The following is a 57,671-nucleotide window of genomic DNA, read 5'->3' on the forward strand; positions in this document are numbered from 1 at the left end:
ACTCCTAAAGCCGTTCCGTTTCTAATCCAAGGAAGCATTTTGAAACTAAGTACTGCTGAAGGCGGCCTGGAACTAATGCCTGTGCCGGCCATTCAGCGCCGAGTGGTGATGTTCGTGATCAGCAAGACCTACCGGGAAGATAAGTCCCAGGCACGGCTTTACGACGCGACTCGCGGTAACTGGCGTATCAGCGAGGGAAGTCGGAACCGGGCGGAAATTGCCCTTGGAATTGCCGATGGTGTGGTTCGCGCCGCCTACGAGATTGACAGGTGGGGCAGAGCCGACGACGGAACGGCACCGTGGGAGGCCGCGGGATCGTCGACCCGTTGGTACTTCGAAGGCCGCGAGACCGACGAGACGCGGTCTTGGCTAAACGCATCCGTTCGGCACTTGGCGCCGGGGAAAGGGGCTGCCAACCCTGTCCGCCTATTCTTGGAGGGTGTGCCCGGCCCGGCTGACGAAAATGCCGAAGACATCTCGGGTCTCCTGCAAACCGAGGCCCTTGGCAGAATCATGTTCGGCAACAGTGAGCTCTTTCACAGCAACCTCCTGGCCTGGATTTTCGAGACTTTTCCGGGGCAGGCGGACGAAGTGTTCGGATCGTTGGTCGCTGGCGGGGCTGCGGGCTCGGGAGACAGACGTGTAGAGCGCGAGCGGGAGAACCTCGACCTGGTCATGCATTGGCCGGACCGGGGATCCTTGGTGATCGAGAACAAGGTCTTTTCCGTCCCGCACCGCGATCAACTCAATAATTACGCCGGCAAGATGTCGAAATGGAATTTGAAAGTTGGCGGCGCTTTCCTGCTGAGCCCGACCAGACACTCCTTTTTGGAGCGCGGATACTCCACAGGGCTTCGATTCAAAGACGGCTCCCCGATTGTGTGGCATCACTTTAGCTTCGAGACGTTAGCCGAATCTTTGGAGTTGGCATTCGACGAAACCCCAGATTCGTACGAGGTTGAGACGGTGCGTCGCTACTGCACTGTGCTCCGCGCTTTGTCAGCGCTGATGGCGCATGCATTGATTTCAAGCACCGAGGAGGAGGCTTTCCCTGACGCCTTGTCCCTAGCTCATGCACAACCCAAGCAGGCCGTGACAGGACTGATGAAAGCGCGCGCCGCCCACGTTGCCGGCGTGCTTAGCGAAAAAGTGGCCGATCTGGGACTCGACCCATCCGGGGTTGAAAGCGGCATGAGCCATTCGCTTCCCCAAATTTCCTGGTTCACGCGGACCGTGGCAGGTGACCAGGAAATCGTCGCTGGATGGCAGTATCAAGAGGGAGTTCTGCGCCTTGCCCTCGTACTCGACCATCTCAATGGCAAAGGACAACCGGCGAAATCGAAACGGGCAGAGTTCGCACGAGCACACCCGGAATTCTTCTCGTTTGAGCATCTCGACGAGATCCTCGGGACGACCGGCGTGGCCATATCGTCCAGTTCCAAGTCAGAAGGCCCGTTCGGCCACTTCGATCCCGACTTTATCTACCGGTATAAGAAGATCGCGGGCCTGACGGTTCAGCAGCTGATTGACGTAACGGTTGCCCAGGACCGACATCTCGAACGACTTTCGAACGCCGTCTATGTGAATGAAGTGAGCTGATGGTTCGTCGAATGGTAGGCGGATTGCTTCGGGACGGATAGATCCAGGAAGTGGGGGCGTTGATCTACGTGGAACATCGAACGCTGCGGTACCGTCAAATCAATTCCGGTCTTGGCTGGTGGCCGTACGTACGGCTTCCGCTCGAACGAAGGGCGGACGCTCTAGACACTCACGACGCGCTCTCCTCGTTGTTGGAGCCGGAATGACCCAGCCGCTCGAGTGTCTCATCGAGCAAAGCCCATACTTCATCAGTTCCGGGCGGTCGCGGCTGCACGGCCAGTTTAAGCAGTTGGGCGCGCAACTGCGTCTCAGCGTGATTCATGCCGGCGTCATAGGCAGGTGCCAGCAAATACGAGTGATTGTCGGTGGCGTAAGCGGCCAACATGTCCAGGAAGATTTCGAGCTCTCGTCCGGATGTCGCTAGCGCACGCCTTGATTGATCGGCGTTCCCGTGTTCGGCGCTGGACTCCGCAGGCATCGAAAGGATATCCAGTTTGCCTTTCCAGACCATGGACTGAAGTGGTTCATGGAAGAGGGACAGCACCGTCCCCATGTGGTGGCCCTCGGACAGGCCCTCCGGTAGAGCCCGCCTTACATCGTGGACGATCTCGTGGAAGTGGTCGTCTGCCAGGCCGAAACCCACGAAGAGTAGATGGTGTGTCAGCAAATGTGCTTTAACCAAGGCGGACAGGGCTTCGCGGTTGCTGTTATAACCAAGGTAGTCGTCACGCGTCAAAACAATTGACGCAGGCTGGCTTACAGATCCGTGCAGTTTCAAAAGCCAGCTGTTGCCGACTGCAGGAATGTTCTCTGGCAGGACGGTTCGCGGCCTTTGGGCATCGCGGCACGCCAACTCGAAAAGTCGGTCATAGTTCAGCGTGATTGCTCCCGAAGAGGGGACGGCGGCCAGCAACGCGGGGGCGAGGCCATACCTCTGAAGGTCCACGGCCCTCGCCACGGCTTCGCCAAAGGCTGCCCGGGAACCGTGCTGGTCAATGTAGAGCTGCTCCAACACACCGGCCTGGTCGAGTACTGCCAGCTTCTCGAAGGCAGCAGCTGCGCCCTCCTCTAACTCGACGCCTGCGCGCAAAGCAGTAAGCAATTCTCTCCAGCTCGGCGCTCCGGCGCTGACGCTGACACCTGCGCCAAGAAAAGGCACCAAATGGCCCGATCGCGCGAGCTCGCCGAGCTCTTGCGCTTTGGCATGCAATCCGTCACCAAGCGAAGGCCAGCACGCCGAGCCGCCCGCGTCCCGGCGAAGCTTCTGGGCCAGAGAGAAGGCTGCCTTGTCGCGGAGCACGATCACCAAGTCGACGGCGAACTCAGAAGCTAGATTGGCGCAGACGTCCAGCAGCCCGCGCAGCATGGCCCCGAGGTGGTTTCCTGCGCCGCCGCCGGCCGTCCCGAAGAACGGAACGGCCAGCAATCTGTAAGGCCGCAGGGCCGGACTGGAAGCGGCACTGGTGGCGGCACGCACGAATGCCTCCAGTCGAAGCGCAACAGCAGTGGAATCCCAAGTGCCATCCAGCGGAACCGCAGTCAGAACGGGGAGTGGATCCGCCAGTTCCCAGGGCGCCACAGGCTCCGCGAGAACTGTCCCTGCTCGGAAATCTTTCGAAGCCGATGCCACAGCGATTCCTCGGAGGTCGGGGTTCGCCGTCAGCCAATGCTGTTCGATTCGGACGGTGGAGTCCGTCGGAAGCAGCCAGGCATCGCATTTGAGGTTGAGCATGTCTGCCATAGCGACGAATACGTGGGGCCGGGTCATGAAAGTGCCCTCAGAATTCGGACGCGGTTCCGCTCAAACGCAGCAGCACCATTGCCGTCGGGCGCTGGGATGCGGATCAAGCGCGGCTTGCCCATGGCAGGAATTACCAGATCCCGCAGAGAGTCGTTATACGCTCTCTGGCGCTGTCTGCCGCCGGGGCCGAAGCCGGAGGCTGCCTTATTGAGGCGGTACACATCAGCTGTTCGACAGTACTTTCTGCATAAGTTCACGTACTCGTCAGAGTCGAAACCCAGGCTGGCGTCCGCTGGATAGTGGGCGAAGGTCCGCATACGGAAGCTCGTGAAATGCTGAACCTCATCGATTTCGATCATCGTCCCAGTGGGTGGGTGGATGAAGTCACCGGGCAGGGCGGTTGTCCGCTTAGCTGATTGAGCTTCATGGTCGCCGCCAAGATCGTGGAAAATATCATCCAGGGGACCAAATGCCGCTGCCGCCTCATGGGGCAAGCCGAAATGCCCCCGCTGATTCAGCCAGGGCTGTTTGTATCTGATCAGCTCGATTCCTTCATGGGCAGCTGCTTCCAAGAACGCGTTTTCACAATCTCCGACGGGCATTCCCACATCCTAGGGCCGCTTCCCGACAAAATATCGCTTGACCGGTCCGGGCGCATAGCGGTTTGAGACTCTGAGGCAACGGCAACCTCGCTGTTGTTGACACCGGAATGCATCCGGGGGGGCCCGACTAGACAAGACTCAGCGACAGGCAAGATTTCTGAGGATGCGCGAGCGTTCTTTCTAGCCCATCGACTTTTCGACGATGCGGATGTCCACTTCTGATGGGTCGTCATCGAGATAGAGTCGCCCAGCCCTGTGAAGTTCCAGCCCAGCGTCGAGGTACGGGCGCATAGTATTCCGGGGGATGCCTGCCTCGCGTTCCATCAGACGGCGGTTGATCTCTAGTTTCGAAGTCTTGACGGGTCCAGCGCCATTCGAGTCCAAACACGTGCGAGCTTCACGATCGCTTTCTTCCGAAGTAACTTTGGGGACGTGAATGGGTCTGGGCTGTCCCAACCGGTGCCGTCATCAACTGCATGCGGTCCGAAACTGACCATCGCCAGGAGCCCGTCCACGGTTTCGGGCATGTGCCGACTGTAAGCGTCAGTTGCGTCCTTCTCACTCGTTGCGGTCTGGGACGCCCGGAGGAGTTTCAACTCCTCTGATGCTGAGTCAAGGCGCCGAGCCAACTCTTCGAGAAGCTCTTCGTTGGAAAAGTCTGCAACTGGGACGTCGCGGCTTTGCACTTCATGATCGTTTCCGTCTGTTTTCCGATTCATTCGGTCACAATATCGAGAACGGGCGTAAACAAGAATTCTGAATATTTGATGGCCGAACACTGCCAATGAGTTGGTTCCTGTCCCTCCCGCCAAATAGCCTGGCGTAGTGACTAATTCCATTGGGGGAGTGGCGGCCGAGCAGCTGCCCGAGGGCTTGTACGAACTTCTCAACACGGAAGCACTCGGCAAAATGCTCAACAGCGAGGCAGAACTGCGGCCAGTCTTCGCAGAGATTGAAGACGAAGACTCCCCTGATATCCTCTCCCGCCACGTGGCCGACGCCGTCCGGCGAGTACTAGCCGCAGCCAAGCCCAACGAACGCGTAGCTCTCGCGAACAAGCTCCTCCAGGAACTGAACACCACAGACCGCGTCGCAGACGGCCCCACCCAACTCCAGTCCCTCCACCGCCCGGACGCACTCAAGCGCCGACAACTCCGCCGTCCCACCACCAAGCTCAGTGACTCAGCGCTGCTGACGAACAGCAAGGACGAGCCGAACCTTGCCGCGGAGCTGCGGGCCGAGATCGAGTCCGCCGACACCGTCGACCTGCTCTGCGCCTTCGTCCGCTGGACGGGGCTCCGTCTGCTGGAGCCTGCCCTGGAGCGGCTCCAGGAGCGGGGAGCCAGGCTGAGGGTCCTCACCACTACGTACATGGGCGCAACGGAACGCCGCGCCATCGACGAGCTAGTTACTCGCTACGGCGCCGAGGTGAAAATCAACTATGAAACTCAGGCCACTCGCCTTCATGCCAAGGCCTGGCTGTTCCGCCGCAACTCCGGCTTCGACACCGCCTACGTCGGCAGCTCCAACCTGAGCCAGGCTGCGCTGCTGGATGGCCTGGAATGGAACGTCAGGCTCAGTTCCGTCGGCACCCCCGCGCTGCTGCAAAAGTTCGAGGTCACCTTCGATAGCTACTGGGAGCAACGCGCCTTCCAAAGCTACGATCCGGAACGCGACGGCGAGAAGCTCGATGCTGCCCTGGAGCGAAACGGCGGCCGGCGCACCGCAGCGCCGGACGCAGCCACCGGGCTCGAAGTCCAGCCGTACCTCCACCAGGAGGAGATGCTTGAAGAGCTGGAAGCCGAGCGGCTCAAAGGCTTCAACCACAACCTCCTGGTCGCCGCCACGGGCACCGGCAAGACAGTCATCGCAGCCCTGGACTATAAGCGGCTCTGCGAAGCGGCTGGCAGCGATCTGAAGCTGCTCTTCGTTGCCCACCGGCAGGAAATCCTGAAGCAAGCCATGCGCACCTACCGGGATGTCATGCAGGACGGCGCCTTCGGCGAACTCTACGTGGGGGACCACAAGCCGAGGGAGTGGAAGCATATCTTCGCTTCCGTCCAGTCGTTGTCATCGCTCGGCATCGAACAGCTGGAGCCGGACTTTTTCGACGTCGTCGTCATCGATGAATTCCACCATGCCATGGCACCCACGTACCGGCGCCTGCTGGATTATCTCCAGCCACAGCAACTTCTCGGACTGACTGCGACGCCGGAACGTGGCGACGGCGTCGACGTCGCCAAGCAGTTCTTCGATGGCCGCACCGCCAGCGAACTGCGGCTTTGGGATGCGCTGGATGCTGACCTGCTGGTGCCGTTCCACTACTTTGGTGTGTCTGACGACGTTGACCTGAGCCAGTTGGAATGGAAGCGCGGCAACTACGACGCCGCGCAGCTCAGCAATCTGTACACCGGCAACGACGCCCGCGCCGCCAAGGTGATCCGCGAACTCCGTGGCAAGGTCACCAGCACGGACCAGATGCGGGCCATTGGCTTCTGCGTGTCGGTCCAGCACGCCCACTACATGGCCGAGGTGTTCAACCGCGCCGGCATAGCGTCCGTTGCCGTCGACGGCAGCACCAATGACGCGGACAGGGCAGCCGCGCTGGGACGCCTCCGACGACGGGAAATCAACTGTATCTTCGCCGTCGACCTCTTCAATGAAGGGCTGGACCTGCCGCAGGTGGACACCATCCTGCTGCTGCGGCCCACGCAGAGTGCCACCATTTTCCTCCAACAGCTGGGGCGGGGGCTGCGCCGTGCCGAGGGCAAAGCGGTGCTGACGGTCATGGACTTCATCGGCCAGCAACGGCGGGAGTTCCGCTTTGATCTGCGCTACCGGGCGCTGACCGGGTACGGGCGCAAGGAGCTGGAGAAGGCTGTCGAGGACGAGTTCCCCTACTTGCCGTCCGGCTCGCAGATCGTGCTTGACCGTGTGGCGCAGCAGGTGGTTCTGGACAACATTAAGGCCCAACTGCGGTTCAACCGGGCGCAGTTGGTCCGGGACATCGCATCGTACGCGGAGACCGAGCTGGAGGCCTACCTCGTGCAGTCCGGGAACGATGTGAAGGCGATCTACCGGTCGACGAGGGATTCGTGGACCGGGTATCTTCGGCAAGCTGGGCTCATTGAAGGGTTATCTCCCTTGGAGACGGTGCTTCGCGGGAAGATCGAGGACGTGACGGACGCCGAGGAGAAGAAGTTACTGGGCCGGATGGCTGCGCTGATTCACGTGGATGATTCGGAACGCGCCGAGGCGTATTCGATGCTGGTCGGCCCCGATGCGCCCCGCTATGCGGAGCTTGGAATGAGGGAGCAAACGTTCGCCCGGATGCTGTTCTACACGCTGTGGGATGACGGTGGTGGTTTCCAGACGTACGACGACGGACTGGACTATCTGCGCGGCTACCAGTTTGTGTGCAGCGAGATCCGCCAGATCGTGAAGCTTGGGGTGGCCGCCTCCAAGCACGCTGCCAAAGGCCTCGGAGCGGGGCTGCAGCACGTTCCATTGCTTTCGCACGCAACCTACCGGCGTGAAGAGATCTTGGCCGCCCTGCAGTTCGGGTCGCTGGAGCTCGGAAAGAATGTACAGCACCGGGAGGGCGTGGCCTGGTGCCCGGCGACCTCCACCGACGCCTTCTTTGTGACGCTGAACAAGGATGACAAGAAGCATTCAGCAACCACGATGTACAAGGACTACGCCATCAGCCCGGAACTGTTCCATTGGGAGTCACAGAATGCAACGTCGCCGGGGAGCCCGACGGGGAAGCGGTACCTGGACCGGGCTTCGCACGGTTCAAAGGTTTTGGTGTTCACCAGAGACACCGCTGACGACGAGACGGGCTTGACAGTTCCCTACACGTGCCTGGGGCAGGTGGACTACGTCCAGCATGCGGGAGAGAAACCGATTGCTATCACGTGGAAGCTGCACCGGCCGATGCCAGCGGACGTTTACGCGACAGCGGCGGCGGTGGCACAGTAGTGCCCACCGGAGCATGGGTCGCCGGGGCGTCGCTGAACCGCCGCAGTCCGTGAGGAGGAGTTTGGGTGAACGCATGGATTGATCAGGCAATATTGGTCCTGACAGATTTCCGCGCCAAGGTAAACCGCACGGATCTGCGCGGGCTGGCTGGATTCGCATCCTTCCCGGATGGGTCATGCCAATGGAGTTCCTATGTCGTGGCCAAAATGCTTCGCGACTGTGGTCAAGACGGCTGGTTGGGTGTCAGCGGCACAGGGGGCCCGCGAGACACGAGCGAGGAGACACATTTTTGGTTGCAGCGCGATGGCTGCACGCTTGACCCAACAGCAGATCAGTTTGCGGATCGATTCAGCATCCCGTTTGTGCGGATCGGCCCGCACCCGATGGCAAAACTATATGAGTACATCCAAGTGGTGAGCGTCGACGACATCCGAGAGCGACCGGCGATATGGACGGCCTACGAGAGAATTGTGTCTGCTTGACGCAGTTCGCTCGTTCGAGTTGATGAGGGGGCCCTCACTGAGGAAGCCCCGGATTTCTAACAACAGATTACGGGCCGTACGGACCCTCTTGGCCGTATTGTTCGTGCTTGCGGGTAGTCATGGCGTCAAAGTAGAGGCAAGGTGCGCTCTTCATTGGTGAAGTGAACCTCGCGGATCCGGCAAGTTGCGGGCCAGCATTCGGTGTGGGGCAGGCCTGCCATTTGGCTTCTTTCGGTTTGGCGTAGGGTACTGAGGCTCCAGCTGTACCCCAACGTTCCGCACCGCGGAACTTTCCATGCAGGACATTCGTCGAATCGGCCCTTGGCGCCGTCGCGGTGTCACTACAATATGGATCGTGACCCTCTGCGCCGCGTGATACGAAAGCGCCAGCTACTGGGTCCCATTAGTCTTGCACTTAGGGGGAGTACGCGTGGATGCGTTCGGTATTCGTGACCGGTTGATCGAGGGCTATCGGTCGTTCACAGAGGGCTTTGTAGATATCAAGGATGAGCGCATCCGGAGCGAGGTTGAGAAGCTTGGTGATCAAGGCCGCCAGTGGCCGGATCCCTGGTTATCGCTAAACCCTTCATTCAAGTCCGGCGGAAGCGTCGATGAGCTGGTGTCTCGTGGGATTTTGCACAGCAAATGCAGCGAGATTTTCCGCCCGAAGAAGGATCTGTCGGACAGGGGTTCGACGTCAATCACCCTCCACAAGCACCAAGCGGACGCAGTGGAAATCGCAGCGAAACGACAGTCCTACGTCCTGACCACAGGCACCGGGTCCGGCAAGTCACTCGCCTACATCGTCCCGATCGTGGACCGTGTTCTCCGCGAGGGCAGTGGCAAAGGCATAAAGGCAATCATCGTTTACCCGATGAATGCCCTCGCCAACAGCCAGATGGAGGAGCTGTCCAAGTTTCTGGAGAACGGCTTTGACGGCCAGTCGCCGGTGACTTTCGCGAGGTACACCGGTCAGGAGAAGGGCGAGGCGCGTGAAGCCATTCTCAAGAACCCCCCGGACATCCTCCTCACAAACTACGTCATGCTGGAGTACGTGCTCACCCGTCCGGAGGAACGCCAGTCGCTTATCCGGGCAGCCTCCGGTTTGCAGTTTCTCGTCCTCGATGAGCTGCACACCTACCGGGGCCGTCAGGGCGCCGATGTCGCCCTTTTGGTTCGACGTCTCCGCGATGCCTGCCACGCCCAGTCCACCCTCCAATGTGTTGGCACATCAGCAACGATGTCCAGCGGCGGAACGGTGGCGGAGCAGCAGAAGGACGTCGCCGAGGTCGCCTCTCGCATATTCGGCGCCTCGATCAGTTCGGAGCAGGTGATCACAGAGACCCTGGTCCGCGCCACAACGTCAAGGGATCAGTCACCCGAAGATCTCCGAGCTGGCGTGCAGGAGCGCGGAGACGCAGAGTTCAGCAGTGCGACCCTCAGCGGCGGCTACGCGTCCATGCAATCGGACCCGCTCGCCTCCTGGATCGAGGACACCTTCGGCCTAACTACCGAGCAAGCCTCAGGCCGGCTAATCCGCAGCGCGCCAAAAACTGTTACGGGTGCGGCTGAAACTTTGGCTGAGCTCACAGGCGAAGAACCTCGCAGATGTGCAACGGCCATCCGCGCCACGCTCCTTGCCGGTTCCAAGGCTAAGTCCGCTACGGGCCGGCCGCTGTTTGCCTTTCGGTTGCATCAGTTCATTTCCAAGGGTGGATCGGTTTACACCACTGCTGAATCCGAAGAGACCCGCCTGATCGAGACTGACTTCCAGGTCAGCACCGGTGCTGACGAGAAGCGCCTCTACCCCTTGGCCTTCTGCCGCGAATGCGGGCAGGAATACTTGATGGCTCGGCTCGTCGAAGCAAGTGGGGGATCGCGGTTCATCGCCCGCCACGACCTGAAATTCCAAGACGACGGGGGCGTGGACGATGGCAAGGACGGTTACCTTTTCATTTCCACCGATCAGGAGTGGCCGGAAAATGCAGTTGGAGCAGGTCGGCTGCCAGCGTCTTGGCTGACAAACGCTCTGTCAGGTCACCCTGTCGTGGAATCGAAACGGAAGCGGCTTCCTCTCCGCTACAGGATCGAGCCGGGAGGGGACGCAGCACGCGATAACGATCAGACAGCCTCCAGCGGACAGCTGGCCGCTTGGATCCCCGGCAGCCTCGGCTTCTGCCTCAATTGCCAGGTGACGTATGAATCAGCGCGCAGCGGCGAATTCTCCAAGGTGGTGACATTGGACCAGGAGGGCCGGAGCAGCGCCATGACCGTTATCGCCACCAAACTCGTGCAGCTGCTCAAATCGGACGCAGGACAGGACCTCAGCAAAGAGGCCAAGAAGCTCCTCACGTTTGTTGACAACAGGCAGGACGCGTCGCTGCAGGCCGGTCACCTAAACGATTTCGTTCAGGTGGCGCAGCTGCGCTCCGCGCTTTACCGCGCCGTCGCTGCTGCGGGTGAAGAAGGCATCGAAGCCGGGGACCTTGGATCTGCCATCGTGAATACGCTCAGTCTGAATTGGTCAGACTATGCACAAATCGAGGAACCCCTCGACCCCAAACCGACCATCCGTGCCTTGAACGACGTCGTCACTTACCGTGCACTTCGGGACTTGCAGCGGGGCTGGCGCATCACCCTTCCTAACCTCGAACAAACCGGTTTGCTGCTGGTCGACTACCCACACGCGAAGCTTCTTGCAGAAAAAGAGAATCGCTGGGAGAAAGCCCACTACGTTCTCCGTGATGCGGAACCGGGCAAGAGGGAAGAAATCATTGGCGTCCTGCTCGACGAGTTCAGACGGGTCCTGGCCATCGACGCCGAAGAGCTGACAGTTGACTCCCTTAACAAGGTCAAAGGCCGCAGCCGTGAATACCTCACCGGCATTTGGGCGCTCCCTGAACGCGAGCCAGACCCCAACGTCGGCTTGGTGTCCACGGAGACCAAGAAGGGCGCCAGCTTCCGGAACCTCCTGCCGGTAACTGCCCACGGGACGTTCGGCCGCTGGCTCGCGCGTACCGCCGCGCCAGCGAATGCGCTGACTCAGAAGCTCTCCATGGCCGAGGTCAACGAGGTCATCGCTTCCCTCTTCGAGACGCTGCTCGCGGCTGGACTCATTACTGAAGTACATGAAGGCAGGCTCTCCGGATATCGCATCAAACTTTCCGCCATGGTCCTGCGAAAGGGCGACGGAGAGTTCGGAGCCCCGGATCTGCTAAGGCGCAGCTACCACCCCGACCAGAAACCACGCGTTATCAAGTTCTTCAAGGACCTCTACCTGGAAACGGGCGTGGAGCTCGCTGGGCTGCGCGCCGCCGAACACACCGCCCAGGTGAGGCCCGAAGACCGTGAGGCCCGCGAGCAAGCGTTCAGGAAGGCTGAGCTGCCTTTGCTGTTCTGCTCGCCAACCATGGAACTCGGCGTCGACATCGCTGATCTCAACGCCGTCGCCATGAGGAACGTGCCGCCGACTCCCGCCAATTACGCACAGCGCAGCGGCCGTGCCGGTCGATCGGGACAGCCGGCCTTGGTTCTCACGTACTGCGCTACGGGCAGCGCACATGACAGCTACTACTTTGAACGCTCCAACCTGATGGTGTCCGGCCAGGTTCAGCCGCCGCGGCTGGACTTCGCCAACGAGGATCTCATTCGCTCTCACGTCCATGCCGTCTGGCTGGCAGAGGCCTTGGCGGCAACCAGCAACGGTCTTGGCAAATCCCTCAGCGGCCTGCTCAAGCTTGAGGACAAGAGCTACCCGATCCAACCGCAGATCCTGTCGTATTTGAAGGACGCGAGCGCCGCCGAGCGTGCCAAGGCATCCGCGGCCTCCCTTCTGAGTGCCATCCAGGACGAACTCAAGGACACCACCTGGTGGACTGAGAATTGGGCGGACACCGTAGTCGACAACGCGCTCGATTCCCTCGACGAAGCCTGCGACCGATGGCGTCAGCTCTATCGCAGCGCGCTCGGAGAACAGGACCTGGCCCACAAGGCGAGCCAGGACCACTCCGTCACCTCAAAGCAACGCGAAGATGCCGTCAACCGCCACCGGGAAGCCAGCCAGCGACTGGAGATCCTACTGAATGACAGCGATTCCCGCGGGCAGTCTGATTTCTACACACTGCGCTATCTCGCCTCTGAGGGATTCCTGCCCGGCTACTCGTTCCCGCGCCTTCCCCTGGCAGCGTTCATCCCAGGCATCCGCAAAGGCCGCGACAACAACAGCACCTGGCTCCAGCGCTCGCGGTTCCTGGCAATTAGCGAATTCGGTCCCGATGCGTTGATCTATCACGAGGGTGCCCGCTACCAAGTCAAGCGAGTGAGCCTCCCGCGCGACTCCGAGGGAGCAGGCGGAGGGGATGTCGTCCTCACAGAGGCCCGGGTCTGCGAGGCCTGTGGCTACCTACATGCCCGAAAGGCAGGAGTAGATGTCTGCGAGCTCTGCGACACTCCTCTCGGGGGCAGCTGGTCCAACCTGATGCAGCTTCAGTCGGTCATCACCCGGAGGCGTGAGCGGATCAGCGCCGATGAGGAGGAACGGAACCGGCAGGGATTCGAGCTGGTGACCACCTATCGTTTCGCCAGCCATGGCAAGAAGCCCGGGCGCTCAGACGCAGGGATGTACGACGGCGATGAGCTGCTTGGCGATGTCCGCTACGGGGACGGCGCAACGGTTCGGGTGACGAACCTCGGGCGCCGCAACCGCGCGAACCCCGATAAGCACGGCTTCTGGCTCGACCTGATCACGGGCGAATGGTTGTCCGAGAAACGGGCCACCGAAGACACTTCGGAGTCTCCTGACTCAGAAGACATGACCGTCGAGCAGTCCAAGAAGAAGCAAATGGTGACACCCTTCGTCGAAGACCGGCGGAACATCGCCGTAATCCGGTGGGCTGAAGAGCTCACAGATGAAGCGGCCACGTCCATGCAGTACGCGATCGAACGCGGCATTGAAGCAGTATTCCAGCTGGAGGATTCCGAGCTGGCCAGTGAACGGCTGAACGACGCGGACGATCGCGGCAGACTGCTATTCGTGGAGGCAGCCGAAGGAGGCGCAGGCGTCCTCAGACGGCTCCAGAGCGAGCCAGAGGCCATGGCAAAGGTCGCGGCCAAGGCGCTGGAGATACTCCATGTCGGTCCCATATCGGGGGAAGAGATGGAGAACGCCTGCGTTCGGGGCTGCTACCGCTGTCTGCTGTCATACGGCAACCAGCGCTCCCACGAATCCATCGACCGCCGGCTGGTCATCGATCTTCTGCAAAGACTGGCAAGATCACAGACTGCGGCGGCGACCACCAAGGCCCAAACGCCCGCCTCCGCGGCTCCCCAAGGGGCAGCGGTCAGCCAGCGTGCGCAAAGCATCCTGGACTATCTGGCGGCTCAAGGGCTCAATCTCCCCGACGGGATTGGGCAGGAGATCGAGGGACAGGTGGTCGATTTTGCCTACAGCACCAATTTGTCGCAACCCACTGTTGTCATTGTGGAGGACGAGTCACGGCCTCCTGTAAATGAAATGATGCTGACGTACGGAAACTGGAATGTTCTGACGGTTCGTGCCGATGCTGCGATAGACGTGTTCGTCAAGGATCACGCAACTGTATTTGGAGTGGTTAAGTGAGTATTTCAACGGCCGAATCGAGCTTTGCCATAGGTTCACTGGTGTCCGCGCGCGGACGTGAATGGGTGGTCCTTCCGGAAAGTGATGCAGACTTTCTGGTTCTGCGCCCGATCGGCGGCACGGACGATGACATCGCCGGAGTGATCCCGTCCCTCGAAGACGTGAAGCCAGCGTCGTTCGGCCTACCATCGGCAACGGACCTGGGCGACGACCGAAGCGCCCGGCTTCTTCGCGATGCCTTGCGCATCGGATTCCGCTCCAGCGGCGGCCCCTTCCGCTCCCTGGCGGGACTAAACGTGTCACCGCGCCCCTATCAGCTGGTGCCCCTGCTGTTGGCGCTCCGCCAGGACGTGGTGCGGCTGTTGATCGCCGACGACGTCGGAATCGGAAAGACCGTGGAAGCCGGCTTAGTGGCCGCAGAACTCTTGGCCCAAGGCGAAGCCAGCGGACTGACGGTTCTGTGCCCGCCCAGCTTGGCTGAACAGTGGCGGCAGGAGCTGTCGCAAAAGTTCGGGATTGAAGCCGAGCTTGTTCTCCCCGGCACGGCCAAGAAACTGCAGCGCGCAGCAGGCTACGACCAGTCCATCTTCGAGCACTTCAAACACACCATCGTCTCCACAGACTTCATCAAGTCAGAGTCCAAACGTCACGACTTCCTGCGCACCGCGCCGGATCTGATCATTGTCGATGAGGCCCATGGCGTGACCGCCGATGACTCCGGTAAGGGCGGCTCGGGTCGGACCCAACGCTACGAGCTGGTCCGTGGCTTGGCCGACAACCCGGACAGGCACCTGGTCCTGGTTACAGCCACTCCCCACAGCGGGAACGACGCTGCCTTCAGGAATCTCATTGGACTGTTGGACAGCAGCTTGAAGACAACCGACCTCTCCGGCGAAGCGGGTCGCAGGAAGCTAGCGGACCATATGGTTCAGCGCCGGCGGGTGGACATCCGCACCTACCTGCAGTCTGACACCAAGTTCCCCAAGGACCGTGAAACGGTGGAGGTTCCCTACAAGCTGTCACCTGAGCACCGGGCCTTCTTCGATGCCGTCCTGAACTACGTACGGGGCCGCGTTCAGGACAAAACCGGAACGAAACTCGAACAGCGCATCCGCTGGTGGTCAGCATTGTCCCTGCTGCGTTCCATGGCATCCTCGCCTGCCGCAGCCGCGGCCACCCTGAACACGCGTGCGGTTGCAGACGAGTCCGAGTCCGATGCAGCCGCCGAAAAGCGTGGCATGACCGTCGTCATGGACCAGGTAGAAGACGACGGCGGCGAGGCCATCGACGTCGTACCCGGGTCCCGGCCCGAAGGGCTGGAGGAAAGCTCCGGCGAGAAGCGCCAACTCAACGGGTTTCTTCGGACTGCCCGGGAACTGTCAACGAATCCTGCGAGCGATGCCAAGCTCCAGTTGCTCCTCGGCAGGATTCGGAAGCTTATCAATGAGGGCTATCAGCCCATCGTCTTCTGCCGCTTCATACCCACCGCCCACTACGTTGCCGAGTTCCTCCGGGAGTCACTCAAGAAGAAGTACGACGTCGAAGTGGTCACCGGCGAGCTCCCCGCCGAGGAACGAGCGGCGCGGATCGCAAACCAGGCCGAGCGCGCTGGAGAGCTGCCGAAGATTCTCGTGGCCACAGACTGCCTGTCCGAAGGCGTGAACCTTCAGGACGGGTTCCAGGCCGTGATTCACTACGACTTGGCGTGGAACCCCACCCGCCACGAGCAGCGTGAAGGCCGGGTGGACCGATTCGGGCAGATTGCCGACAAGGTCCGTGCGCTGACCATCTACGGTGATGACAACGGCATCGACGGGATCGTGCTGGACGTTCTCTTGCGCAAGCACGAAAGTATCCGCCGCGACCTGGGGATCAGTGTTCCAGTTCCGCCTAAGAGTGACCAAGTACTGTCCGCCCTTCTGGAGGGCATCCTGATGCGCGGTCAGAACGGCGACCAGCTGGAGCTCTTCAGCATGACCCCTGAGGCGGAGCAGCTGGAGGCGGACTGGCGCAGCAGCGCACAGGAAGAGAACATCAGCCGCTCTCGCTTCGCCCAGAATGCAATCCACCCTGAACAGGTGCAGGCGGTCGTCGACGCTGCCCGCCGCAGCCTGGGAGACCCCGGCGACGTCGCCGCCTTTATCCGGGCTGCCTTGGAAGAAACAGGCGCGCACGTCGAGGACACGGCGGACGGTCTCAGGGCTGAGCTGCTTGCCGCGGTTCCGGGTATCCGTAACGCACTGGGCGCCAGGTCGGAGGCGAAATTCGTCAGGGACTTCCCGGCGCCCCGGAACTCGTCAGTTCTGGTGCGAACCGATCCGGCTGTCGCCAATGTCGCGCAATATGTGTTGAACTCCGCCCTTGACGAGCAACTCGGCGGCAAGGAACGGCCCGCCCGCCGTTGCGGTTTCATCAAAACGCACGACGTCGACAAGCTCACCGTGGCGCTGCTGGTGCGTTTCCGCACCAAGCTGATCCTGCCGGCCCGGCTGGGCGACCGCACTGACATGGCCGAGGAAGCCCGCGTCCTGGCCTTCACTGGCCCACCCAACAACCCTTCCTGGCTCAACGAGGCTGACGTGGACCAGCTCCTGCTGTCCAAGGCATCAGCGAACGCCGGCGACGTCAGCAGCATGATGTCCAACATCCTCGGCACCCTTCCGCTGCTGACTGACATATTGAACGCGAAGGCGCAGGCGGTAGCCGAAGAAATCCGGGACGCCCACCGCGAAGTCCGCATCGTCGCCCGAGGCGACCGCGCTGGACAACTCGGCATCAGAGGCCTGAGTGTCGAAGCCAATCTTCCCGTGGACATTCTGGGCGTGTATGTTTACAGCCCGGCTGGAGGCAACAAATGAGTACGGCGTTTCAAGCGATCTCCGTTGTCGGCGGCGTCGTTCCGCCGTCGCTGCTGGGCCGGATTCAATCCGGAGAAGTCAACGATCCTAAGAGCCTTGATCCTGCCAGCTACCACCTCATGGGCACCGAGACTGTACGGGACGCGTCATCCCGTTCCTGGGGTTATCTCCGGACTGCCTGGCAATCATGGCGGGAGCTCGATGCCAAGAAACGCCCGGACGGCCAAGGCGCTGGTACGGGCGACGCGCGCCAGAAGTGGCTGCTGATCCTTTTGCGCGAGTTCGGTTACGGCCAGGTCCCTGCCACGGGCGGTGGGCTCCAAGCTGCGGACACCACGTATCCGATTTCGCACCGCTGGGAATCCGTGCCCATCCACCTGCTGGGACCCGGCGTCGAACTGGACAAACGCACACCGGGGGTGGAAGGCGCAGCCAAGCGTGCCCCCCAAGCCATGGTTCAGGAATTTCTCAACCGCGAGAGCGACTATCTCTGGGCCATCCTCAGCAATGGCCTCAAACTCCGCCTGCTGCGGGACTCCACTGCCCTCGCAGGTTCCGCGTACATTGAATTCGATCTTGAAACCATCTTCGACTCGGATCTCTACCCTGAGTTCCAGATTCTCTGGCAGCTCTGCCACCAGTCCCGCGTCGACAAGCGAGGCGGGGCTGAGGGCTCGCCGGCCGACTGCTGGCTCGAGTCCTGGCGGGCTGATTCTGTCGACGCGGGTGCCCGTGCACTCGACAAATTGGGCGTAGGCGTCGAAAAGGCTTTGGACTATCTGGGGACAGGCTTCCTCCGGCACCCCGAGAACGGATGGCTGGTTGATGCCCTGCACACCGGCGAGCTCACCCCCCGCGACTTTCACAAGGCCCTCCTGCGTACGGCGTACCGCCTCCTGTTCTGCTTCGTCGTGGAGGACCGCAACGCGCTGTTGGCTCCCGATGCTTCCGCGGTTTCGAGGGAACGCTACGCCAAGTATTTCTCGACGCAGAGACTGCGAAAGCTTTCGCGCACCCGGGATGGGGGTCCGCACCCGGACCTCTGGCGGACCCAAAAGCTCGTACTCTCCGCACTAGGTGGCGACGGACTAGAAATCGTGGGCCTGCCCGCACTGGGTGGCCTGTTCGACCCCGATTCGCGCGCTAAGGCACTTGAGCACCAGCCTCATGAAGATCTACTCATGGGCGCTGAACTCGCCAATCAGGACTTCCTCAAAGCCATCCGGCGCCTGAGCTGGGTGCTGGGCAAGGGGGACCGGCTCCAGCCGGTGGACTACCGGCACCTCGGCGCGGAGGAGTTGGGTTCGGTCTACGAGTCCCTGCTCGAACTCATTCCCCGGATCGACACAGAAACACGCAGCTTTGAACTCGTCCGGCTGGCTGGCAACGAGCGTAAGGTCACCGGTTCCTACTACACACCACCAAGTCTTGTGTCCGCACTGTTGGACACGGCTCTGGACCCGCTATTGGACGAGGCCGTCAACGGTGGCAGAGATCCGGCCGACTGTGAAAGTCGGCTCCTGGCACTGACAGTATGCGACCCAGCCTCAGGCTCCGGTGGCTTCCTGGTCGCAGCCGCACGCCGTATCGCCCGCCGTCTTGCAGAGGTGCGCGCGGGAGAGAACGAACCGACGCCGGCGGAGATCCAGCATGCTTTGCATGACGTCGTTGAACGTTGCATTTATGGCGTGGACATGAATGATCTCGCCGCTGAACTCGCTAAGGTGTCCCTCTGGCTCGAAGCTATGGAACCGGGCAAACCACTGGGCTTTCTGGACGCCCGGATCAAGATTGGTAACAGCCTGCTCGGCACCACGCCAGTGCTGTTGGCCGGTGGGGTTCCAGACGAAGCCTTTGGAGTGCTAGAAGGTGATGACAAGAAATACGCGGCCGAAGTGAAGAAACGGAACAAGGTCGAGAGCGCTAAGAGTAAGTCCGGCGGACGTTTCGTCCATGGCGGCCAGGAAGCGTTTATTCTCGGGCGCCCGGGTACAGGCGTCGCCGAACTTATCGGCAAACGCCAAGAACTGGTGAAGCCCGTGTCCACCGCCGCCGAGGCGCGTTCCCGGGCGAAGGCTTACGCCGACTTTGACCGATCCTTCGACATGGAACAGAAGCGCCTCCATGCCGACGCCTGGTGTGCGGCCTTTGTTTGGCCGCTCAATCCGGGCGCTCCTGAGCCGCCCACGTCGTCAGTCGTCCGCCAGCTTGCAGAAGCCGGAGAGGCTACAGGACTCGGCGAAACAATCGCCACAGTGCGTCATCTTGCCAATGAATACCGATTCTTCCACTGGCACCTCGAGTTCCCGGAAGTCTTTGGTGATCCCGACTCCGTTGAGGTGGGCGCCGAAGGCTGGCCGGGCGGATTTTCTTGCATGCTCGGAAATCCTCCTTGGGAGAACATAGAGCTAAAAGAACAAGAGTTTTTCGCGGCGCATAGCCCGGAGATCGCGAAGGCTGCTGGTGTCAGGCGTAAGAAACTCATCCGTGAGCTCTTCGCTGCTGATCCGATCCTTAACGACCTTTTCAGAAATCGAAAGCGCGAGATCGATGGCCTTCGACATTTTGCCTCAGTCTCCGGCCGCTATCCATTCACTGGCCGCGGACGAGTCAAGACGGACCCTATTTTTGCAGAACTGTTCCGCTCCATGGCCCATCCGCACGGCAGAACTGGAATCATCGTGCCGACAGGAATCGCAACGGATCACACCACCCAATATTTCTTCAAGGACTTGGTGGAGACCGCCACGATTGCGGCACTGTTTGATTTTGAGAATGCTAGGCCGATATTCGAAGGCGTCCACCGCAGCTTCAAGTTCTGCCTGCTCACAATGGCAGGTCGGCTGGCAAAGGAGGAAGCAGCCTCCTTCGCATTCTTCCTCCACAACCCTGCTGACATTTCAAATTCTGCCTTCACTCTGGCACCTGACGAAATCAAGCTCCTCAACCCGAACACCGGTACATTGCCCATATTCCGTACCCGCAGGGACGCAGAAATCACCCTGGGCATCTACCGCCGCGTCCCGGTGCTGATTAATGAAAACGACCCCGTCGGCGGCAACCCCTGGAGCGTTTCGTTCATGCAAGGCCTGTTCAACATGACATCCGACTCACACCTTTTCCACACAATGGAGCAACTGGAAACCGCGGGGTGGACGCTCAGGGGCAACATCTTCGAAAGAATCATCAACGGCCGGACTGAGAAAATGCTTCCACTTTACGAGGCCAAGATGATCCATCAATTCGATCACCGCTGGGCAACGTACGACGGTTTGGACTCCCGGGACGTGACGGCGCATGAAAAACGGGATGCGGAGTTCGTTTCCAAAACCCGCTACTGGGTCAGCGACGTTGACGTGAGCGCCAAGCTCGAAGGCCGCTGGCAGTCCAAGTGGCTTATGGGATGGCGAGATATTGCCAGGTCGACGGATATGAGGACTTCGATTGGCAGCTTCCTTGGTGCCGGGGCTTCACCAGAAGGCGGAACTCTGCTCATGCTACCGAGTGGAACCGCGGAAAAAGCAGCGTTGCTCATGGCCGCAATCAACTCGTTCGCGTTCGACTACGTCGCAAGACAAAAAGTTGGAGGAACTCATCTTAAATTCTTCACGATGAAGCAGCTCCCGGTTCCTACACCCGAGAAGTTTGAGGTCCCCTGTCCGTGGGATGCGGATAGCCCCTGGAAAGATTGGGTACGTCCGCGAGTGTTGGAATTGATGTACACGGCCTGGGATATGGAGCCGGCTGCAATGGACTGGCGGGAGCAGGGTGCCCCTTATACGTGGAATCCCGATCGGCGTTCGCAGCTGCGGGCTGAGCTAGATGCGTCATTCTTCGTACTATTCGGGCTGCAGCGAGCAGATGTCAGCTACATTCTCAATACCTTTCCCATTGTGCAGCGCAAGGATGAGGCTGAGTTCGGCGAATTCCGAACTAAGCGGCTGATTCTGGAAGCCTACGATGCGATGCAGCGGGCCACAGTAACCGGGATTCCGTACCAAACGAAGCTCGTCCCCATGCCCGGGGAAGGGCCCCGCCATTCCCCTGAGAAGGTCCTGGCATGATGGACCCACGGTGGAATCAGTTCATGGAGTTCGCCGCCCTCTTCGCTAAGACCATTGATCTAGATGCCGAGGAGTACAACTACAAACTCGCGTTGGCGGAACGGCTTCGAAAAACAAGGGAAATTTACCTGAACCGAGACCCCGTATGGTTCGAGCGGTTGCGGCGTGACATCTCATCCTCGAACCTAATGAACCAGTATTTTATGATGCGGCTGATTGAATTGGGGCGGGCGAAGCCCGGAGATCTGCGGCAAGTGATCAATCTCCTCTGGGACGGGGAGGCTGACGTTCGGCGCATCGATGACTTCACTGCGCTGCTCCGTCCGCACAATCCGGAACAGTTTTCCGTCGGCGGTGTCGTGGGTTTCGCCTCGATTCTTCTGCTCGCCAGAGACCCGTACACCTATCCTCCTTATCGTGCCCGCGCGGTCAAGAAATTCCTCAAGCTGGTCGGCTGGGAAGACCGGGGCGAATGGAGATCCGGCACGCAGGTACGAGTTGCTTCTGGAGTCGCTCGATGAACTCATCCGGCTGGCACCGGAGTATGGCATCAAACTACGCGACCGCTTGGACGCCCAAGGACTGATGTGGACAGTGCTCAACGTTGATCCGGTTGATGAATGGAGCTCCACGGAGAGCACAGAATTCCGAGCATGGAGGGGAGATAAAGTGACGGCAGAAGATGTAACGGAGCCTGGAAACAGTGGTGCCAGCAAGGCACCTGAGGTCGAGTCGACAGCGCGGCTGCTTCTCGGCGCGGGCCTACGTGGGGATCCGTCGCCGATGGACGGCAGCACTTCAACGTGGACGTCGGAAGCAGCAGCAGACCTGGCCAGCCGCGTCGCCAATCCAGGTGTCGGTACGGGTTCATTGATGTCAAAACTGGAACGCCAGCTGGCCGCCGCCTCCCGGGAGACAGTACTTCTGGCCGCAGAGCTCCTGTACCTGCAGGTTCTGCCCCTGAGCAACGTGATGGCCGCAACGAAGATCGCCCGCATTGAGAAGGTGCTATCGTGGGTGCCCGGGGCCGCCGTCGAACTTTCTGCGGAACTCCGCAAGGGCCTCGAGGCGCCCGGGGCGTTCAACGGGGGAGTGGGCTTCAACATTCAGGTTGCTGACCACCTCGGCTGGCTTACGCGGTTCGTGGAGCACGTTACGGAGCAGCCGATGAGCCTCATCAACGCAGCTCTTCAGGACCCGTGGACATTTATTAGCGTGACGCAGGCGGTGCCCAGAGACTGGCCCACGATCCGCTACAGCATCGATTACTTGGCGTGGCCGAGCCACCTTCAACCGGTGGTCAAAAAGGACCACAGGATCAAGATCCGCAATGCTTTTGCCGACATCATCGGAGGCCCCACAGGTGATTCCGAGACCGACATCGCCAAGGACCTTCACCACATCAGGCAGGCTCAGCAGGGTGAATCCAGTGAGTTCATTGAGTGGTACCGCGAACCGTACCTGAGCGAGTGGCAGCCCTCCGGTGAGGACGCCGGCCAGCGTGCGTGGCTCGTCCGGCAGAACCAAGGAGGGATTGCGATGCTGGATTCCTGGCTGCTGGGTGAATTCGTCTCCACCCGGGCGCAGCATCTCGGTTCACCGAAGCCGGGAAGCAGCTATGACCAGGTGCAGGCCGCCGTCAACGCTGGCTATCAGCACATCGACTATTCCGAACGGAAGGCGCGGGCTCAGGAGTACTACCGCTTCCTGAGCCAGATGAAGGTGGACGACTTCGTCCTCACCGCCTTCGAAAGCAGTCTCTACCTCGGTGTCGTAACTGGGGAGGCAGAGTATGTGGACGACGAGACGTCCCGCCTGCGCCGAAGTGTCGCCTGGCGGAATAGGCCGCTTGAAAATGGAGACCTTCCCGCCCCGTTGCCCCGTCTGCTCGAAGAGCAGGGATCGGTGGTGGACCTGACAGACGGCTTGTCCGTCATCAGCGCCTGGTACGCGGAAGAGGAACCCGGGGAGGTCCCGCCGGAAGAGGAACCGATCGCACAGCCGCAGATCGCCGTCGTGCCGCAACTCCGGGACGCGACCCCGGAACTGGCCGCCAAACTCCATGTGGAGCGGGACGATGTCCAGGAAGTCATTAGGCTGCTTCAGACCCGGCAGCAGATTGTCTTCTACGGACCGCCGGGAACAGGCAAAACGTACCTAGCCGGAAAGATCGCCCGATTCCTCGCGGGTGAGGAACACGGGGACCACGTTAAAACGGTCCAGTTCCACCCCTCGTATGCGTACGAGGACTTCTTCGAGGGCTATCGGCCCGCCAAGACGGGCGGCGATAACGTCGGGTTCAGCCTGGAGCCGGGGCCGTTGCGGCGGATCGCGGCGGAGGCTTCATTGGATGGGAACCGGGACAAGCCGTACTTCCTCATTATCGATGAAATGAACCGTGGGAATTTGGCCAAGATCTTTGGCGAGCTGTACTTCCTGCTGGAGTACCGCGACCAGGGCATCAACCTGCAGTACAACCCTCAGCAGACGTTCGTCTTGCCACCCAACCTGTTCATCATGGGCACCATGAACACCTCAGACCGCTCGATCGCAATGGTGGATGCAGCCATCCGGCGGCGGTTCGCGTTCGTGGAGCTGCATCCGCAGGACGGGATGATTTCCGGAATGCTGGAACGGTTCCTCGAAGCAAACGGTAAGCCTTCATTGCGGGCCGAGCTGCTCAATGCCCTCAACAGTGAAATCGAGGCAACGAACCGTGACCTGATGATCGGGCCGTCGTACTTCATGAAGCCGCATGCTGAGTCGGACCAAGGGCTGGAAGAGATTTGGAAGTACGAGCTCCTGCCGCTGCTCGAGGAGCAGTACTTCGGGCGCTTGAACCGGGACAAGGTGCGGGAGAAGTTCGGTCTGGCCGCCATGCGGCGGAAGGCGGGTGTCGACGTGGGTCCTGTCGATCTTTCTTTGGAGCCGGGCCACGACGGTACCGGAGCATCGGACGTTACGGTTGGCCCGCCGTCGGTATCGGATGAAACTGAGGCGTGATGCCGTCCGAGATTGTCCTGGACGAGCTTCAGACGGCGGCCGAGGCCGTAGAGCTTGATCGGGAGGTTGCCGCGACGCTGCGGGACACCGGCCTGGTGTCGGTGCTTCCGGCGCACGGAGGCCTGTGGACAGTGTTACCGGCAGGGAGAGTCGGCGCCGTCCAGATAGGGGATTTGCTGGTGCGAGTCGTGCCGAAAGAGAAGGTGGGACTGAGCCGGCTTCTTTTCCTGCTGGGCTACGCCATCAACCCGGGTTTCCGGCCTGACGATGTTGTCGGCGAAGAGAAGGATGATCTTTTTGCCGCCCTGGGGGAGTCGCTGACCCGCCATTGCGAGCGGGCTCTGGACCGTGGGGCGTTGAATGGATACGTGCACGTTGAGGAAGCACTGCGGACCGTTAGGGGAAGGATCCGAGTCGGTGACCAGATGACGCGCCGGCCGGGTATGCTACTGCCGCTGGAGGTGGCCTACGACGACTTTACGGTGGACATCCCCGAGAACCGGATTTTGCGGGCCGCCGTGCGGCTGATGATGCAGGTGCCTCGCCTTTCGGAGGGCGTTCGGGAGCGGCTGGCGCACGTCGATTCAAAATTGGAGGGAGTGTCAGCTCTGCGGTTCGGGGCTCCTTTGCCGGCCTGGACCGAGTCCAGGCTTAACGAACGGTATGGTCCGGCTTTGCGTTTAGCTGAGATCATCCTCCGGAACATGTCCGCCGAGGCGGGCCTAGGACAGCAAGTGGTTGCATCGTTTGTGGTCAACATGGCGACTGTGTTCGAGAACTTTGTGACGACTGCCCTGCGCGAGGCGTTGGATAAGTATCCGGGGGAAACACGGGGACAGTACGAGGCTTACCTGGATGAACCGGAATTGGGTTACGGAAAGATCAACCAGGTGAAGATGTACGTAGACATCGTTCACTCCGTGAATCGCGTACCCGCAATCGTTTTCGACGCCAAATACAAGGCGGCTTCGGATTCGGGGACTTATCCAAATGCCGACCATTACCAAATGCTGGCTTATTGCACGGCGTTGAATGTGCCGAGGGCCTGGCTGGTGTATGCGGGATCCGGAGAGAAACGCAAACGTAGAATCAGCAATACGGCGGTGTCGATCATGGAGTTTCCCGTCGACGTTTCACAGCACCCGGAAGCCCTGCTCGAAAGAGTGCAAACCCTTGCTGACCAAGCCTTCGGGGAGTTTACGCAGCGCAAAGGACCCCAGAGGTTCACGCCATGGCCTGCTGGTAAAACTGGGGGAGTCTTATGACCAGTGAAGGTATGGCGTCCATTTCAGATGCGGCTTGGCTGATTCTGGACTATGCCCTCCGGGGCGGCCCATCCGGCTTGGACGAGGATACGGTCACTTGGTCAAAGTCAGCAGCTGCCGAGCTTGAACGGGCGGTGGTTGCCATCTCAGACTCAGCTGATTTCGGCTCAGAATTTGTCACCGCTATGGCTGGGTCCAGGCGGGAAGTATCGCTTTTGGCTGTCGAACTCACAGCACTGGCGTTACTTCCGTTGGAACACCCTGACCCGGAACTGGAAGCCCTATTCAATCGGCTCACTCACGTGGTTGCTGGACCGCCCCTTGTTATGCCTCCAACGCTAGTACGTGGCATCCGTGGACTCGGTTTTCGACCTGCAGGACGGGGCGATTCATTGCTCGGCCGGCTTCTGTATCTGATTGGCTATGTGAACGCGTGTGGAAGCTGTCCCGATTACGACGCTCTGGTCGAACGGGGTGACGACGAGTACCTCGGACACGAAGATCTCCACAGTAGATGTCCATTCGACCTAATAACCGAAAGCCCATGGGCCTGCGCTGCATTCTCTGGCTCAGTCAAATACGAGAACATGGGCATGCAATACGATCTCGACCATATGCTGTGGCCAGACTTTCTAGCTCCGCCTCACATCAGGAAGTCCGCTAAAGAGATCCGGAATGAACTGCTGGATCTCCTGCAGGGTGATCTCGGCGTGTCGGCCGTGGCCCTTCAGAAGGACTTGTATTTGGCAAAGCAGCTGATGGGGTCGTGGGCTGAATTAGCCGTGTCCGCCGACGATCGGCTGTAGGCCGGACGATTACGCGGCGGAGCTGAAAATGCTAGGCCACACCAAAGGAAGACCGCCCAGCCTGGCCGGACAACATAACGCGGGGTGTTGTTCATCCCTGTTGAACGAGGGCACTGAATTGCGATGTTAGGGCTTTTGGGGATTCGTATAGATGGCACTGGATCGCGTAATGCTGGAGTTGCGCTGATTGGCATTACTCTGAGCTGAGTTGATGGTCGGCTACTGCCGAAGACGGGGGAACACAATGGGGCTTTCCAACCGCGAGTATGTGGGACGCGCAATGGAGGCGTTGGCCACGGACCTTGGGTCATATATTGCTTCCGGGCTTGCGGGCGCCGCACCTGGCATCACCTGGCCCAAGTTACTGGAACACAAGGACGCCAGCGCGGCCCGACGAGGGAGGTCCGCGTCTGATGTCGATGGATGACCTGGTCTATCGAGGGCTGAAATCTGGCCTTGCTTGGCTGAAAGAGATCGGCGCCCAACGGGTCCTCGTCCGAGGTGAACTAACGGGGCTGGACGTCGAAGAGTTGGAGGCGCTCGACGCCGACGTCCGTCAGCTCCCGCCCGGATATTCCGGCGGCAATCTCTTCGACGGCTTGTACGGGGTCTACCGCAAGGGTCGATGGGAGGCCCTCGTCATCCGTGGAGAGGGACAAGAAAGGCCAAGTGCAACCGCCCGCCATCGATTCACTGCGGACGGAGGGATGCGTCACCTCGCGGAGGCCCGAGAGGACCTGGTTGAGCAGTGGGAGGACGGTCAGCCCTTCATGGGCACAAGTTCGTTTGCGCCCGAGGACGTCGTGAAGGTGCTCGGGTCCAATCGCATTGGTCGGGTGCGGCGGGTAACACGCACGGGCGCTGGCTACGTGATTGAAGTGAGTGTCGACGGGGAGGTTCAGCATGTCGCGCCAGAGTCCCTCCAGAAGTTGGATGGAGACCCACGCGATCCTGCCTTCTGGGTAACCTCGGCCCCCGCTTCGGCAAGGGAGATTGCAATGACTCTGACGTGCACGAAGTTGCGCGAGCCGCTCTCGAACACCTTGTACTCCTACCGAGCGACGAAAACGGTCTTTCGTGCCTACCAGTTCATCCCTGCGCTCAAGATCCTCAACTCTCCGACCGGGCGGCTACTTCTGGCGGACGAGGTGGGTCTCGGAAAGACGATCGAGGCGGGACTGGTGTGGAGCGAGCTGGAGCAGAGGTCACCGCTTCGTCGCACGCTTGTGGTCACGCCTTCCTCCTTGACTCACAAATGGCGCATGGAGATGAGTCGGCGTTTCGACCGTGACCTCGAGGTCATCAAGCCTGGCAAGCTGGCTGACCTCGCCGAAGCTCTCCTCGCCGGTCGAGACCCGGAAATGCACGCGATCATCTCCGTGGAGTCCCTTCGCACTGCCAGCGACGTGTTGGAGCAGCTGACCCGGATCCGGCCTAGATTTGACCTGATCATCGTCGACGAGGCCCATGTGTTGCGGAATACCGGCACGAGGTCGAACCTGCTAGGCGGGTTGCTGTCCGACTGGGCCGATCACCTGTTGTTCCTGTCTGCCACCCCCATCAACCTGCGCTCAGACGACCTGTACAACCTGCTGACTCTGCTCGACGACGGCATGTACCAGGACTCCCAAATCTTCCATATGCAGCTCGAGCCGAATCAGCATCTCAACGCGATCGAACGCGGCATCTCTCACGGCTCATCCGGCGCAGCCCTGCGCCACCACCTGCGGTCGATTGAGACACTGCCCTTGGGCCGCGCCGTCTCGAACCGCCCGGACTTTGCCCGCCTAGAGGAGCTTCTTGACAATGCTGCACCCCTGGAAGCGGGCCAACGGGCCGAAGTCAAACGCCTCGTTTCCGAGCTGAACACCTTGAGTGGCGTGCTCTCGAGGACCCGGAAGGTGGATGTACCTGACGCCAAGGCAGTGCGCGAACCCCATCAGGTAGTCGTGAACTGGTCGCCGGACGAGAAGGGCTTCTACGACCGCGTCGTCGACCACTTCATGTCACGGGCTCGCGCGCACGGAACGCCACCCGGCTTCGCCATGCAGATGCCGCTGCGACAGGTCGCGAGCTGCCTGCCCGCCATGCAGGCGCGACTCTCTGCCAACGCAGAGCAGTTCGCGCGCTCGGTGGAAGATTACGACGAGGAGTACGGCGAAGAGGACCTGGCGGAAATGCGCGAGGACCGGACATCCTTCGAATGGCATGGCGAGGACTCGAAGTTTGAGGCCCTGCTGGGGCAGCTCACGCACTTGCGCGAACAAGGATTGCGTCAGGCACTGATCTTCTCCACCTTTCGCGGGACCATCGCGTACCTGGCAGATCGCCTGAGTTCAGACTTCCGGGTCGAGCAGCTCCACGGCGGTATCCGCATGGTGGATCGCCAGCCCATCATCGATGCCTTTCGCGATGGGAAATTCGACTTCCTCATTGCGAGCGAGGTGGCATCGGAGGGTCTGGACTTCGAGTTCTGCAACGTACTGGTGAACTACGACCTGCCCTGGAACCCCATGCGAGTCGAGCAGCGAATCGGTCGTTTGGACCGATTCGGCCAAAAGCACGAGAAGGTCCTTATCCTCAACATGCATGTGCCGGGGACGATCGAGTCCGATATCTTGGAACGCCTATACACCCGAATCGGCGTATTTCAGAACTCCATTGGAGACCTCGAGCCCATCCTCAGGGACGACTTCCGTGACCTAGCTAACCAAATCCTTGATCCGCGACTGGACGACTCCCAGCGTAGGCAGCGAGCGGAAGAAATCGCAACGGCCATCGAGACGAGGGCGGCGAACCTTCGCCGACTGAATGAGGAGCGCGCCACTCTGTCCACGATTGATGAGATGCAGGTGGAAGGCCTCTCAGAATCAGGGCCATCGGACGGGCGGTATGTCGGAACGTCAGAAGTGCGCACCCTCATTGAGCACATACTGCGAGCCACTGGAGGCAAGCTCGACAAGTCGGAGCATCCCGGCATCCTGCTACTACGGGGAAGTAATGAGCTCTCCGACCTCATCTATCGCTTTCGAAGCACCCAAGGAGCGAGCCGTCGGTCGGCGATGCTGTTCCAAAGCCGTATCAGCAACGGAGAACCAATCGAAGTGACCTTCGACGCTGATCTGGCAAGCACTCGGGACGTGGAACTTCTTTCTGTCCGACATCCCATCGTTGACGTGGCACTTCACCAATTGGCACAGGACAGGCTCGGGTTGCATCGTTATGGCATAGGCAGGCTTGCAACGCTGCCGTCGGGCACACGGTATGCCGTCACGGTGGACCTAATAGCGTCGACCGGAGTGAGGCCGACCAAGGAATTGTGGTCAACTGCGATCGATATCCGGACCGGGGCCGTTGCGCCGGACATCGGCGTTCAGCTGATGGAGGCCGTGGCGAGCGGATCACTGGAGGAAGCTACTGGAGCCACGCCAACGCCCATGGAGCCCCTCCTCAAATCGCTTAAGGAGGTCAGCTGGGCTCGGCACCGTGAGGAGGAGTCACACAGACGTTTGGACAACGAGGCGTTGGTAAGGGCCCGCCTCGACGCGCGCAAGGCGAGCCTTAAGGTCAAGATCCATAAGGCGAGAGCCACGTTGGACGTCGTTATGGAGCGAGAACGCGATCCGAGGGTCATCCGGATGGCAGAAGGTCGCATCCGCAACCTCGGTCAGGACCTCGAGCAGCTTGAGGCCGAGCTGGAGGAGCAGCGGGCCTTCTCGATGAGCCGCAGGACGGTCGCAGTGATTGAGCTCGTCGGTCCGGCTACTTGACGTCCCACCAAGGGCGTTCCATTGGCTGCCAGTCCGGCTCCTTGACAGGAAGCGCAAGGCGCGCAAACCCTCCCGTGAGCACTGGCCAGCGCGTGACGCGGAATGACTGACTCGTTCCGCGGCCATCGGTGATGTTGACGCGCCCCTCCGTGGACAGGTCGAAACGGACACCATCATGCCCGAAGGCAACCTTCAACCCGGGCACGTCGGTCTCGTTATGCCGCAGATCGACCGGCGTCCCATCCATCGCATAGACAGCGAGGCGGCCGTAGCCAAGTGCTGGCAATGATCGAGCTGAATCGCGATTGACCGCGGTGGCACCGTCTGGCCACTCGTACCTGACCCGGTCCCGGCTCAGTGCTTGCCACCATTCGTAGAGCTTCGTGTGTGCTCGGTAGAGCGGTACCCGGGTCAGTTCCCCGCCTCCCGCCGAGAACTCGAGCACGAAGTCGAAGGCGGGACGATGCAGATTCACCTGGTCGTAGGAAGTGTTCTCGGCAAGCCCCGCAACGATCGCCTCCTGGGCACCGTTCCTGCCGGGGAGGGTGTGGATCCTGGCGGTGGGTAGCTTCCTGCTAAGGAACTTCTCCACCGCCGACGCGCGGCTCATGCCCCCGGCAAGGAGAACGTGATGAACGTTTGAGGTGAGGCTCTCTTCCGAAATCTGGCGCAGGGCAGATGTGACCGCACCTTCGTTACGGGTCAGGTATGACGCGCGCAGGGTCGAGAGGATCAGGGACCAGGCGCGTTCCAGTTGCGGACGCATGGCGTCCTCCAGCTGCTCGCGGGTGTAGTGCAGGCTCGGCAGGTTGCCGGCCTGATAGCCGACATGCACCTGCGTCTCCTGGTTTGTCGAGAGGTCAACCTTCGCCTCAGCTGCTGCGCGCATCAGATAAGCCCTCGCGAGATCAGCGTCGGGCAACGCCACGAGCTCGATCCCTCGGTCGCGGAGAGCGATCTCCAGGTCAGCGGCGATCGTTTCGTCGAGCTTGTCACCGGCCTCGTTGAGGCCGTCTGAGGCGAGGACGTAGATTTCGGGATCCCGGAGCGGGCCGGTCGTGACGTCAAGGACGGCGACGTCGAGCGTTCCTCCGCCCATGTCGAACACGAGCACGCGCTCTTCGTCGAAGTACTCCCTCTGTTCCGTTCGGTGGCCGATCCAGTTCAGTCCAGCGGCGATCGGCTCATCAATCAGGGTCGAGGGGCCGACGTTGAAGCCCGCCGTCTCGGCGAGGCCGAGCAACCTTTCACGCTGATCCGCGTCCCACATTGCAGGGCAGCCGAGTCGAGTGACTCCATTATCGGAAATGGGGAGCCGATCAGCGCGGGCACGGTTTGCGATCTCGCGAAGGACCGCGCCTATGACCTCGTCGGCGTCGCGTTCGACGGAACCGTCGGCGCTTCGCGCGACTACCGCGCGTCCTGTAATGCAGCGCTTGACTGAAGTGATCAGCGCGGCGGGATTGTGAGTCAGTGCGTCCTCGCCGACCACCAAGGCGTCACCGCTGACCGCAGCAGCGGAGGGCATCCACGATTCGGCGTGACCGATTGGGACCACCGTCGGCCTGCCCGCCGGCAGGCTCTCCGCGATCAGTGTCGTGCTCGTGCCAAAGTCGATACCCAGAAACTGCTCTCGAGTCACTCCAACTCCTAATTTGTTCGTTCAACGAGCGCGCGCACGAGAACTATCTCATCGGCCCCCTCGCCCCATGTATATCCGATACCCGTGACAGTCACTGGTGTCTTGGGCTGTGGCGGCTCCCCGATGACATCGTGGCGCTGTGGATCATAGGGCTCCGTCCGGCCTGGGACACCCGACGGAGTCAGTCCCTCACGGGCGGCCATCCGCCGGACCCGCTCCCGGACGCGCTGAGCGGACTGACTGTCGGCTGCCCCGTCGACGTACGCGCAGAGCTCCGCAAGGGCGCGCATGACATCGATCCGGATCTGGCGCGACTGAGATTCGCGAAGCTCGTTGGTGCTCGCGGCGGCCTCGCCGAGTCGTGCCTCCATGCGGTGCAGCCGGTCATCACGCAACCGCACGGCTTCCTGGGCCTTGCCGAGCAGCTCCGTCTTCTCCCTCGCCTGGCGAGTGAGGGTCTCTACTTGGTGAGCAAGCTCGGATAGCTGTGTCTCATTCCTGAGGCGCACAAGCCAGGCCCGGCCGATGTTGTCATCCAGCAGGACTCGGTCGAACGCTCGGTCAACGTCACTTTCATCCATGAGGCGAGCAAGAGCAGTCGGGGCGGCGAGCGACGTCAGCAGCTGACGCCTCGTCGTGGCTGACGTGAGCCTCTTGACCACCAAGGGCTTGACTACGGCGGACGCTATGGCATCGCTCTCGAGCGCGCTGGCCAAGGGCGTGGTGGCGACCGCAGCCAGATCGTCAAACTCCACGCCGCGCCACCACATGTCGTCGGCGAGATCTGCTGGATGATTGCGCCAGATCCACCCCAGCACACGTGCTCTCGAGCCGGTCGCATCCAGCGGAACGGAGGTGAGCCGCCGGGCCACCGCCGACTTGTCCTGGAGCGAGAGATTCTTCCAAGAGCCCTGGTCCATCGCGCATATGACGGTCGCCAGAACCTCAGCGACCCACTCACCCTTCTTGGCAGCATCTTTCGGCGATTCCATCTCGCGGGTGGCACGAAGGACAGTGTTCAGGCGGAGGAGACCAACCGAGGGCGAGTTCAACAGCCTCCGAATCAGGAAGTCCTTGGCGTGCCGCAGCTCCTGCGCTCTGGCATTCGCCGGCTCAAGACCGCGCAACTCGGCGTCCGCCGCATCTATCAGAGCGGCCGCACCCTCGGGTCCCGCCAATTGCACCGGATCAATTGCGTTGATGGTCTTGCTGTCCCTCGGCACGGCCTGCAGGATCAAAGCAGCTCGATCGAGCGCCGGAACGGCCGCTTGAAGCACATCCTCCGACAGCGAGCCCACAGCGAGCCCAGCTGCCAAAGGATTCCGCATGACGCTGCCCAGTACCCCAGCCCAGTTCTCAGGCAGTTGGCCTGAGACCGAAGTCGCACGGACGAGTTCGACAGCGGGGTGGATTTGCCCGCCCCCAGCTGTGTGTGCGCTGCCTCGGCCCTCGTTCCGGTTTTCTGAATCCATTGGCCCGTCGACAGCACCATCCGCGACCTGGGGAGCAACGTCACCGCCTGGCTCTGCATTTCCGGTTTCGCGCCCCACCGTCTCGGTGTTGTCCTTCATGGCTGTCCGTCCGCGGATGTGGGCGCCTAATTCAGCCGAGATTGTATCGAGCGGAGCCTCCCCAACCCAGATGTACTTGAGGCTCGCACCCTTACCCGATGACTTGACATTCTCGTTCGTCTCGAAAGTCAGGCGAGCCTGCTTCCAAAGGGCGCTGACGTCACCGGTGAAGACGTCCGCGACGCGCGCGATGAGGTCTTTGCTCGACAGCGGCTTCGATGAGTCGAGGAGGGCGAACGCGAAGGCCTGGGCAGGTGACGAGCGCACGAGCTCTGAGGTGCCAACCGGGTCGATGTGGTTTCGGTGGCGTAGCCCACCAGCCGCGGTCGCAAAAAGTTTGTGATCCCCGTCAAAACCGAGTCGGACGTCATCGGTTGACCCGTCGCTCCAACGAACAGTGACCTCAGCACCCCTTCGATCGACGAGGAGTCCCTCTCGAAAGACCATCCGAGATTTCTTATCGACGTCCATGACCACTTGAGGCGCTTTCACCCGCGTATTCTATCCACAGCACCGGCTTCAACCCGACCTAAGTGATCTGGGGCGCGCCCGCCACCATCGCCTACGTCTGCGACCATCCGGCCGTCATCAAGATGGTGCAGGAGCTCAAGGTGGACCTCAAGCCGTTCATCACCGGCCGGATCGCGCTGAAGGACCTGGTGGAGCAGGGCTTCGACACCCTCATCAACCACAAGGACACCGCGGTGAAGGTGCTGGTGCCCCCGTAGGTGCTGGCGGGCGGACGCCCGGCAGGGAAGGAAGGGCGGAACAGGACGCACGTGCCGCCGTCGTCCTCGTCCTTCCTTCGCCTTGGGCGCCGTTGTAGTGTCGTGGCGTGATCGTCCCCGATATTTCCCAGAACGCCGTGGCGGTCGCGGATCACTACGACGAGCTTGATCCCATTTACCGCCGGGTTTGGGGCGAGCACGTCCATCACGGGCTGTGGACGACGGGCCGCGAGACACCCGGCGAGGCCGTCGAGGCGCTCGTGGATACGGTCGGCGACAGGCTGGGCCTCAGGCCCGGCCAGGCGTGCGTCGACATCGGCTGCGGCTACGGCTCCACCGCAAGGCGGCTCGCTGTGACGCGCGGGGTCCGCGTCACCGGCTTCACGCTTTCCACTGAGCAGGCCCGCTACGCCGCCGCGCGTGCCGCGCCGGAGGTAGACATCCAGGTCCGCGACTGGCTCACCAACGGGCTGGCCGATGCCTCGGCCGATGCCGCCTGGGCGATCGAGTCGAGCGAGCACATGGTCGATAAGCTCCGGTTCTTCGCCGAGGCGCACCGCGTGCTCTCGCCCGGCGCCCGCTTCGTCATTTGCGCGTGGCTCGCCGAGACCGGTGCCAGCGGATGGAAGGTCCGCCACCTGCTCGAGCCGATCTGCCGCGAAGGGCACCTGCCCTCGATGGGCACGCGCGAGGAGTATGAGGAGATGGCAAGGCAGGCCGGCTTTACGGTCACCGGCTACGAGGATGTCAGCCGCAGGGTGGCCCGCACCTGGCCGATCTGCGCCGGCCGCTTCGTGAAGGCTTTGTTCACCGACCGCGGGACACGGCGGCTCGCCCTTGGCGCACGCAACCGCAAGTCGTTTCTGGGCATTCCCCGCATGATCCTGGCCTACCGCACCGGAGCCATGCGCTACGGGATCTTCACGCTCACCAAGGCTGGGGAGAACGGGCGGTAACAGGCGCACACCACAGGGGCGGTTTGACCGCGAGCAACCTGCTGGAGCTCTGCCTCAGGGCAGCGGCTGCCGTTTTTCCCACGCTGACGGAGGCCGTCGGCGGCAGGTGCTCCCGCCGTCGTCGTTCCATCCGCTGCTGCTGGCCCGGCGACGGGATCCGGGCACGCTTGGCGCGGTTGCACCTGGCACAGGCCGCAACGAAAGCTGCTGGCGGGCAAGCACACCCCAGTGATCCGGACTGCGTGGTTCGGCAAAGCCGATACATCTGCACCCAGCCCCGGCAGGCCGCCGCCGACCCCTCAAACGCTCTATCACTTAAAGCAGGTTTCCTCAGGACCCTCTCGCACTTTAGCCGCCCGGCCGGCGTCGCCCACCCTGCCTCCCGTAGGCGCCGCTACTCCCGTTCCCGGCACGGACAGCCCGCCGCGGAGATTACAGCGTTTCGGGAATCGGGCGCCCCGGGAAGAGCGTCGAGTACTGCTGGCGGTACATCCTGCGGCCGATGAGGCGGTAGCCGAGGCGGGCTGGGGCGGGAATCTCCTCAAAGAATATTTCCCTTCGGTCTTCGGGCGGGTTCGTGGCCAGAATCATTCCGAGGTAGGTGACCAGGAACTTCTTGTCGTGCTGCTTGACCCCGTGCTGAATCATCGCTTTCAGTTCCTCTTCCGTCATGACCCGGTCGACGGCGGGCATCACCTCGGTGACCTCGCGGCGCAGATGCTCGTTGAGAACGGACTGCACGTCTTCGTAGCCGTTTGCGAGTACTTCCCGGTTCTCTGCGTCTGCAGTCTGCATCCAACGCTTACGGACGGGCTCGATACTTTGGACGCGTTCCCGAATCTGCTTGTGCTGGTCAAGCATCTGCTCCACGTGTGGCGTACTTGCCGGCGCCCGCTCGGCCAGCTGCGTATACATGAACAGGTCCTGGCCTTCCTGATGGATCAGGAGCACCTTGTCGAAATTCCCGAGCACTTCCCCCACATAGGCGGCGCGGGAAGTGTCTCCGGGCGCGGTGGAACGCACCAAGTTGGGCGCCTCCCGGTATGCCCAGAGGAGGAAGCGGTGAACGCGCCGAATGCCAGTGGACCCTGACGACAGGACCGGTCCCGGTGGCACAGGAGCTGCGGTTTCACCGGGATGCATGGTGAAGAAGTCTGTCATTTTGGTGATCTCCATTTCCAGAAATCAGACGAGACCCCCGTTCCCTCCGGGAGCATTCCGGGAAGCTGGGCCAGACGCCGGATCAGCCGCGGTCTACGCCGCCATGCCCGGCACCGTGGTTCCGGATCGGGTCTCGGTCACATTGTGGTTTTGGTCCGGCGTGTTGAGGACGCCGGTATGCGCCGCGGGTTCCTGATCGGACGAGCAGGTGATGACCCGCGGGAGTGCCCGGGCGCTGCACGGGAGAGCAGCACCGTGGGCCGTGGGGTGGCAGATACGCTTGCCATGCAAACAGGGTACTACTTATGTAGTAGACGTGTCACTACCTTTGTAGTATGGAGTATGTCCACTCGCGCACGGATCCTGGAAGCCGCCGTGGAGCTGCTTGGCACCCAGGGCCTGAAGGCTCTTACCCATATCAGGGTTGATGTCGAGGCCGGGGTTCCGAAGGGTTCGACGTCGAACTATTTCCGCACTCGTGCCGCGCTCTTGACCGGGGTGGTCGAGTGGCTTGCGGAACTGGACCTGGCCGAGCTGGTGAGTCCGCCAAGCCCGCCGGCTGACGTTGGCGCCTTCGTCGCTCTGCTGGCCCACGCCGTCGAAACTGCAACCACCGCATCCCGGATCCGGACCATTGCCCGGTATGTCCTCTTCCTCGAAAGCACGCACAACGAAGACGTCCGCCGCCCCCTTCTCGCCGGACGAGTCTACTTCCGTGCCTTCGTCGAAACCACCATGGAGCGCCTCGGAGCGCATGATCCCGGGGCGGCGGCGACTGCCATCACGGCAGTGGGCGAAGGCATGATCATCCAGCGGGTGACTGTAGACCCGGATGCAGACGTGCTCGCACCGATTGATGCCGTCGTGCAGGCGTTTGTACCGCGTCGGCACAACGGGGCATCGGACTGATACGCCGCCTGGCGCTGATACGGCGCACCGTCCATACCCTCGACGCGCCGTCGCCAACGCCCCGGAGGAGCGCCCCGCGTCAACTAGCATTGCCCCAATTGGCCAGCAACGGAAGGAAACCGTGTCATGCACTATGTCGTCCTGCAGGTGATTCTTAAAGAGAAACTCTGGGGAACCGGCTCGGGCAACCTGACCGCCCTGGAGAAGACTATCAACGATCAGGCCGCAAAGGGCTACCGACTCCACACCATCACCACCGCGAGTAGCGGGAGCAAGGGAATGATCGGCGGCGGTGACCGCATCCAGGCAACACTTGTGTTCGAGAGCCTCGGATAATCGCACTCGTGGAAAGGCGGACCCGATGCGGCCTCGTCAACCGGCCGAGATCAGTATGGAGGACTACGCGGGTTTCTTGCCGCCTTCCCGAAGGAAGTCACTCGTGCCCCCTGCCTCGGAGTGGTGGCCCTGGAGGAACCACCGGGTCCACCTCCTCCGGTCACGCGACGCCAACGCCCCGGTTCGGATACTCGTCGTCCACGGCGCGGGAGCCCATGCTGCGGCGCTCTGGCCTGTTGCATCCCTCTTGGCTGGCCGAAGCGTCGATCTGACTGCTGTGGACCTGCCACTCTACGGCCGCACGGTGACAACATCGCGCGGAACAGTGACCTACGAGGACTGGATCGACTTACTGGTCGACCTCATTTCAGCTGACGACGACGGCCGTCCCGTCGTCCTCCTCGGGGCCAGCATCGGTGGCTTGCTCACGGTGGAGGCAGCGGCCCGTTCACGCCGCGTCGCGGCCGTGGTCGCTACTTGCCTGCTCGACCCACGCGAGAGGCGCGCCCGGTCAGTGATGACGCGGCTCGGCTCTTTCGCGCTGGCTTTCATGCCACTGCTCAAGCTGGTCCGCGGGCCGATCGCCAGGTTGCCCGTCAAGGTCTCCTGGATCGCCGATCTCAGGAGAATGGGGCGCGACCCCAAGCTGGGGCGGCTCTGCGCGAAAGATGCACGCGGAGGCGGCGCGTGGGTCCCTCTCGGGTTCCTCGCCAGCTATATGCAGCATGCACATTCCGAGGCCCGCACAGCACTCTTCCCGGTCCACCTGATGCACCCCGAGCTAGACAAGTGGACCCCAGTGGAACTCAGCGAGGGCACTCTGCGAACCTTGCCCGGCCCCACCACCAGCCAACTGCTGCGTGGGTGCGGCCACTTCCCCCTCGAAGATCCCGGTTTGCAGGATCTCCTGACCGGCCTCGAAAAGGTGGCAGCCGACGCAGGGTCAAGCATCGCGGGGTCGCCAAACTGACGGTGCAAGCGCTGCGGAGCCGGCACGCCGCCGTCGACCGCTCCAACGCTCTTGCCATCGGTGTTCTGACTGGAACGGAGAGGACGACGGCGGCGCGCACCCGCGTGCGTGCCGCCGTCGTCCGCGGGAAACCATTGCCCGGTCTCCTCGGGCGGCGGTACGCTCTTCGTCCCGGCCATGCCCCTGGAAGGATCGATGATGAAAGTCCTGGCTGCAGTCTCGCTGACAGAGCTGATCCTCCAGCTCATCGGAGCGCGGAAAGCCATCCGGGACGGGATCCCTTACGACGCCCCCATTGGCCGGGGCAGACCCGAGGACGTGGCGCGCGACATGTGGGCCACCGGCAGCGGACTGTCAGCGCCGTGGCATACGCTGGCTGCCCACGCGGCAGGGACCGCTTTGCTGATCGCCAGGCCGCGGCCGTGGGTCAGGCGGGCGGTCGGCTTGCTGGGCGTCCTCTACATCCTGGGCATCTCGTGGGAGCGGATCACGCGGGAGTCGTTCCGGCACCCGGACCGGGAGACCACCCCGCTGATCGCTTCAGGGCTTGTGCTGTCCGTTGCCATGGCACTGCTTGGGCTTGGACGGAAGCGGCGGTAGCCGTCCTTTCGGCCACCCTTACTGGGGATTAGGTCCTGTCTCTTTCAAAGGTCGTGTGGACAAATTTCAGTACCCGCGAGCCCAGGCGTTCCTTTTCCGAAGGCGGGCTCGTCCTCACTTCCGGCCCAGATAGCGCCGCCGCCAGGGCAGGGCATCACCTCGAACGCCAGGCCCTCATGCTCGGCCCGCAGGTGGTGTCCGTCATCCTCCACCACTTCCCAGCCCGCCGCAGGCAGCGCTGCACGATAATGCTGCAGCACATCCACGTCTTCTGAGATCACTAACCAGCGGACACAACCGCCCACACCACTTACGCCGCCACCGCTGAAAAGGCCGATGTGTTCGATGGAATCGAACGCCCGCTGGGACTCGCGGTCTGCGCTGGCCATGGGCTCAGCCGTTCCCTCGGTCACGCACTGCGGAGAGGAGTCGTACTTCCCGACCTTTTGCGCCAGGGCCAACGGGGTGACAGCGAGCATCACAAGCAGCATAACTACCGGGATGGCCACGGCCGTCAGCCGCATCCACAGCCGTGGCGAGAGGACCAAACCGACCACGGCAACCACAGCGACCACACCGAGCGCCATTCCGGAGGGACCGGCCGTCAACCCCCAGGTGAGCGCCTCAAGCGCGGTATCGGTGACATTGCCGTATACGGACATGAAGCCCTGGTGGACCAGTACAGCCAGCAGGGCCAGTCCTGCCTCGACGGCGAGCAGTACCACAACAGAGACAGCTCGGCCGGTCATGGGCATGGCTTATTGTAGGGTCCGCCTGACCACCTGTACATGGGTCGACGACTCGCGGGAGCGCGATCATCCCCCGATCAGATCCGCTCAGGCAAGGCGGGCGCCGTCGAGCAACTCGACGGTGAGCAGGTCACCGGTGGTGGTGCCGGGGAGGGCATGAACAGCGAATACGAGTGTCCCGGACCCTTCAGTCCTTGCCTCTGCGGGGACGGCGTATTCGGTAACCTCGGCCCACTGCTCGACGCGGGAACCCAAAGCCTCGGTCAGCGGCACGCCGTTGAGGCTGATCCGCTGTCCGCCTCCGGTGTCTGGCCGCATCCTCACCCGGACAATGGCAGCTCTGCCGCCGGAATCCTTGAGCACATAGGAGAACCAGCCCGTCGCGTTGCGCCAGTGCACTCCGTCCTGACCGCCGCCGCGGGTGGCAACGCCCGCGAAGAAGTGGTCGGACTCCGGCTGCTGCTCACCCGCGGCCACGGCGTCGATGACGCCGCCCCTCGTGCCCGCTGCCGCATCAATTGCGGCAAGCTCCGCCGTCCGCACCTCGGCGGATGCACCCGTGGGCCAGTACACGGTGTAGCGCTCGTCGTGGATCCCGGCAAACGGCTCGAGCTTGAGCTGAACGGTTGCGCCGTTCCGGACGGCAGTCAGTTCCGCGGTGATGGCCGCCCGGTTGGACAGTTCGACGGCGGCCGCCGGGTCCGCGGAAACCACCACCGGTGTGCCGGCCAGGGGATCCAGGGGACCGGATGCAACGTGGCCCATGCGATCGTCCGGTGCCTCCACGGCTTCCACGCCGGCCGTTCCCTCCCGGGCGGCGAGGACCACGGGCCCGTAGAGAAAGGAAACCCAAGGAGAACCGTCAGGCAAGCCTTCGGCCGTGATCTCGGCCTGCAGGCGGACGATGACCGTGGTGGTTCCCTCCCACACGCGATGGACAGAGGCGGTGTTTCGGCTCACCGCCTGCGGCCGCCCGCCGCCGGCCCGATGGACACTGATCTCCATCGCGGTCGCCCATTCCGGGCGGCGGAGCTGCAGCGTGAAGTCTGTTGGATTGTCCGTTGTGACGGTCAGCTGGACGGTGTCCGAGTACGGGAAATCTGTCTCCATCCGGACCTTCACGCCTCTGTCGGCCCAGTTGAGTTCCGAGGCGATGTAAAGGTTCACTGCCAGGTCGTCGCCATTCTGGCTGTAGATCAGCTCGCCATAGCGGGCGTGGTTTTCCAGGCCGGAGCCCACGCAGCACCACATGGATTCATGGACGGTGGAGTACACGCGGTAGTGGGACGGACGCATCGGCGTGAAGTACACGAACCCGCCGCGCTCCGGGTGCTGGGAGGAGAGGATGTGGTTGTAGGTGGCGCGCTCGTAGAACGCCATCGCTGAGGGATCGCCGGACCGCTCGAAGCGCAGCTTGGCGAGCTTGAGCATGTTGTAGGTGTTGCAGGTCTCCGGCCCCTCGATGTCGAGCATCATGGGCGTGAAATCGCGGGACGGGTGGAAGTGCTCCCGGACGCTGTTGCCCCCGATCGACACCGTGCGCTCACGGGTGACGGTCTGCCAGAAGTAGTCGGAAGCCTTGAGGTGCTCCTGGCTGCCCGTGGCCTGTGCGTACCGTTCGTATCCCATCACCTTGGGTATCTGCGTGTTGGCGTGGAGCCCGTCCAGCCGGTCAAGGCCTGCAGCAAGGGGTTCTAAGATGGCGCGGTGCGAAAAACGGCGGGCCTCGCGCAGGTAGTCATCCCGCCCTGTCAGCCCGGCCAGGGATGTCAGGGTGTCGTTCATTCCGCCGAACTCAGTGACCAGGACATCCTCGAACGCATCATCGTCCAGGCCGGCGGAAACCGTGAGCCACCAGTCCGCCAGGCGGGTGAGCATGTGCAGGGCGGATTCGGCCCCGGCGTACGTGTAGGCATCCAGGAGCCCGGCAAAGGTCTTGTGGAGGCTGTAAAGCGGGACCCAGCGTCCGTTAAGCGTGAAAACATCAGCATCAATTTCTCCGGCCCGGAGCTCTTCGCCGAGGCGGCGGCCGCCGGGAACCCCGCCCAGGTACCCGGTGCCCGCCGCGTTCTGGCACTCTTCGAACACATCCAGGACGTACTGCAGCCGCCCAAGCAAACGGGCATCGCCCGTTGCCGCAAACAATTGCGCACAGGCCGAGACGTAGTGCCCGCCGATGTGTCCTGCCAAGCCGTCCGATTCCCACCCGCCGTACGCCGCCGCCGTCGTCGGAAGTCCTGCTTCCCTGCGGTAGGGAGCACAGAGGCGGTCAGCATCCAGTGCCAGCACATAACGGATGCTGGTGTCCTGCGCGTTCTTGAAGTCGCTGGCCAGCAGCCGGACGCTGTTCAAGGCAAAGGACGACGGCGGCGCGGTGGTTTCCGCGGTGGCGGTGGTGGGGTGCATGGGAAGTGCGGCTTTCTTGGCTTGGGTCTGTGGAGAACGGGATGGCGTGATTCTTAGCCCTTGACGGCCCCCGCCACGAGGCCCCGCACGTAGTAGCGCTGGACGGCTGCGTAGAGGATGAGGCAGGGGAGCATGAGCAACACCGCGCCTGCGATCACGTAACCGTAATTCACCGTTCCGAAGGCTCCGGAGGCGACGTTCTCCACCGCGACGGGCAGGGTGAAGAGCTCCTGCCTGGTCAGGAAAGTCAGTGCTCCCAGGAAGTCTCCCCAGGCGCCGAGGAACGCGAAGAGGAATACGGTCACGGCCCCGGGGACAATCATGGGCCTCAGCACGGAGAACAGAATCCGGAGGGGACCCGCGCCGTCGATCCGTGCCGCTTCCACAACCTCTGCCGGGATCTGGGCGAATGAGTTCCTCATCAGGAAGACGCCGAAGGGCAAGTTGAAGGTGAGGTGGAAGACGATGATGCCAGCCAGGGAGTCTGTCAGGCCCAGGGCGTTCATCTCCAGGAAGAGCGGAGTGAGGATGGCCTGGAAGGGGACCATCATGGTCAGCAGGATCAGCGCGAACGCCACGTTCGATCCCCGGAACGGGTAGTTGACCAAGGCGTAGGCGGCAAGGGTGGTGATGACCACGCTCAACACTGCGGAGCCCAGCGCAATGGTCAGGCTGTTCCAGATGTAGGAGCCGGCGCCGATGTTGTTGATCAGGCCGACGTAGTTCTCGAAGGACAGGTCAGTGAACGATTGCCCCGCCGCCGGGCCTGCAATCTGGGCGCCGGGTTGAAGTGAACGGAGGACGGACCAGAGAACCGGGGCAACGAAGAGTATCGATACGACGGTGCCAATCACCGCGTACAGCGCCGTCCTGATCCGTGCCGACGCAGGTGCTTTCTTGGCATGTGGGGCGTTGGGGGGAGTGCCGGGCAGCCGCGTAGTAACCGGCGGCGGCGCTTGGGTGGAAGTTGTCACGAAATCTCCTTTGATCGGACTCGGACGAAGAGTTTGTGCTGGTCAGTCCTCGCGCATGACGCGGAACTGGATGAGGGTGAGGCCTGCTGCGATGACGACGACGACAAACGACAGGGCGGTTGCGTAACCCACCTGCAGGTCGCCGAAGGCCTTGTTGTAGACGTAGAGCATGGTGGTGAGGGTGCCGGTTCCCGGGCCACCGCCCGTGATGATGAAGAACTGGGTGAAGGCGAGGATGGCGCCGATGAAGCCCATCACCGTCAGCAGCCCGAGGTACCGCTTGAGCAGCGGAACGGTGACCAGGAATTCCTGCTTCCACCGTCCGGCGCCGTCTATCTGGGCGGATTCGTAGAGTTCCTCCGGGATGCTTTGCATGCCGGACATCAGGATGATCATGGTAAAGCCGGCGCCCACATAGGTGCCCAGGAGGACTATCAGCACGGTGGCGCTCTTACCGTCCAGGAGCCAGGCCGTGGGCGCCGAGGTGATGCCAAGGTTGAGAAGCAGTTGGTCGAGCGCGCCGCTGTCCGGCCGGAACTCCAGGATGGCCACGAAGCTTAATGAGGTGATGCCGATGACGTAGGGCAGGAACACCGCAGTGCGGATGAGCCCGGCACCCCGGCGGTTGGAGCGGACCAGCATGGCGAGCAAGTAGCCGACGGCGATCCCTAAGGCCGTGGAGATGACGGCAAAACCCAGCGTGTAGAGGATGGACCCCCAGAAGACGGTGTCGGCGAAGGCGGTTACGTAGTTTTCGACGCCGTTGAACTCCACTTCGCCGACGAGCGGCCAGTTGGTCAGGGAGATGACCACGGCAAAGATCAACGGAACGATGACGAAAACAGCTACGAGGAGCACGGCCGGGGCGAGCATAAACATCCCGGTGTACGCATCACGGCGCGATGCGCGCCGGGGTGCCTTCTTCCCGGTCTTCCCGGTCTGGAGTTGGGTCTGGTATGGGGTTGCGGTTGTCATGCCTGATTCACCTTCAGAACTCGGGCAGTCTCTTCATGCGCCCGCTGAAGTACGTCGTCGAGGGCGTTCTGGCTGAAGACTGCTTCGCGGAACATCGCAAGCCAGGGTGACTGCACGGTGTTGGTGAGCTGTGTGTAGAGCGTGGTGGGAGCGGCGAAGCCTTCGTTCATGCGCTCCATGCCCGGGACCATCAGGGGGAATTTCTCGGCGAAGCCGGTCTTAAGGATGTCGCTGCGGACCGGGTACCAGCCCAAGGCGGCCAGTTCGGACTGCTGTTCAAGCTCACCCACGAAGCGGATGAAATCCCAGGCGGCCCCCGGATTCGCGGCGCCCCGGGGAATGGACAGCACCGCTCCGCCGGAAAATTGCGAAACGTTTCCGTCAGGGCCAGGGAAGGCGCTGACGCCTAGCTTGTCCAGGAACTCCGGTGTGGCGCCGCCTACCACCAGGTCGTAGGACCCCGGAAAGAGCCCCACAGTTCCTTTGAGGAAGTCCTGCCCCCACGCCGCACCGGAGTCCGCCTCTGCCCCTGGCTGGGCGAATCCTTCCGTGTAGAAGCTGCGGTAAAGCTCCAGCGTCCTGCGGAGCGGCTCGTTGCCCAGCACCGCCGCCTCCTGGTGGCCCAGCGGCCCCTTGTAGAACGGGCTCTGGTCGGCCCAGAAATGCGGTTGGATGACGTAGCCAAGGATGCCGGCGGAGTTGCCGGTGAAGGTCACTCCGGAAACCCCGTTGATGGACTGAAGCGCCGCGGCGTGCTCGAGGTATTCCGCGTAGTTGCTGGGGCCCTTTTCCGGGTTCAGCCCTGCCTTCTCGTAGAGCTCTTTGTTCCAGAACAGTTGCGAGACGTTGGAAAGGGCCGGGAGCCCGTAGATTTTTCCGTTGAAGGAGGCCACGTCAAGGAGCGGCTTGTTCAGGTACTCCGCGTAGGGGAGCTCGTTGATCAGCGGCGTGAGGTCCGTTAAGGCGTCCCGGGTACTGAAAACGGGAGTCGTGACGGAGTCAGGGGCTACGACGTCCGGCACAGAACCGCCCCGGATCGCGGTGGCGAGCTTTGTTGTCATCTGGCCCTCCGGCAGGACGGTGAGCTCGATCCTCACTGCCTGCTGGGCCCGGTGGTATTTGTCCACGATGAGCTGGGCGGGCTTGAAGGCCGTGGCCCGGCACCAGAAACGGATGGTGCCGGACGGGTTCTTCCCGAAGTTCGCTGCAGCCACATTTGTTTCCGGCAGGACAGCCGAGCATCCTGAGAGGCCGAACGTCGCTGCCACGGCTGCGGCTCCGAGCGTCAGTGCGGAGCGGCGGCTGAAGTCCCGGCTGCCGCCGTCGGGGGAATTTTGGGCGCGGCGGAGGCCGGCCGGTGGGGAGTGCATCATTGGTCCCTTGTGGTCGTTGACGTTGGTGGGGCTGGATGGATGTTAGGTGGAATCGCGGACGATGAGCTGGCACGGCTGGGCTTCCACGCCGGTCCTGCTGTTTCCGCCGATGGCTTCAAGGACGCGGGCCCCTGCGGCGCGGCCCAGTTCCTCAAGGTTCATGTCGATGGTTGTCAGGGATGGCCTGCAGTTCATGGCCGCTGCTGCCCAGTTGTCGAAGCCGATGATCGCGACGTCATGCGGCACCAGAATGTTTGCCTCGCGGAGTCCGTCAGCCACACCGCGGGCGATTTCGTCACTGCCGCAGAGAACGATGTCCACAGGTTCCACCCGCTGGCGCAGCATCTGGGCGGCTTGCCTGCCCCAGGCCTCGTTCCAGTTTCCGTAGAGGGGACGGTCGCCCGACAGGGTGAGCCCGAAGGCTCCGGCATGTTCCTGTACGGCCTCGGCGCGGATGCGGGCCGAGTAGTCCTGGCGTGGCCCCGCTACGTAGGCGATGTTCTGATGGCCCAAGTTGGCTGCATGTTCAAGTGCAAGGAGTATGCCCTGCACTTGGTCAACCACCACGGACATGTCTTCGGGGTCGGAAGAATGTCCCATGACATAGACGATCGGGACCGATGTCGGGGGCAGAGGGGCGCGCGGGCCGGTGAGATTAGTCATGACCACGATTGCATCGACATTGCGGGAGGCCAGGGTCTCCACGCAGTGGCGCTCGCGGACCAGATCGCCCCGTGAGTTGCTAATAAGCACCGATGCCTGCTCCGGGCCGAACGAATCCTCCAGCCCGTACATAAAGGGAATGCTGAAGCGTCCGATGTCGTCCGACGTCACCAGGCCGATGGTGAGGACGTCGTTGTGGTTGCCTTCCGCAGCAGGGGCCTCGAAACCGAGTTCCCGAGCGGCAGCCAGGACGCGGTCCCGGGTATCTTCACGAAGCTGGCCCCGTTTGTTGAGCGCCTTGGACACCGTGCCTATGGAAACACCGGAGGCGTTGGCGACGTCGGCCATGGTGACCCTGCGGGACGTGAAGCTCACGGATCCTCCTGGAAGTGATGAGATGTGCAACACGTTCAGAATAGGTTGCGGAAACTTTTCCTGTCAATAGGAAACATTTCTGGGAACTCTTTTCCGGGCCGAACATTTCGGGATGTCCCGGCGAAAATCATGGCAGCGGGCTGTATAGGCTGGATGGATGCCCTCCGGTCCGCTAAGAATTGTTGTCCTCCTCTTTCCCAGAGTCACCCAGTTGGATTTCACCGGGCCGGCTCAGGTTTTCTCCAAGTTCCCGGATACCGAAGTCCACCTCGCGTGGCACGATCTGGATCCCGTCATCACTGACGCCGGCTGGTGCATCGTGCCGACGACGACCCTTGAAGATTGCCCCCAGGCTGACGTCCTCTTTGTTCCCGGAGGCGCCGGGGCGTTCGACATGTTCGACGACCCCAAGGCCCTCGAGTTTCTACGCGTACAAGCACGGAGTGCCCGCTGGATCACGTCCGTCTGCACAGGATCATTCACCCTCGCCGCAGCGGGTCTCCTCACCGGCTACCGCGCCACCAGCCATTGGGCGTCCCTTCAGATGCTCGAACACTTCGGCATCGAACCGACGTCTGAACGGGTTGTCCGAGACAGAAACCGGATCACAGGTGCCGGCGTCACCTCAGGGATCGATTTTGCCTTCACGCTGGCAGCTGAGCTCTTTGGTGACGACGAAGCCCGGAAGATTCAGCTGGCCATCGAGTACGACCCGGACCCCCCTTTCGACCACGGCTCGCCCAGTAAGGCAGACCCCAAGACCGTCAGAAGGATCATCGCCGCCACGGAGAACCTCCGTATGGCGACCGTTCTAGCGTCGGCTCATTCCCTGGCGGCCTCGCAGCCCTCTTCGTAGCCGGAGCCGCACCGCGCCCGAACCAGATTTTCCTGCTGGTGCGACACACTTGGTCGGATGGATCCACCTGTGAAGTGGTCCACCCGGACCTGATCCGGTTCGTTCAACGCCGGGCCCACCCGGATCATGCCGAAGACGTGGTTGCCGACGCTTTCCTTGTTGTCTGGCGCCGCCTCGATGAGGCGTGGAAGACTTCGACTATGGGCATCGATCCGTGGTGGACAAAACTGAAGCCATCAACGCAGGAGTGGCTGATCGAGAACAACGGCGACCTGGTGCCGGCTGACATGGTGGCCGAGATCGCCAGCGTCGGGGGACCGGCCAGCGTCGATCCATGGTGGGATGACCGGGCCGGAGAACCGGGCCACTACTTCCCCGACGAAGGCATCGACTGGGTCGAGGCGGTCGCAAATGAGGAGAATCCGGGCTAGAACCACAGTGCCCGCTGCAGCCATGGGAGGTGGCCTTGAACGGAGTGCCGGGCCTGAGCGGACCGCACTGGCGCCGGGTCATGGCGGCGCTCGCGAACCGGGATGCGCGCACCGCTTATGCACAGATTGTGCTCGGTGAAGAGGTCCTCCCCGGCGTGAAGGAGCAGCGGCGCACCAGGGCCATCGCGGTCCTGCTGGAAGCCGGCCTGGCTGAATGGACCGGGAGCAAGGGACTGGAAGCGTCGGATGCGGTCTTCCGAGAGCTCCTGACCCAGCAGCCGAAGCGCCAGCCGAAGACAGGGGTGGACCGCTTCCTGCGCCTCGGCCGGATCGACAGGTACCCCGCGTCCCCGGCGGACCGGCGCGAGCTCCTGGGCTGGATCGTCGCGCAGGCGATCCAGCCGGGGGAGGATCTTAGCGAGCGGCAGGTCAACGAACGGCTGCTGAACTATGCCGACGATGTGGTGCTGCTGCGCCGCTACCTGGTCGACTTCGGATTGCTGGAGAGGACAGCGTCGGGTTCCTCGTACCGCCGGCCATCCGGCGAATCCACGTCTTAGAAACAGCCGCGTGCGAGAATGACGCCATGACCCACGACCATCACGAACCTGCTGCGATGGAACCACAAGCCGCCTCCGACTCGGCATTCGAAGCCGCCTACCAGGCCGCCCAAAAGAGCCTGGCGGAAGGCGGCATCCCCATCGGAGCAGCGCTCGCCCGGGACGGCCTGGTCATTGCCAGCGGACACAACGAACGGGTCCAAAACGCCGACCCGATCGCGCACGGGGAGATGTCCGCGCTCCGCGCCGCCGGCCGGCAGAAGAATTACCGGGACACCACGCTGTACACCACCCTCGCCCCGTGTGCCATGTGCGCCGGGACCATCATTCAATTCAAGATCCCCCGCGTGGTGGTGGGGGAGGCGCGTACGTTCGACGGCGAACTTGGGCTTCTGCGGTCACGCGGGGTTGAGGTGGTGGTCCTGGATGATCCGCGGTGCGTGGACATGATGCGCACTTTCAAGTCCGAGAACCCGGACCTGTGGGCGGAGGACATCGCGGAGTAGGAGGGCAGGCGGCACTCCTGCCGCCCACCACCCCTCCCGCTGGCTGCGATTCCCCGGCACGGAAGGAACGACGACGGCGGGAGGCATTCCCGCCGTCGTCGTTCCTGGGGGCCGTGCCCTCGATCGGATCGAACCGCAATAGTTGGGTGTGAGGTTGAGTCGATGGGCGAGGCTTGATGCGAAGGGGGAACCGTGATCGCAGTTCTGAACCAAGTCCTCGGTTACATCGAGGAGCACCTCACGGAGGAGATCGACGTCGCCGGCCTGACCAGCGGCCTCGGCACGACGGAGTATCACGTCCGCCGGATGTTCTCGTCACTGGCCGGCATGCCGCTGTCGGAGTACATTCGGCGGCGGCGCATGACGGTCGCCGCGGCCGATGTCCTTGGAGGCAGCGATCTGTTGGGGACTGCGGTGCGCTTCGGCTATGGCTCCACCGAAGCATTCAACCGGGCTTTCCGTGCGGTACATGGCGTCAGCCCTGCGGACGTGCGCCGGGACGGTGGCCCCCTTCGGACACAATCACAGCTCAGGTTCCGCCTGACGATCGAAGGAAACACCACCATGGATACCCGCATCGCAGATCAACCGGCCTTCCGGCTCGTCGGCCACACGGCCCGCGTGCCGCTCATTCACGAAGGCCCCAACCCGCACATCCAGGCGCACATCGCCTCGCTGCCTGAAGCGGAGCACCTGCGCCTCAAGGCGCTGAGCAACACCGAGCCCGCCGGACTGTTGCAGGTGAGCGCCGACGTCGACCCCGACTACACCGAGGGGAGCGAACTGACCTATTTGCACGGCGTTGCTGTCAGCGAAGGAACGCCGGTGCCGGAGGACCTAGACGCGATCGACGTCCCGGCCGGCACCTGGGCGGTGTTCCGCACCACCGGACCCTATCCGGCGGCCCTCCAGTCCACGTGGGCGGCGACGGCCGCTGACTGGTTCCCCTCCAACCCCTGGCGGCTGAGGCCCGGCCCGTCGGTCGTTGCCATTCTCGACCGCGCCGCCGACTTCAGCACCGCAACCACCGAGTTGTGGCTGCCCGTGGAACGCGCCTAACGGCGACTGCGCTGCACGGCAGTGGAGCTAAGCGTGCCCGGGTCGATAAGGCCGCCCGCTACCTGGGCCGAGGGAAGTCACTGGCCGCGTTCTCCAAGAAGGGCGCCAAGGCCACGGCCGATTGCCTGGGCGTGTCACTCCGGGCATCGTGGTGGGCAAGGTGGTCTCCGCCGGCCAGAAGTTCATTCAGTCCTGGGAAGACCTCAGCATTGATATGCAAAAGCACCGGGACCCCGATCAACTGGAACCGAAAAAGGCCTCGCGGGGTTGGTTCCCAGACGTCCGGACTATTCCGGGCTGATTGGTAGCCATTGGATTAAAGGGGGGCAGACGGGGCGGCTACCAACCAAAAGACCCCGCCTGCTCCCGGTCTATGAGCGACGCAGGTACTGCTTGATGTCCGTGAGGTCGTGGCCCACGTCCCACAGCGCGTTCGCTATATACGCATGGGCGTTCCCCAGGATCGCGGGGCTGTCCTTGAAGCGGGCCAGTCCGGCGTTGCAGTTGCGGCAGAGCAGACGCACTTTCCCGGTGACGTGGCAGTGGTCGAGCAGGAGACGCTCGCATGTATCCGCCTCCGCTGTGCGGCAGATGGCGCACTCGTGGTCCTACGCAGTGGCCATGGCTTCGTAGGTGGATGTCGATGCCGTACTTGCTGAGGTTGTAGTGGAGATTCACCACCGGCTGGCACGTGCCGCAGTGCCTCCTGCGGCTCCCGTTCCCAGCGACGAACTCCGTCGAGGGGTAGAACTCCTTACATCTGGGGCACACCTCCATCACGCACCTGCCTCGGGGGAAGTCACGGTCGTCCCGGTGTGTGTCCGAACCGCTCCCGCGCAGTTCGAGCGGACGTGCCAAGTGCGGCACCGATAGCCTCCCAGGAGTCTCCGTTCGCGCGGGCTGCGCTGACGGCGGCGTCGAGCTCGGCCTCGGCCTTCGCGGCAGCTGTCCGGGCAGCGGTGATCCGGCGGAAGTCCGCGGCGTCCCTATCAACGTGAGGCGCCGGGCTCAGGCGAAGAAGCGTGCCACCCACCCGCAGCGGCACGGCCAGGTGCTCGACGTGCAGGACGTAACCTTCATCGGGCTCGCGCTGTACGTAGACGGTGAGGACGACTTTTCCCTCGCTGTCATCAAAGTCCACTTTCCCGTAGCTCTCCCTCGGGCCAAGAGGCCATGGGCGCGGCGTCAACCGCTCTCCAGTTTCGTACGGTGTTGGCTCGTACACGGGCTCTCCGACCCGGAAGCCGGGGGTTTGCGCTTCGCGAGGGGTCATACTGACCGTTCTCCTTCAAGTTGTCTTGCCACAGCACCCCGATGCGTAGTGGCCGCAGCAAGGGCTCTGAGATGGACGATACTGCTTCATATTCGATTTCCCCCATCCGCTTTGATCACTTGATGTTCGAAGCGGCAAGCGGGCAGCGCTCTAGTACAGATACCAGTACAAGTGACTGCGGGTTGAAGCGCACGAGTACCCGGTACTCGATTCTCCAGCCAAGAGGTAAACGACCATGCAACCGAACAAACGCAGGGAGACACGACGTAGTCCATGGGTGCTTGACCCCCGGGCTACATGCGTGATTTCGAGCAGTCCACAGTTGGGGTCAATCCGGGTTATCCACGGCTGGAATCGGGAGCCATTGCGGGAGCTCCCTAAGCAGCAGTAGCGGTGGATAACCCATCAGGATTGTCCCTGACTGTGGGCAGCGGAACATGTCCAAACGGTCTCTGGACAATGGCGAAACACACTTTTGCACACCTGCCAACCCGCCCACCTGCGGAAGCTCATGACCGGGGCAGGCTCTCAGGTTTGGGTCTGAGACTGTTCGCTGGGCATCTGCAGGAACTGTCTTCCGGACCCTATTCTGACGCTCTTTTCCTTGCTCCCTGACGACAGGTTGGGGTGTACCCGAACCTGGCTAAGTAGGAGAGATTGAGCCGGGTGATGCTTTGACCGAACCAGGTCTTCGATCACTCCATGCGCCAATCACCAGGCCGTCATCGAGCACCTCAATCGCTCATCGATTCTGATCCCGTTCCTGCGAAGATTTCGAAGCGACATGTTGTGAAGGCATTCTAAATTTCTCGGCAGGTCGTGTATTCATGGGGTTCTGGTATCCGAAAAAAAGGCAGTTGAGACTGGTGTGCGTTTCCCTAATGAAAGCAAAGCCAAATCGCGGGCAACTGCTTCCTTGCCTCCGTACGATTTACGCGGCCATCACCCTTCGGATTCCTTCGATACTTCGCGGCCTGGAAAACCTCCTGACCGTCGGGAGAAGAGACCGTTTGGCCCAGATGTCCATCGCGTGATTCGCATGAATGGAGAACTGTTCAGGATCCGAGATAACCAGACCATCTGCAAGCGACAGACTGTAGCAGTCGAAGGCTCCTGGCATTTGTCTGGCTGGCAACGGACGAATACCGTGATCGTGCCGAACGAGCCGATAGGAGGTAAGAAACGTCATTCGCATAGCTCAAGGCCGCATCAAATGCCGCGCGTTGGTCGAGATCGTCTTGGCCGAGGAGGCCAAAAATAATTAGAGAACCGCCGGTCCGGCTCTCGCTCGCTAGATTGACTCTGAAAAACTCCCAAGTACCACGTGCCCCTCGTCCCCCAAAAAGGGCATGTGGTTTGATGTAGACGACTTATCGGACATGAGGTCGAAAATGTCCTTTATTTGACGATCTTGCCGTTGGCTGTCCAATGTTTTTCCTCCATTAAGCGCACTAGCACCGAATTTTAGACTTCAGAACCTTCATCAGGTTCCGCCCAGTCGAGCGCGGCCACGAGGTGGCCCTCGTTTGGCAGGGCTTGCTGTTCAGCGATAGGAAGCTTGTCGTAGGTGTAGGCGGCAACAGCCATAGGCGAGGTGGAGCGGCCGAGGCTGTAGCGGACGCTGCGGTCGTTCTTCGTTCCACAGATGAGGATGCCGACGGTTTCGTTGTGGAAGTCGCGGCGGAGTACGTCGTCGACGAGGGCAACGTAGAAGTTGAGTTTCCCCGCGTATTCGGGCTGGAACTTACCCGTTTTGAGTTCGATGACGACGTAGCGGGATTGTTCAATGTGGAAAAACACGAGATCTACGTAGAAGTCGTCTCCGTCAACGTCGAAGTGCACTTGGCGGCCGACGAAGGAGAAACCGGGACCCAGTTCACGGAGGGTCTCCGTGATTCTGCTGGTAAGGGCATTCTCGAGGTCGCGTTCCGCGACTTCTCCGGAGAGGCCGAGGAATTCAAAGTTGTAGGGATCCTTGGCGACCTGCTGCGCAAGTTCCGAGTCTGGTCCAACAAGCCGTTGGACCAAGTTTGAGGGCGCCGCCCCGGTGCGCTCCAGGGCCTTGTTCATGATCATGTTCAGCAGGACGTTGCGGGACCACCCGTATTCAATGGCCGCTGAAGCGTACCAGGATCGGTCCTCCAGGGTGTCGAGTTTATCAAGCAGCACCGTGATGTGACCCCAAGGCAATTGTCCAACAGCCTGTTGGACAATTGATTCCGGCCAAGCCGCGGCGAATCCGCGCATGTAGAACAGGTTGGACCGAGAGAGGCCCTTCATCTCAGGGAATTCCGCCCGAAGATCATCGGCCAGCCGGCTCATGACCTTACTCCCCCATTCCTCGATCTCTTGGCGTTCCAAAATGGTTTTCCCGATGGACCAGTACAGCTCAATGAGCTGGGTGTTCACGGTGCGAAGTGCCTGTATACGGGCTGCCCGGACACGGTTCTTAAGCTCGCCGAGGAGATCGGTGTAGCCGTTGGGGAGGGCAAGGTCACGGGCGTCAGTCATGGTTTCGATCCTATCGATGGCCACGGACATGGCACGGCGGGTCCCCTTGCCGTTGGGTTACCGGCTGCGGCCGCCTTTACCTCGTTCTGCCCCCATGGCTGCCCCCATGGCTGCGCCGCTGCGGGTCTTTCTGGCCTTGGCGGCGCCATAACCCGGGGTGATGGCTGCGATGGGGTGTGTCCCCTCGCTTCGGGCCGCGGCTAGGCGGCCGCGAATCTGGTTTTCGTTGGCGCCGGAAATTGGCCGGGGATCCCGCGAATTTCTCGTGGTGCTCAGCGGAGCCGTAGTCGGCCGCCGACGTGGTCTCTGCTTTGAGGCCCTGGTCTTTGAGCCGGCTGCTGTCGTTGCCGGTGACGCGGTTCTCGATCTCGCGGCCGAGTCCTTCCATGCGGGTGAAGAGGTCCTTCTCGGCGCGTTCGTACCGCTGTTCCAGTGACATCCGCTCGGAGCCTTTGAAACCGCCCTCGGCCAGGAGCTTGGCCTCGTGCATCTCCTTGGCCGCCTTCACGAAGGCGGGATCCGCGAAGTGCGAGTCACCTGTGCTTGGAGTTCTTCTGCGCGGGCCGCTGCGAGCAGCTGCATGGCCTTCTCGTGTTCGGCGGCTGCTTTGCGCGTCTCTTCCTGGCCGCGGGCCAGGGCGGCCTGCCGGGCTTTCTCGGTGGTGATGGTCTGGATCCCTGACTCCAGGTAGGCGGAGTCAGCGCCGACGTCGTGTGTGTCGCTGCCGTAGCGCGTGTCCTCTGCAGGGGGCGCCATGTCAATGAAACTCACTTACGAGATCTGCCGTTTGACCTGCTCGAGCTCTTCTTTGAGCAGGTCTACGGTGGCGCGGTATTTTTCAAAGGCAGCAGCTCGGCGCCGAGCCACGGCGTAACTGACGACGGCGGCGACAACGGCGAGCGGGAACGCCAGCAGCAGGGCCCAGCCGGACACGGCCAGGAGGTCCAGCGCTATGGGGAGCGCCTGCTTGAATGCCAGGAACTCGTTGACGCCACCGACCACGCCGTTCAACGCGGAATCCAAGGGGCCCAGATACTGGCCCACGATTGGTGTCCCGGAGAACGAGGGGACGGTCAGCGGCGGTTCCCCTCCTTCGGACCAGCGAGAATCACGGAAATGGTTCAGGACATAGATGCCGGCACCCGCGTTGAGGGCTGCGAACAGCAGGACGGAACCAAGCGCAGTCCAATGAAGCCTGCGGGGACGCCAGAGGCCAGCCACAAGCGCGAAGACGGCGGCGGCAATCCACGGAATGATGCGGAGTTCGTCGCGGCCCAAGCCGCCCAATAGATCCAATGAATTCCCCGCCCCTTACAGCCGGAGCCAGGCGTGCCCCGGTCCCAAGCGAGCCTATCCCAGACGCCCTTGCTCGGCGGGCCAGGACGAAAGCGGCTCGCTGCGGCCGGGAGCCTGTTCTGCGCTTGCACTGTCTAGTCTGTCTTTGCCGACAGGCTGCGACAACTCAGGTTTCCGGCGTGTTTCCGTTCGAGGATTGAGTGTCAGCGTCAGCTTGGGGCGTCATGAGGTAACGCAAATCCATTCTTCGCTTGAGGACCGAAACCTTCGGCGTTGGAAATCCTGCTTCCCGTAGTTCATGTGCTTTCCATTCTGCACGGATGGCCCTTTTGAAGGAGTCGATATAACGTCGGCGAGCCTGATACAGCGACTGCTCCGCCTGGTGCATTGCCTTGAAGGTGGCCTGCACATCGGTGGCCAGTTCGAGCTGTTGCTCGATATCGACGTGTTCAGCCTGGCGGCGGCGCTGTAAGGTCTGGCGGAGGTACTCCAGTGGGTCTTGCCTGGTCATGACTTATGGTAGCGACGGCCGGTGGCCCCGGCCAGACTATGCGGAAATGGACTGCGTCCACCACCGACCTGGAGCGGCTGCGGTTAGCTCATTTGCGGGGCAGGACACCGCCCGTTAGCGGAGCGGCTGCCGTTCGCCGACGCTGACGGAACCATCGGGCGTGACGTAGTTCCGCCGTCGTCGTTCAATTCTTTCCTGCTGGCCAGGCGAGGGAATCCTGGCGCTCTTGGCACGGTTGCACCGCGCGCAGGCAGCGACAAAATTCTGCAGGCTGGTGGATCCGCCCTTGGACCACGGGTAGAAGTGGTCGCCGTGCTCGGCAGGCCGTGAACATCGGCGCCGGAACCCCGCCTCCATCTCGCACTGGCCGCCAGCCCGGGCCATGCCCTCACGCCGCTGCTGCCTGCTGAAGCGCCGAGCAAGGTCACGGCGCCGGACGTCGCGGGCATTAGTCACGGCGGCAACGACTGTGAGGACCACGACGAACACGGCCGGGAGCATGACTGTGGCTGCGACGCCGTCGAAGAGGCCGCGCACAACACCGATTCCGGAGGACGGTCCCGACACGATGTCCCCACCCGCCTTTGGAATGACTGCCGAGACAAAAGTGAGGAACAACCAAATGGTCACCGCCAATAACGCGCCGCGAAGTGCCATCCGGCTCCAATAGATTCGCTTCAGTTCAACCATCGCGTCGTCCCCTCACAACCATGGAATGCCGACGAAGCGAGTGCCCGACGGTGAGACAGATCGTACCGCCCTGGCACGGCGATGGACGCCTAGGCCTGCCAACAGTCAGGCCGCACCCCCACAGGCTAAAGCGTTTCGGGAATCGGGCGTCCCGGGAAGAGCGTCGCGTACTGTTTCCGGTACATCCTGCGTCCGATGAGACGGTAGGCAAGGCGTACCGGTGCGGGGATTTCCTTGAACAGTTCCTTCCGGTCTGCCGGTGGGTTGGTAGCCAGCACCATCCCGAGGTATCCCACCAGGAACTTGTTGCTGACCTGGTTGCTCCCGTGCTCCGCGGCTGCCTTCATCTCCTCCTGGGTCATCACCCTGTCGACGGCGGGCATCACCTCAGTGACCTCCCGGCGCAGGTGCACGTTGAGGACAGTCGACAGATCCTCGTAGAGCCCGGCGAGTTCCTCGCCTGCCTCGGCGTCCGCCGTTTCCATCCAGCGAAGACGCAACGGCTCGATGACCTCGAGCCGTTGTGTGACCTGCCGGTGCTGGGCAAGCATCTGCTCTACGTGCAGAGCGCACGCCGGCGCCCGTTCGGCCAGTTGCGGGTACATGAGCAGGTCTTCGCTCTCATGGTGGATGTGGAGCAACTTGTCGAAGTTCCCCAGCACCTCGCCAACGTAGGCGGCGCGGGCCGTGTCGCCGGGCGCGGCGGAACGCACGAGGCCGGGCGCTTCGTCGTATGCCCACAAGAAGACGCGGTGAATGCGCCGCATGCCTGCCGTTCCGGTGCAGAGCACCGGCCCGGGCGGCACGGGAGCCGCGATCTCGCCGGGATTCATGGTGAAGAAGTCGGTCATTTGGGGGCCCCTTACGGTCGTTATCCGGCACCAAGACCTCTCCCCGGCAGCATGGTATCGCCTGCCCTTAACGCCGCACAATGGCCCGAGGCTAGCGGTGGCGCGCCGTGTCTTGCTGTTCGATAAAGCGAATATCCCAGGACGGTAGTGCAGGAGCAGTCGTAAGCTCTTGTCTAAGTCATATATGCGGCTGGATCGATGTGGAGGATCGCAGATGCACGCTGTGGATGTCGTCGTCGTGGGCGCGGGCCTGGCCGGCCTGAGTGCAGCCCGCAAGCTGGTTGCGGCCGGTAGGACAGTTGCCGTGCTGGAGGCGCGCGGCCGGGTGGCCGGCCGCACACTGGGAGGCTTTCTCAGCAACGGAGTACCGGTGGAGATGGGCGGCCAATGGGTCGGCCCGACACAGGACGTTGTGCTCGAGCTCATCGACGAGCTGGGCCTCGAGACCTTCCCCAGCTTCGACGAGGGCGACGCCCTGACCGTCTTCGACGGCAACGTGGTTCCAAACGCCGACGAGACTTTCGGCCTCCCGCCCGAGTCAGCGATGGAGGTCGGCCGGCTCTGGGAGAACCTGGAGATCCTCGCCTCGACGGTCGCGATTGAGGCACCGTGGGAAACTGATGGCGCCGAGGACCTGGACCGGCAGACGCTGGACGCATGGCTGGTCGCCAACACCGAAGACAACATTGCGCTGAGGTTCTTCCGCCTGCTCGTGCCGGTCCTGTTCTCCGCCGAGTCTCCGGAGCTTTCACTCCTGCACTTCCTCTTCTACGTCAAGTCCGGCACCAGCCTTGAGGCGCTGATGACGATAACAGGGGGTGCCCAGGAGAGCCGCGTCGTCGGCGGCACGCACCAAATCTCCGAGCGGATGTCCGCCGAACTGGGCGACGCGGTCCGGCTCAATGCCGTGGTCCGGACCATCCGCCAGGATGGGACGGGCGTAGTTGTCGA

General features: G+C 62.1%; 42 protein-coding genes and 1 pseudogene (1 of these 43 cut by a window edge). 23 read left to right on the top strand and 20 right to left on the bottom strand.

What is annotated here, in order from left to right:
- Window positions 1-39 precede the first annotated feature (39 nt).
- The gene (locus ACLKOZ_RS01430; RefSeq protein WP_436472353.1) at window positions 40-1,599 is read left to right on the top strand and encodes a PD-(D/E)XK nuclease family protein; all 1,560 of its coding nucleotides are present in this window, start codon (window positions 40-42) and stop codon (window positions 1,597-1,599) included.
- 169 nt (window positions 1,600-1,768) lie between these two features.
- On the opposite strand, the gene ACLKOZ_RS01435 is transcribed toward ACLKOZ_RS01430, so the two are convergent.
- Window positions 1,769-3,367: an SIR2 family NAD-dependent protein deacylase gene (locus ACLKOZ_RS01435; protein ID WP_436472354.1), complete on the bottom strand. Its 1,599-nt coding sequence runs from the start codon at window positions 3,365-3,367 to the stop codon at window positions 1,769-1,771.
- Entirely contained in the window at window positions 3,364-3,942 is a 579-nt protein-coding gene (locus ACLKOZ_RS01440; RefSeq protein WP_436472355.1) for a DUF7255 family protein, read from the bottom strand. Before ACLKOZ_RS01440 ends, ACLKOZ_RS01435 begins: the two co-directional genes overlap by 4 nt.
- 909 nt (window positions 3,943-4,851) lie before the next feature.
- On the opposite strand from ACLKOZ_RS01440, the gene ACLKOZ_RS01445 reads away from it, so the two are divergent.
- The 10 genes from ACLKOZ_RS01445 (at window position 4,852) to ACLKOZ_RS01490 (ending at window position 29,788) form a co-directional block, all read left to right on the top strand.
- Window positions 4,852-7,923 (top strand): DUF3427 domain-containing protein, encoded by a 3,072-nt coding sequence (locus ACLKOZ_RS01445; RefSeq protein ID WP_436472469.1) that lies wholly within the window; start codon window positions 4,852-4,854, stop codon window positions 7,921-7,923.
- A 65-nt stretch (window positions 7,924-7,988) separates the two neighbouring features.
- On the top strand, window positions 7,989-8,405 hold the full coding sequence (locus tag ACLKOZ_RS01450; protein ID WP_436472356.1) for a hypothetical protein: 417 nt from the start codon (window positions 7,989-7,991) through the stop codon (window positions 8,403-8,405).
- A 430-nt stretch (window positions 8,406-8,835) separates the two neighbouring features.
- Window positions 8,836-14,022: a DEAD/DEAH box helicase gene (locus ACLKOZ_RS01455; RefSeq protein ID WP_436472357.1), complete on the top strand. Its 5,187-nt coding sequence runs from the start codon at window positions 8,836-8,838 to the stop codon at window positions 14,020-14,022.
- Entirely contained in the window at window positions 14,019-16,880 is a 2,862-nt protein-coding gene (locus ACLKOZ_RS01460) for a helicase-related protein (protein ID WP_436472358.1), read from the top strand. Before ACLKOZ_RS01455 ends, ACLKOZ_RS01460 begins: the two co-directional genes overlap by 4 nt.
- Window positions 16,881-17,245: 365 nt before the next feature.
- Window positions 17,246-20,944: an Eco57I restriction-modification methylase domain-containing protein gene (locus ACLKOZ_RS01465; RefSeq protein WP_436472359.1), complete on the top strand. Its 3,699-nt coding sequence runs from the start codon at window positions 17,246-17,248 to the stop codon at window positions 20,942-20,944.
- 23 nt (window positions 20,945-20,967) lie between these two features.
- Window positions 20,968-21,465, top strand: coding sequence for a hypothetical protein (locus ACLKOZ_RS01470; protein ID WP_436472360.1), 498 nt, complete (start codon window positions 20,968-20,970; stop codon window positions 21,463-21,465).
- A gap of 148 nt (window positions 21,466-21,613) precedes the next feature.
- Window positions 21,614-23,947: an McrB family protein gene (locus tag ACLKOZ_RS01475; RefSeq protein WP_436472361.1), complete on the top strand. Its 2,334-nt coding sequence runs from the start codon at window positions 21,614-21,616 to the stop codon at window positions 23,945-23,947.
- Complete coding sequence (locus tag ACLKOZ_RS01480) at window positions 23,947-25,212, top strand: McrC family protein (RefSeq protein WP_436472362.1); 1,266 nt, start codon at window positions 23,947-23,949, stop codon at window positions 25,210-25,212. Before ACLKOZ_RS01475 ends, ACLKOZ_RS01480 begins: the two co-directional genes overlap by 1 nt.
- The gene (locus ACLKOZ_RS01485; protein WP_436472363.1) at window positions 25,209-26,018 is read left to right on the top strand and encodes a hypothetical protein; all 810 of its coding nucleotides are present in this window, start codon (window positions 25,209-25,211) and stop codon (window positions 26,016-26,018) included. Before ACLKOZ_RS01480 ends, ACLKOZ_RS01485 begins: the two co-directional genes overlap by 4 nt.
- 413 nt (window positions 26,019-26,431) lie before the next feature.
- Window positions 26,432-29,788 (top strand): helicase-related protein, encoded by a 3,357-nt coding sequence (locus ACLKOZ_RS01490; protein WP_436472364.1) that lies wholly within the window; start codon window positions 26,432-26,434, stop codon window positions 29,786-29,788.
- Here the strand turns inward: ACLKOZ_RS01490 and ACLKOZ_RS01495 are convergent.
- Window positions 29,781-31,430, bottom strand: a complete 1,650-nt coding sequence (locus tag ACLKOZ_RS01495; RefSeq protein WP_436472365.1) for an Hsp70 family protein — start codon at window positions 31,428-31,430, stop codon at window positions 29,781-29,783. The two genes, ACLKOZ_RS01490 and ACLKOZ_RS01495, sit on opposite strands and share 8 nt — an antisense overlap.
- Before the next feature lie 8 nt (window positions 31,431-31,438).
- Complete coding sequence (locus tag ACLKOZ_RS01500) at window positions 31,439-33,493, bottom strand: hypothetical protein (RefSeq protein WP_436472366.1); 2,055 nt, start codon at window positions 33,491-33,493, stop codon at window positions 31,439-31,441.
- Window positions 33,494-33,537: 44 nt separating this feature from the next.
- On the opposite strand from ACLKOZ_RS01500, the pseudogene ACLKOZ_RS01505 reads away from it, so the two are divergent.
- Window positions 33,538-33,729 (top strand): annotated as a pseudogene (locus tag ACLKOZ_RS01505) (2,3-butanediol dehydrogenase); the annotation flags it as partial.
- Window positions 33,730-33,836: 107 nt separating this feature from the next.
- A complete protein-coding gene (locus ACLKOZ_RS01510) occupies window positions 33,837-34,685 on the top strand; it encodes a class I SAM-dependent methyltransferase (RefSeq protein ID WP_436472367.1) in 849 nt (282 codons plus the stop codon).
- A 432-nt stretch (window positions 34,686-35,117) separates the two neighbouring features.
- Here the strand turns inward: ACLKOZ_RS01510 and ACLKOZ_RS01515 are convergent, their stop codons facing one another.
- On the bottom strand, window positions 35,118-35,861 hold the full coding sequence (locus ACLKOZ_RS01515) for a hemerythrin domain-containing protein (RefSeq protein ID WP_436472368.1): 744 nt from the start codon (window positions 35,859-35,861) through the stop codon (window positions 35,118-35,120).
- Window positions 35,862-36,188: 327 nt separating this feature from the next.
- Here ACLKOZ_RS01515 and ACLKOZ_RS01520 point away from each other — a divergent pair, with 327 nt between their 5' ends.
- The 4 genes from ACLKOZ_RS01520 to ACLKOZ_RS01535 all read left to right on the top strand — a co-directional run bounded on the left by ACLKOZ_RS01520 (window position 36,189) and on the right by ACLKOZ_RS01535 (window position 38,661).
- On the top strand, window positions 36,189-36,755 hold the full coding sequence (locus ACLKOZ_RS01520) for a TetR/AcrR family transcriptional regulator (protein WP_436472369.1): 567 nt from the start codon (window positions 36,189-36,191) through the stop codon (window positions 36,753-36,755).
- A 126-nt stretch (window positions 36,756-36,881) separates the two neighbouring features.
- On the top strand, window positions 36,882-37,091 hold the full coding sequence (locus ACLKOZ_RS01525) for a DUF4177 domain-containing protein (protein WP_337350204.1): 210 nt from the start codon (window positions 36,882-36,884) through the stop codon (window positions 37,089-37,091).
- Window positions 37,092-37,194: 103 nt separating this feature from the next.
- Window positions 37,195-38,061, top strand: a complete 867-nt coding sequence (locus tag ACLKOZ_RS01530; RefSeq protein ID WP_436472370.1) for an alpha/beta hydrolase — start codon at window positions 37,195-37,197, stop codon at window positions 38,059-38,061.
- 177 nt (window positions 38,062-38,238) lie between these two features.
- On the top strand, window positions 38,239-38,661 hold the full coding sequence (locus tag ACLKOZ_RS01535) for a hypothetical protein (RefSeq protein WP_436472371.1): 423 nt from the start codon (window positions 38,239-38,241) through the stop codon (window positions 38,659-38,661).
- 44 nt (window positions 38,662-38,705) lie between these two features.
- Here the strand turns inward: ACLKOZ_RS01535 and ACLKOZ_RS01540 are convergent, their stop codons facing one another.
- The 6 genes from ACLKOZ_RS01540 to ACLKOZ_RS01565 form a co-directional block, all read right to left on the bottom strand.
- Window positions 38,706-39,410 carry a hypothetical protein gene (locus tag ACLKOZ_RS01540; protein ID WP_436472372.1) on the bottom strand — a complete coding sequence of 235 codons (705 nt, stop codon included), beginning with the start codon at window positions 39,408-39,410 and terminating at the stop codon, window positions 38,706-38,708.
- A gap of 87 nt (window positions 39,411-39,497) precedes the next feature.
- Window positions 39,498-41,816, bottom strand: a complete 2,319-nt coding sequence (locus ACLKOZ_RS01545) for a beta-L-arabinofuranosidase domain-containing protein (protein ID WP_436472373.1) — start codon at window positions 41,814-41,816, stop codon at window positions 39,498-39,500.
- Between the two features lie 53 nt (window positions 41,817-41,869).
- Window positions 41,870-42,790 (bottom strand): carbohydrate ABC transporter permease, encoded by a 921-nt coding sequence (locus ACLKOZ_RS01550; protein ID WP_436472374.1) that lies wholly within the window; start codon window positions 42,788-42,790, stop codon window positions 41,870-41,872.
- A gap of 42 nt (window positions 42,791-42,832) precedes the next feature.
- The gene (locus ACLKOZ_RS01555; protein ID WP_436472375.1) at window positions 42,833-43,765 is read right to left on the bottom strand and encodes a carbohydrate ABC transporter permease; all 933 of its coding nucleotides are present in this window, start codon (window positions 43,763-43,765) and stop codon (window positions 42,833-42,835) included.
- On the bottom strand, window positions 43,762-45,135 hold the full coding sequence (locus ACLKOZ_RS01560) for an ABC transporter substrate-binding protein (protein ID WP_436472376.1): 1,374 nt from the start codon (window positions 45,133-45,135) through the stop codon (window positions 43,762-43,764). Before ACLKOZ_RS01560 ends, ACLKOZ_RS01555 begins: the two co-directional genes overlap by 4 nt.
- Window positions 45,136-45,180: 45 nt before the next feature.
- Entirely contained in the window at window positions 45,181-46,176 is a 996-nt protein-coding gene (locus tag ACLKOZ_RS01565; protein ID WP_436472377.1) for a LacI family DNA-binding transcriptional regulator, read from the bottom strand.
- A gap of 157 nt (window positions 46,177-46,333) precedes the next feature.
- On the opposite strand from ACLKOZ_RS01565, the gene ACLKOZ_RS01570 reads away from it, so the two are divergent.
- The 5 genes from ACLKOZ_RS01570 (at window position 46,334) to ACLKOZ_RS01590 (ending at window position 49,588) form a co-directional block, all read left to right on the top strand.
- A complete protein-coding gene (locus ACLKOZ_RS01570) occupies window positions 46,334-47,032 on the top strand; it encodes a DJ-1/PfpI family protein (RefSeq protein ID WP_436472378.1) in 699 nt (232 codons plus the stop codon).
- 74 nt (window positions 47,033-47,106) lie between these two features.
- Complete coding sequence (locus ACLKOZ_RS01575; protein ID WP_436472379.1) at window positions 47,107-47,463, top strand: RNA polymerase sigma factor; 357 nt, start codon at window positions 47,107-47,109, stop codon at window positions 47,461-47,463.
- A 44-nt stretch (window positions 47,464-47,507) separates the two neighbouring features.
- Entirely contained in the window at window positions 47,508-48,023 is a 516-nt protein-coding gene (locus ACLKOZ_RS01580) for a DUF2087 domain-containing protein (RefSeq protein WP_436472470.1), read from the top strand.
- A gap of 26 nt (window positions 48,024-48,049) precedes the next feature.
- Window positions 48,050-48,529 (top strand): nucleoside deaminase, encoded by a 480-nt coding sequence (locus ACLKOZ_RS01585; RefSeq protein WP_436472380.1) that lies wholly within the window; start codon window positions 48,050-48,052, stop codon window positions 48,527-48,529.
- A 192-nt stretch (window positions 48,530-48,721) separates the two neighbouring features.
- A complete protein-coding gene (locus ACLKOZ_RS01590; RefSeq protein ID WP_436472381.1) occupies window positions 48,722-49,588 on the top strand; it encodes an AraC family transcriptional regulator in 867 nt (288 codons plus the stop codon).
- Between the two features lie 371 nt (window positions 49,589-49,959).
- Here ACLKOZ_RS01590 and ACLKOZ_RS01595 read toward each other — a convergent pair whose 3' ends face one another.
- From ACLKOZ_RS01595 to ACLKOZ_RS01635, 9 genes are all read right to left on the bottom strand, one after another.
- Complete coding sequence (locus tag ACLKOZ_RS01595) at window positions 49,960-50,181, bottom strand: endonuclease domain-containing protein (protein WP_337350423.1); 222 nt, start codon at window positions 50,179-50,181, stop codon at window positions 49,960-49,962.
- 206 nt (window positions 50,182-50,387) lie between these two features.
- Entirely contained in the window at window positions 50,388-50,861 is a 474-nt protein-coding gene (locus ACLKOZ_RS01600; RefSeq protein ID WP_436472382.1) for a hypothetical protein, read from the bottom strand.
- 1,464 nt (window positions 50,862-52,325) lie between these two features.
- Entirely contained in the window at window positions 52,326-53,372 is a 1,047-nt protein-coding gene (locus ACLKOZ_RS01605; RefSeq protein WP_436472383.1) for a PDDEXK nuclease domain-containing protein, read from the bottom strand.
- A 76-nt stretch (window positions 53,373-53,448) separates the two neighbouring features.
- Window positions 53,449-53,880 carry a hypothetical protein gene (locus ACLKOZ_RS01610; protein WP_337350159.1) on the bottom strand — a complete coding sequence of 144 codons (432 nt, stop codon included), beginning with the start codon at window positions 53,878-53,880 and terminating at the stop codon, window positions 53,449-53,451.
- Window positions 53,877-54,128, bottom strand: coding sequence for a hypothetical protein (locus ACLKOZ_RS01615; RefSeq protein ID WP_337350158.1), 252 nt, complete (start codon window positions 54,126-54,128; stop codon window positions 53,877-53,879). The genes ACLKOZ_RS01610 and ACLKOZ_RS01615 overlap by 4 nt, the downstream gene beginning before the upstream one ends.
- A gap of 15 nt (window positions 54,129-54,143) precedes the next feature.
- A complete protein-coding gene (locus tag ACLKOZ_RS01620) occupies window positions 54,144-54,668 on the bottom strand; it encodes a hypothetical protein (RefSeq protein ID WP_337350157.1) in 525 nt (174 codons plus the stop codon).
- A 166-nt stretch (window positions 54,669-54,834) separates the two neighbouring features.
- Window positions 54,835-55,179 (bottom strand): hypothetical protein, encoded by a 345-nt coding sequence (locus tag ACLKOZ_RS01625; RefSeq protein ID WP_337350156.1) that lies wholly within the window; start codon window positions 55,177-55,179, stop codon window positions 54,835-54,837.
- Window positions 55,180-55,293: 114 nt separating this feature from the next.
- Complete coding sequence (locus ACLKOZ_RS01630; protein ID WP_436472384.1) at window positions 55,294-55,869, bottom strand: HNH endonuclease; 576 nt, start codon at window positions 55,867-55,869, stop codon at window positions 55,294-55,296.
- Window positions 55,870-55,994: 125 nt separating this feature from the next.
- Window positions 55,995-56,720, bottom strand: a complete 726-nt coding sequence (locus tag ACLKOZ_RS01635; protein ID WP_337350154.1) for a hemerythrin domain-containing protein — start codon at window positions 56,718-56,720, stop codon at window positions 55,995-55,997.
- A 214-nt stretch (window positions 56,721-56,934) separates the two neighbouring features.
- On the opposite strand from ACLKOZ_RS01635, the gene ACLKOZ_RS01640 reads away from it, so the two are divergent.
- On the top strand, window positions 56,935-57,671 hold the 5' portion of the coding sequence (locus ACLKOZ_RS01640) for a flavin monoamine oxidase family protein (protein WP_436472385.1). It continues 613 nt past the right edge of the window; the window shows 737 of its 1,350 coding nt (coding positions 1-737); the start codon lies at window positions 56,935-56,937; its stop codon lies beyond the right edge, outside the window.

The organism is Arthrobacter sp. R4 (genome assembly GCF_051365025.1).
Taxonomy (GTDB): Bacteria; Actinomycetota; Actinomycetes; order Actinomycetales; family Micrococcaceae; genus Arthrobacter.

Bases quoted from the DNA above. Each gene is read 5' to 3' on its own strand.
- ACLKOZ_RS01585 (WP_436472380.1), top strand. From the start codon at position 48,050: ATGACCCACGACCATCACGAACCTGCTGCGATGGAACCACAAGCCGCC.
- ACLKOZ_RS01545 (WP_436472373.1), bottom strand. From the start codon at position 41,816: ATGCACCCCACCACCGCCACCGCGGAAACCACCGCGCCGCCGTCGTCC.
- ACLKOZ_RS01535 (WP_436472371.1), top strand. From the start codon at position 38,239: ATGCCCCTGGAAGGATCGATGATGAAAGTCCTGGCTGCAGTCTCGCTG.
- ACLKOZ_RS01470 (WP_436472360.1), top strand. From the start codon at position 20,968: ATGGAGTTCGCCGCCCTCTTCGCTAAGACCATTGATCTAGATGCCGAG.
- ACLKOZ_RS01515 (WP_436472368.1), bottom strand. From the start codon at position 35,861: ATGGAGATCACCAAAATGACAGACTTCTTCACCATGCATCCCGGTGAA.
- ACLKOZ_RS01600 (WP_436472382.1), bottom strand. From the start codon at position 50,861: ATGACCCCTCGCGAAGCGCAAACCCCCGGCTTCCGGGTCGGAGAGCCC.
- ACLKOZ_RS01440 (WP_436472355.1), bottom strand. From the start codon at position 3,942: ATGCCCGTCGGAGATTGTGAAAACGCGTTCTTGGAAGCAGCTGCCCAT.
- ACLKOZ_RS01435 (WP_436472354.1), bottom strand. From the start codon at position 3,367: ATGACCCGGCCCCACGTATTCGTCGCTATGGCAGACATGCTCAACCTC.
- ACLKOZ_RS01615 (WP_337350158.1), bottom strand. From the start codon at position 54,128: ATGGCGCCCCCTGCAGAGGACACGCGCTACGGCAGCGACACACACGAC.
- ACLKOZ_RS01605 (WP_436472383.1), bottom strand. From the start codon at position 53,372: ATGACTGACGCCCGTGACCTTGCCCTCCCCAACGGCTACACCGATCTC.
- ACLKOZ_RS01560 (WP_436472376.1), bottom strand. From the start codon at position 45,135: ATGCACTCCCCACCGGCCGGCCTCCGCCGCGCCCAAAATTCCCCCGAC.
- ACLKOZ_RS01445 (WP_436472469.1), top strand. From the start codon at position 4,852: ATGCTCAACAGCGAGGCAGAACTGCGGCCAGTCTTCGCAGAGATTGAA.
- ACLKOZ_RS01490 (WP_436472364.1), top strand. From the start codon at position 26,432: ATGTCGATGGATGACCTGGTCTATCGAGGGCTGAAATCTGGCCTTGCT.
- ACLKOZ_RS01630 (WP_436472384.1), bottom strand. From the start codon at position 55,869: ATGGTTGAACTGAAGCGAATCTATTGGAGCCGGATGGCACTTCGCGGC.
- ACLKOZ_RS01480 (WP_436472362.1), top strand. From the start codon at position 23,947: ATGCCGTCCGAGATTGTCCTGGACGAGCTTCAGACGGCGGCCGAGGCC.
- ACLKOZ_RS01625 (WP_337350156.1), bottom strand. From the start codon at position 55,179: ATGACCAGGCAAGACCCACTGGAGTACCTCCGCCAGACCTTACAGCGC.
- ACLKOZ_RS01520 (WP_436472369.1), top strand. From the start codon at position 36,189: ATGTCCACTCGCGCACGGATCCTGGAAGCCGCCGTGGAGCTGCTTGGC.
- ACLKOZ_RS01555 (WP_436472375.1), bottom strand. From the start codon at position 43,765: ATGACAACCGCAACCCCATACCAGACCCAACTCCAGACCGGGAAGACC.
- ACLKOZ_RS01540 (WP_436472372.1), bottom strand. From the start codon at position 39,410: ATGACCGGCCGAGCTGTCTCTGTTGTGGTACTGCTCGCCGTCGAGGCA.
- ACLKOZ_RS01570 (WP_436472378.1), top strand. From the start codon at position 46,334: ATGCCCTCCGGTCCGCTAAGAATTGTTGTCCTCCTCTTTCCCAGAGTC.
- ACLKOZ_RS01635 (WP_337350154.1), bottom strand. From the start codon at position 56,720: ATGACCGACTTCTTCACCATGAATCCCGGCGAGATCGCGGCTCCCGTG.
- ACLKOZ_RS01525 (WP_337350204.1), top strand. From the start codon at position 36,882: ATGCACTATGTCGTCCTGCAGGTGATTCTTAAAGAGAAACTCTGGGGA.
- ACLKOZ_RS01485 (WP_436472363.1), top strand. From the start codon at position 25,209: ATGACCAGTGAAGGTATGGCGTCCATTTCAGATGCGGCTTGGCTGATT.